Source organism: Inquilinus limosus DSM 16000 (genome assembly GCF_000423185.1).
In the GTDB taxonomy this organism is placed as follows: domain Bacteria; phylum Pseudomonadota; class Alphaproteobacteria; order DSM-16000; family Inquilinaceae; genus Inquilinus; species Inquilinus limosus.
The window spans coordinates 1-56,016 of the sequence record NZ_AUHM01000005.1 but is presented as its reverse complement, the minus strand read 5'-3'; the positions used below and the strand labels follow the sequence as shown (position 1 = coordinate 56,016).

At 70.0% G+C, this 56,016-nt stretch carries 53 protein-coding genes; 26 read left to right on the top strand and 27 right to left on the bottom strand.

Annotation, left to right across the window (positions count from 1 at the left end):
* Window positions 1-118 precede the first annotated feature (118 nt).
* Window positions 119-1,180 carry a LacI family DNA-binding transcriptional regulator gene (locus G537_RS36905; RefSeq protein WP_051248131.1) on the top strand — a complete coding sequence of 354 codons (1,062 nt, stop codon included), beginning with the start codon at window positions 119-121 and terminating at the stop codon, window positions 1,178-1,180.
* Window positions 1,177-1,788, top strand: coding sequence for a phosphoribosylglycinamide formyltransferase (gene purN / locus G537_RS0107600; RefSeq protein ID WP_034850986.1), 612 nt, complete (start codon window positions 1,177-1,179; stop codon window positions 1,786-1,788). The genes G537_RS36905 and purN overlap by 4 nt, the downstream gene beginning before the upstream one ends.
* Before the next feature lie 280 nt (window positions 1,789-2,068).
* On the opposite strand, the gene G537_RS0107595 is transcribed toward purN, so the two are convergent.
* From G537_RS0107595 to G537_RS0107580, 4 genes are all read right to left on the bottom strand, one after another.
* Window positions 2,069-3,064, bottom strand: a complete 996-nt coding sequence (locus G537_RS0107595) for a substrate-binding domain-containing protein (protein ID WP_026869601.1) — start codon at window positions 3,062-3,064, stop codon at window positions 2,069-2,071.
* Between the two features lie 24 nt (window positions 3,065-3,088).
* Window positions 3,089-4,063: an ABC transporter permease gene (locus G537_RS0107590; protein WP_026869600.1), complete on the bottom strand. Its 975-nt coding sequence runs from the start codon at window positions 4,061-4,063 to the stop codon at window positions 3,089-3,091.
* The gene (locus tag G537_RS0107585; protein WP_026869599.1) at window positions 4,060-5,046 is read right to left on the bottom strand and encodes an ABC transporter permease; all 987 of its coding nucleotides are present in this window, start codon (window positions 5,044-5,046) and stop codon (window positions 4,060-4,062) included. Before G537_RS0107585 ends, G537_RS0107590 begins: the two co-directional genes overlap by 4 nt.
* Window positions 5,047-5,269: 223 nt before the next feature.
* Entirely contained in the window at window positions 5,270-6,808 is a 1,539-nt protein-coding gene (locus tag G537_RS0107580; protein ID WP_211230322.1) for a sugar ABC transporter ATP-binding protein, read from the bottom strand.
* A gap of 343 nt (window positions 6,809-7,151) precedes the next feature.
* Here G537_RS0107580 and G537_RS36900 point away from each other — a divergent pair, with 343 nt between their 5' ends.
* Both G537_RS36900 and G537_RS0107570 read left to right on the top strand, forming a co-directional pair.
* Entirely contained in the window at window positions 7,152-8,093 is a 942-nt protein-coding gene (locus tag G537_RS36900) for a DMT family transporter (RefSeq protein WP_162146091.1), read from the top strand.
* Window positions 8,094-8,168: 75 nt separating this feature from the next.
* Window positions 8,169-9,275 (top strand): lipase family protein, encoded by a 1,107-nt coding sequence (locus G537_RS0107570; RefSeq protein WP_026869597.1) that lies wholly within the window; start codon window positions 8,169-8,171, stop codon window positions 9,273-9,275.
* 13 nt (window positions 9,276-9,288) lie between these two features.
* On the opposite strand, the gene G537_RS36895 is transcribed toward G537_RS0107570, so the two are convergent.
* The 3 genes from G537_RS36895 to G537_RS0107555 all read right to left on the bottom strand — a co-directional run bounded on the left by G537_RS36895 (window position 9,289) and on the right by G537_RS0107555 (window position 12,246).
* The gene (locus G537_RS36895; protein WP_051248127.1) at window positions 9,289-10,266 is read right to left on the bottom strand and encodes an L-carnitine dehydrogenase; all 978 of its coding nucleotides are present in this window, start codon (window positions 10,264-10,266) and stop codon (window positions 9,289-9,291) included.
* A complete protein-coding gene (cdhC, locus tag G537_RS0107560) occupies window positions 10,256-11,179 on the bottom strand; it encodes a 3-dehydrocarnitine:acetyl-CoA trimethylamine transferase CdhC (RefSeq protein WP_245578972.1) in 924 nt (307 codons plus the stop codon). Before cdhC ends, G537_RS36895 begins: the two co-directional genes overlap by 11 nt.
* A gap of 107 nt (window positions 11,180-11,286) precedes the next feature.
* Window positions 11,287-12,246: a GlxA family transcriptional regulator gene (locus G537_RS0107555; RefSeq protein ID WP_026869595.1), complete on the bottom strand. Its 960-nt coding sequence runs from the start codon at window positions 12,244-12,246 to the stop codon at window positions 11,287-11,289.
* A gap of 155 nt (window positions 12,247-12,401) precedes the next feature.
* Here G537_RS0107555 and G537_RS36890 point away from each other — a divergent pair, with 155 nt between their 5' ends.
* Entirely contained in the window at window positions 12,402-14,180 is a 1,779-nt protein-coding gene (locus tag G537_RS36890) for a VanW family protein (RefSeq protein WP_064742092.1), read from the top strand.
* Window positions 14,181-14,296: 116 nt separating this feature from the next.
* Here G537_RS36890 and G537_RS0107545 read toward each other — a convergent pair whose 3' ends face one another.
* Complete coding sequence (locus G537_RS0107545; protein WP_026869594.1) at window positions 14,297-15,034, bottom strand: creatininase family protein; 738 nt, start codon at window positions 15,032-15,034, stop codon at window positions 14,297-14,299.
* Between the two features lie 188 nt (window positions 15,035-15,222).
* The gene (locus G537_RS0107540; protein ID WP_026869593.1) at window positions 15,223-16,812 is read right to left on the bottom strand and encodes a gamma-glutamyltransferase family protein; all 1,590 of its coding nucleotides are present in this window, start codon (window positions 16,810-16,812) and stop codon (window positions 15,223-15,225) included.
* A gap of 255 nt (window positions 16,813-17,067) precedes the next feature.
* Between G537_RS0107540 and G537_RS0107535 the strand changes: the two genes are divergently transcribed.
* The 4 genes from G537_RS0107535 (at window position 17,068) to G537_RS42895 (ending at window position 21,619) form a co-directional block, all read left to right on the top strand.
* Window positions 17,068-18,222: a porin gene (locus tag G537_RS0107535; protein WP_081688665.1), complete on the top strand. Its 1,155-nt coding sequence runs from the start codon at window positions 17,068-17,070 to the stop codon at window positions 18,220-18,222.
* 125 nt (window positions 18,223-18,347) lie between these two features.
* Window positions 18,348-19,277 carry a DUF72 domain-containing protein gene (locus tag G537_RS0107530; protein WP_026869591.1) on the top strand — a complete coding sequence of 310 codons (930 nt, stop codon included), beginning with the start codon at window positions 18,348-18,350 and terminating at the stop codon, window positions 19,275-19,277.
* A gap of 73 nt (window positions 19,278-19,350) precedes the next feature.
* Window positions 19,351-20,946, top strand: a complete 1,596-nt coding sequence (locus G537_RS36885; RefSeq protein WP_081688664.1) for a helicase HerA domain-containing protein — start codon at window positions 19,351-19,353, stop codon at window positions 20,944-20,946.
* 316 nt (window positions 20,947-21,262) lie between these two features.
* Window positions 21,263-21,619 carry an iron chaperone gene (locus G537_RS42895; RefSeq protein ID WP_081688662.1) on the top strand — a complete coding sequence of 119 codons (357 nt, stop codon included), beginning with the start codon at window positions 21,263-21,265 and terminating at the stop codon, window positions 21,617-21,619.
* A gap of 169 nt (window positions 21,620-21,788) precedes the next feature.
* Here the strand turns inward: G537_RS42895 and G537_RS0107515 are convergent, their stop codons facing one another.
* On the bottom strand, window positions 21,789-22,631 hold the full coding sequence (locus G537_RS0107515) for a glycosyl hydrolase (protein WP_026869589.1): 843 nt from the start codon (window positions 22,629-22,631) through the stop codon (window positions 21,789-21,791).
* 97 nt (window positions 22,632-22,728) lie between these two features.
* Window positions 22,729-23,586, bottom strand: a complete 858-nt coding sequence (locus tag G537_RS0107510) for an AraC family transcriptional regulator (protein WP_026869588.1) — start codon at window positions 23,584-23,586, stop codon at window positions 22,729-22,731.
* 90 nt (window positions 23,587-23,676) lie between these two features.
* Between G537_RS0107510 and G537_RS0107505 the strand changes: the two genes are divergently transcribed.
* Genes G537_RS0107505 through G537_RS45385 form a run of 3 tightly spaced genes read left to right on the top strand, consistent with a single transcriptional unit; the run spans window position 23,677 to window position 25,371 of the window.
* Window positions 23,677-24,405, top strand: coding sequence for an alanyl-tRNA editing protein (locus G537_RS0107505; RefSeq protein WP_026869587.1), 729 nt, complete (start codon window positions 23,677-23,679; stop codon window positions 24,403-24,405).
* Entirely contained in the window at window positions 24,299-24,694 is a 396-nt protein-coding gene (locus tag G537_RS45550; protein WP_081688659.1) for an EamA family transporter, read from the top strand. The genes G537_RS0107505 and G537_RS45550 overlap by 107 nt, the downstream gene beginning before the upstream one ends.
* Before the next feature lie 41 nt (window positions 24,695-24,735).
* Entirely contained in the window at window positions 24,736-25,371 is a 636-nt protein-coding gene (locus G537_RS45385; protein WP_051248121.1) for a DMT family transporter, read from the top strand.
* A 62-nt stretch (window positions 25,372-25,433) separates the two neighbouring features.
* Here the strand turns inward: G537_RS45385 and G537_RS0107495 are convergent, their stop codons facing one another.
* The 11 genes from G537_RS0107495 to G537_RS0107445 all read right to left on the bottom strand — a co-directional run bounded on the left by G537_RS0107495 (window position 25,434) and on the right by G537_RS0107445 (window position 35,782).
* Window positions 25,434-26,132, bottom strand: coding sequence for a GntR family transcriptional regulator (locus G537_RS0107495; RefSeq protein ID WP_026869586.1), 699 nt, complete (start codon window positions 26,130-26,132; stop codon window positions 25,434-25,436).
* 25 nt (window positions 26,133-26,157) lie between these two features.
* Window positions 26,158-27,681 (bottom strand): tripartite tricarboxylate transporter permease, encoded by a 1,524-nt coding sequence (locus G537_RS0107490; protein ID WP_026869585.1) that lies wholly within the window; start codon window positions 27,679-27,681, stop codon window positions 26,158-26,160.
* Window positions 27,682-27,748: 67 nt separating this feature from the next.
* A complete protein-coding gene (locus G537_RS0107485) occupies window positions 27,749-28,255 on the bottom strand; it encodes a tripartite tricarboxylate transporter TctB family protein (RefSeq protein ID WP_026869584.1) in 507 nt (168 codons plus the stop codon).
* A 99-nt stretch (window positions 28,256-28,354) separates the two neighbouring features.
* Window positions 28,355-29,314, bottom strand: a complete 960-nt coding sequence (locus G537_RS0107480; protein WP_162146088.1) for a Bug family tripartite tricarboxylate transporter substrate binding protein — start codon at window positions 29,312-29,314, stop codon at window positions 28,355-28,357.
* 393 nt (window positions 29,315-29,707) lie between these two features.
* Window positions 29,708-29,917: a hypothetical protein gene (locus tag G537_RS0107475; protein ID WP_026869582.1), complete on the bottom strand. Its 210-nt coding sequence runs from the start codon at window positions 29,915-29,917 to the stop codon at window positions 29,708-29,710.
* A gap of 73 nt (window positions 29,918-29,990) precedes the next feature.
* On the bottom strand, window positions 29,991-30,239 hold the full coding sequence (locus G537_RS45590) for a helix-turn-helix domain-containing protein (RefSeq protein WP_425402282.1): 249 nt from the start codon (window positions 30,237-30,239) through the stop codon (window positions 29,991-29,993).
* Window positions 30,240-30,340: 101 nt separating this feature from the next.
* Window positions 30,341-31,177 carry a sugar phosphate isomerase/epimerase family protein gene (locus G537_RS0107465; RefSeq protein WP_026869580.1) on the bottom strand — a complete coding sequence of 279 codons (837 nt, stop codon included), beginning with the start codon at window positions 31,175-31,177 and terminating at the stop codon, window positions 30,341-30,343.
* Window positions 31,178-31,194: 17 nt separating this feature from the next.
* On the bottom strand, window positions 31,195-32,217 hold the full coding sequence (locus G537_RS0107460) for an ABC transporter permease (protein ID WP_026869579.1): 1,023 nt from the start codon (window positions 32,215-32,217) through the stop codon (window positions 31,195-31,197).
* A gap of 56 nt (window positions 32,218-32,273) precedes the next feature.
* Window positions 32,274-33,809 (bottom strand): sugar ABC transporter ATP-binding protein, encoded by a 1,536-nt coding sequence (locus G537_RS0107455; protein WP_051248118.1) that lies wholly within the window; start codon window positions 33,807-33,809, stop codon window positions 32,274-32,276.
* Between the two features lie 60 nt (window positions 33,810-33,869).
* Window positions 33,870-34,784: a sugar ABC transporter substrate-binding protein gene (locus G537_RS0107450; protein ID WP_026869577.1), complete on the bottom strand. Its 915-nt coding sequence runs from the start codon at window positions 34,782-34,784 to the stop codon at window positions 33,870-33,872.
* A gap of 161 nt (window positions 34,785-34,945) precedes the next feature.
* Window positions 34,946-35,782 carry a TIM barrel protein gene (locus G537_RS0107445; protein WP_026869576.1) on the bottom strand — a complete coding sequence of 279 codons (837 nt, stop codon included), beginning with the start codon at window positions 35,780-35,782 and terminating at the stop codon, window positions 34,946-34,948.
* Window positions 35,783-35,975: 193 nt separating this feature from the next.
* On the opposite strand from G537_RS0107445, the gene G537_RS0107440 reads away from it, so the two are divergent.
* Entirely contained in the window at window positions 35,976-36,992 is a 1,017-nt protein-coding gene (locus G537_RS0107440) for a LacI family DNA-binding transcriptional regulator (protein ID WP_034850982.1), read from the top strand.
* Window positions 36,993-37,133: 141 nt separating this feature from the next.
* On the opposite strand, the gene G537_RS0107435 is transcribed toward G537_RS0107440, so the two are convergent.
* The gene (locus tag G537_RS0107435; protein WP_026869574.1) at window positions 37,134-38,165 is read right to left on the bottom strand and encodes a LacI family DNA-binding transcriptional regulator; all 1,032 of its coding nucleotides are present in this window, start codon (window positions 38,163-38,165) and stop codon (window positions 37,134-37,136) included.
* Between the two features lie 150 nt (window positions 38,166-38,315).
* Between G537_RS0107435 and G537_RS0107430 the strand changes: the two genes are divergently transcribed.
* Genes G537_RS0107430 through G537_RS0107420 form a run of 3 tightly spaced genes read left to right on the top strand, consistent with a single transcriptional unit; the run spans window position 38,316 to window position 40,969 of the window.
* The gene (locus G537_RS0107430) at window positions 38,316-39,401 is read left to right on the top strand and encodes a fatty acid desaturase family protein (RefSeq protein ID WP_026869573.1); all 1,086 of its coding nucleotides are present in this window, start codon (window positions 38,316-38,318) and stop codon (window positions 39,399-39,401) included.
* Window positions 39,402-39,426: 25 nt separating this feature from the next.
* Window positions 39,427-39,747 carry a MocE family 2Fe-2S type ferredoxin gene (locus G537_RS0107425; protein WP_026869572.1) on the top strand — a complete coding sequence of 107 codons (321 nt, stop codon included), beginning with the start codon at window positions 39,427-39,429 and terminating at the stop codon, window positions 39,745-39,747.
* 4 nt (window positions 39,748-39,751) lie between these two features.
* On the top strand, window positions 39,752-40,969 hold the full coding sequence (locus G537_RS0107420) for an NAD(P)/FAD-dependent oxidoreductase (RefSeq protein WP_026869571.1): 1,218 nt from the start codon (window positions 39,752-39,754) through the stop codon (window positions 40,967-40,969).
* Window positions 40,970-41,008: 39 nt separating this feature from the next.
* Here the strand turns inward: G537_RS0107420 and G537_RS0107415 are convergent, their stop codons facing one another.
* Window positions 41,009-41,722 (bottom strand): GntR family transcriptional regulator, encoded by a 714-nt coding sequence (locus G537_RS0107415; RefSeq protein ID WP_026869570.1) that lies wholly within the window; start codon window positions 41,720-41,722, stop codon window positions 41,009-41,011.
* Window positions 41,723-41,860: 138 nt separating this feature from the next.
* Here G537_RS0107415 and G537_RS0107410 point away from each other — a divergent pair, with 138 nt between their 5' ends.
* The 10 genes from G537_RS0107410 to G537_RS0107365 are packed head-to-tail and all read left to right on the top strand — an operon-like array spanning window position 41,861 to window position 53,586.
* A complete protein-coding gene (locus tag G537_RS0107410; protein ID WP_026869569.1) occupies window positions 41,861-42,910 on the top strand; it encodes a zinc-dependent alcohol dehydrogenase in 1,050 nt (349 codons plus the stop codon).
* Window positions 42,907-43,908: an NAD(P)H-quinone oxidoreductase gene (locus G537_RS0107405; RefSeq protein WP_026869568.1), complete on the top strand. Its 1,002-nt coding sequence runs from the start codon at window positions 42,907-42,909 to the stop codon at window positions 43,906-43,908. Before G537_RS0107410 ends, G537_RS0107405 begins: the two co-directional genes overlap by 4 nt.
* Before the next feature lie 22 nt (window positions 43,909-43,930).
* Complete coding sequence (locus G537_RS0107400; RefSeq protein ID WP_026869567.1) at window positions 43,931-45,673, top strand: acetolactate synthase catalytic subunit; 1,743 nt, start codon at window positions 43,931-43,933, stop codon at window positions 45,671-45,673.
* A 35-nt stretch (window positions 45,674-45,708) separates the two neighbouring features.
* A complete protein-coding gene (locus G537_RS0107395; protein ID WP_026869566.1) occupies window positions 45,709-46,911 on the top strand; it encodes an ABC transporter substrate-binding protein in 1,203 nt (400 codons plus the stop codon).
* A 50-nt stretch (window positions 46,912-46,961) separates the two neighbouring features.
* Window positions 46,962-47,849 (top strand): branched-chain amino acid ABC transporter permease, encoded by an 888-nt coding sequence (locus G537_RS0107390; protein ID WP_026869565.1) that lies wholly within the window; start codon window positions 46,962-46,964, stop codon window positions 47,847-47,849.
* The gene (locus tag G537_RS0107385) at window positions 47,846-49,651 is read left to right on the top strand and encodes a branched-chain amino acid ABC transporter ATP-binding protein/permease (RefSeq protein ID WP_026869564.1); all 1,806 of its coding nucleotides are present in this window, start codon (window positions 47,846-47,848) and stop codon (window positions 49,649-49,651) included. Before G537_RS0107390 ends, G537_RS0107385 begins: the two co-directional genes overlap by 4 nt.
* Window positions 49,638-50,342, top strand: a complete 705-nt coding sequence (locus G537_RS0107380) for an ABC transporter ATP-binding protein (protein WP_026869563.1) — start codon at window positions 49,638-49,640, stop codon at window positions 50,340-50,342. Before G537_RS0107385 ends, G537_RS0107380 begins: the two co-directional genes overlap by 14 nt.
* Window positions 50,343-50,366: 24 nt before the next feature.
* Window positions 50,367-51,173, top strand: a complete 807-nt coding sequence (gene fabG, locus G537_RS0107375) for a 3-oxoacyl-ACP reductase FabG (protein ID WP_026869562.1) — start codon at window positions 50,367-50,369, stop codon at window positions 51,171-51,173.
* A gap of 26 nt (window positions 51,174-51,199) precedes the next feature.
* Window positions 51,200-51,994, top strand: a complete 795-nt coding sequence (locus G537_RS0107370) for a shikimate dehydrogenase family protein (protein ID WP_026869561.1) — start codon at window positions 51,200-51,202, stop codon at window positions 51,992-51,994.
* Window positions 51,994-53,586: a GMC family oxidoreductase gene (locus G537_RS0107365; protein ID WP_026869560.1), complete on the top strand. Its 1,593-nt coding sequence runs from the start codon at window positions 51,994-51,996 to the stop codon at window positions 53,584-53,586. Before G537_RS0107370 ends, G537_RS0107365 begins: the two co-directional genes overlap by 1 nt.
* Window positions 53,587-53,595: 9 nt before the next feature.
* Here G537_RS0107365 and G537_RS0107360 read toward each other — a convergent pair whose 3' ends face one another.
* The 3 genes from G537_RS0107360 to G537_RS41950 all read right to left on the bottom strand — a co-directional run.
* On the bottom strand, window positions 53,596-54,153 hold the full coding sequence (locus G537_RS0107360; RefSeq protein ID WP_155888543.1) for a hypothetical protein: 558 nt from the start codon (window positions 54,151-54,153) through the stop codon (window positions 53,596-53,598).
* Between the two features lie 252 nt (window positions 54,154-54,405).
* Window positions 54,406-55,203 carry a hypothetical protein gene (locus tag G537_RS36875; RefSeq protein ID WP_051248116.1) on the bottom strand — a complete coding sequence of 266 codons (798 nt, stop codon included), beginning with the start codon at window positions 55,201-55,203 and terminating at the stop codon, window positions 54,406-54,408.
* A gap of 52 nt (window positions 55,204-55,255) precedes the next feature.
* A partial coding sequence (locus G537_RS41950) for an OmpA family protein (RefSeq protein WP_051248114.1) occupies window positions 55,256-56,016 on the bottom strand: 761 nt, incomplete at its 5' end.

Here is a 56,016-nt window from a genome sequence, read left to right as displayed (position 1 = left end):
CCTCTCCCGGATGGCCTGGCAGCGGGGTAGCATCGATGCCGCGGCGACGCGAGCGTGTAAACGTCAACATCGGAGCGATTGCAGCCGTCGGGGATTCCGGCGAGAATCCCGGCACGCCATGGCCGATCGCTCCAAGACCTCCCCTGTGAACGTTTTCCCGGCGCGCCGGCCGACGATCCGCGACGTGGCGGCGCGGGCGGCGGTGTCGATCGGCACCGTGTCGCGCGTCGCCGGCGGCAGCGCCCGGGTGGCGGAGGCGACGCGGGCGCGCGTCCTGGCGGCGATGGCGGAGACCGGCTACCAGCCCAACGCCGCCGCCCGGACCATGCGTACCAGCCGCACCCGGACCATCGGCTTCCTGATCCCGGACATGGCCAACCCGGTGTTCTCGCGCGTCGCCATCGGGGCGGAGCCGGTGCTGTCCGCCGCCGGCTACATGCTGTTCGCCGTCTCCTCCAACCGCTCGCCCGCCCGCGAGATCGCCTTCCTGGAGGCGGCGCAGCAGCGGCAGATGGACGGGCTGATCGTCACCCTGGCGGACGAGACGCATGCGCCGGTGGTCGAGCGCCTGGGTCGGATCGGCGTGCCGCTGGTGATCCTGGACCGGGACGTGCCGGTGGCGGCGGACGTGGTCTACAGCGACCACGCCCGGCCGATCGAGACGCTGGTGCGGCAGATGGCGGCGCAGGGCCATAAGCGGATCGCGCTGATCACGGCGTCGGAGAAGATCCGCCCCGGCCGCGCCCGCGCCGAGGCCTTCCGCAAGGCCATCGCCGAGGCCGGCCTGCCGGTGGAGGAGCGGCTGATCCGGTCCCGCGCCCAGACCGCGGACTACGGCGCGGCCGAGGCGCACGACCTTTTGACCGGGCCGACGCCGCCGACCGCGCTGATCGCCGGCGGCAACGAGATCTTCCAGGGCGCCCTGCGCGCGATCCGGCTGCTGGGCCTGTCGGTGCCGCAGGACCTGTCGCTGGCCGGAGCCGACGACCGGGTGCTGGCCGAGCTGGTCGACCCGCCGATCACGGTGATCGACCGCGACATGGCCGAGGTCGGCGCCACCGCGGCGCGGATGCTGCTGGAGCGGCTGGACGGCCTCGACGCCCCGCCGCGCCGGGTGCTGCTGGGCAGCAGCGTGGTGCTGCACGGGTCGATCGGGCGGCCGAAGGGGAGGTCGCGATGAGCGCGGCTTTGCGCCTGGGCTTCCTGGCCTCGCATGGCGGCACCAGCATGCGGGCGATCGTCGGGGCGATCGGCGATGGAACGCTGCCCGGCCGCGCCTGCATGGTGGTCGGCAACAACCGGGACGCGCCGGCGCTGCAGTTCGCCGAGACCGCCGGGATCCCGCACCGCCACATCAGCGCGACGACCGAAGGCGGCGAGAAAGCGGCCGATCTCGCGATCTGCCGGGCGATGCAGGAGGCGGGCGCCGAATGGCTGGTGCTGTCGGGCTATCTGCGCAAGATCGGCCCGGCCACGCTGGACCGCTATCGCGGCCGCATCCTCAACATCCACCCTGCCCTGCTGCCGGAATTCGGCGGCCGAGGCATGTACGGCCGGCGCGTGCACGAGGCGGTGCTGGCATCCGGGGAGACCACCAGCGGCATCACCGTCCACCTCGTCGACGGCGAATACGACCACGGGCCGATCGTGGCGCAGCGCGAGGTCGCGGTGCTGCCGGGCGACACCGTCGAGACGCTGCAGCAGCGGATCGCGGCGGCGGAGCCGGCCTTCTTCGTCGAGGTGCTGCGGTCGATAGCTGCGGGCGAGTTGAGCCTTCCGCCCAGCTAGTACTAACGGCCGGAAATATTGACTCGTCATGGCGAGCCCCGCAGGGGCGTGGCCATCCAGCGGCACCGACCCCCCTGGATGGCCACGGCGCTTCGCGCCTCGCCATGACGGGAAAAGGCCGGAAGTCGATCTCAAAGGCCGCTGGTATAATTCCACGTCATCCCGGACAAGCACCGGAGGGGCGCAGATCCGGGATCTCTTTCCAGCCCGAAGAGATCCCGGGTCTGCAGCGCATCACTTCGTGCTGCGCTGCGCCCGGGATGACGATGAGGACGGCGCCTCAGAAATTGAACTGGCCGATATTGCTCTTATCGAAGGTGGTCGGCTGGGACTGGGTCAGGATCTGGTTGTTCTCGCCGACCTTGATCGTGCCCAGCTTCGGCACCTCGAAGCTGCTGCCCGGCTTCAGCTCGATCTTGCCGCCCATCACCCCGACCGCGAGGTGGGAGGCCAGCCAGCCCTCGTTGTAGGGGCTCCACAGCTGGAAGGCGGTGACCGTGCCGTTCTCGATGAAGCGGCGCATCTGGTTCGGCGTGCCGAGGCCGGTGACCTTGACCTTGTCGGCCTTGCCCGCCGTCTCCACCACCTGGGCCGCGGCGGCGACGCCGACCGTGGTTGGCGAGATGATGCCGGCCAGGTTCGGGTAGTTGGCCAGGAGGGCCTCGGTCTCGGTCGTGCTCTTCTGCGGGTCGTCGTCGCCATAGGCGATGGTGACCAGCTTCATGTCCTTGTACTTGGGATTGGTCTCGAGGACCTTCTTCATGTCGGCGATCCAGACATTCTGGTCCGGCGCGTCGGTGGTGGCGGAGAGGATCGCGACCTCGCCCTTGTAGCCGATCAGCGAGCCCATCAGCTCGACCTGGGCCGCGCCGGTCTGCGAGAAGTCGACCGGCAGGATCGCGGCGTCGCGATGCGCCTCGTTGCCCGGCACGTCGGAATTGACCACCAGGATCTTCACCCCGCGCGACCGGGCGCGGTCGAAGATCTGGTTCAGCGCGTCCGGGCTGTTCGGCGAGATGGCGATGACGTTGACGCCGCGCTGGATCTGGGCGGTGACGAAGGGGATCTGCGAGGTCGCCTCCGGCGTCGCCGGGGCGACCGTGGTGAACTCGCAGCCCAGCTCCTTGCAGCCGTCCTCGAACCCTTTGATGATGCTGTCGAAATAGGGGTTCCCGGTGTTCTTCGGGATGTACACGATCTTGACCGGGTCGGCCGCGAGGGCGGAGCCGGCGAAGAGGCCGGCGGCGACCGCCAGCGCGGTGAGAAGCTTGGGCATGGTTTCCTCCTTGTTCGACTCTTGTCAGCGTCTTCGGGCGGCGGTGATCGCGTTCGAGGCGATGATCGACAGGATCAGCAGCAGGCCCAGCACGGTCAGCTGCGCCTCGATCGCGATGTTGGCCACGGTCATGCCGGTCTGGATGATCACCAGCAGCCACAGGGCCAGGAAGGTGCCGGCGATGGTGCCGCGGCCGCCGAAGATCGAGGTGCCGCCGAGCATCACGATCAGCACCATCTGCAGCTCGCCCCCCGCGGCCAGGTCGTAGCGGACGGAGCCGAGGCGCGAGGCCATCATCTGGCCGGCCAGCGCCGAGACCACGCCGGAGGCGACGAACAGGATGGTCTTGATCCGGTCGACCCGGATGCCGGCGTGCCGCGCCGCGGTCTCGCTGGTGCCGATCTGGTAGATCTGGCGGCCGAACACGGTGCGGCCAAGCAGCAGGCCGAGCAGCAGCGCCAGCACCAGGAAGATCAGGACGGGTATCGGGACGATGCCGATCTCGACGAAGTCGATGCCGACGAACCACGCCGGGAAGCCGCCGATCGAGCGGTCGCCGGCGAAGATCTGGGCGATGCCGCGATAGAGCGTCATGGTGCCGATGGTGACGATGATCGAGGGCAGGCGCAGCCAGGTGACCAGGAGGGCGTTGAAGCCGCCCATCGCCGCCCCGGCCAGGACACCCAGCGCCATGGCCGCCGGCATCGGCAGCCCGGCCTTGGCGGCGAGCGCGAACAGGCAGGTGGACAGCGCCATCATAGCCGCCACCGACAGGTCGATCTCGCCCGAGACCACGATCATGGTCAGGACCAGGGCGACGATGCCGAACTCGATCGAATAGGTCGCGCTCTCCAGCACGAAGCCGAGATCGGCGAAGAAGGGCGACAGCTGCGTGCCGGCGACGGCGGCCGCGACCAGCAGCAGGAAGGTCATCGTCTCCGGCCGCAGCAAGGCGCGGCGCCAGGAGGTGGCGGGTCGTTCCATCGGCAGCACCGTCATGCCGGCCCCCGGCGCCAGAGATGGGCGAAGCCGCCTTCGCGCACCGAGCGGTCGATCACCAGCGCCAGGATGATGATGGCGCCGTAGATCGCGTTCTGCCAGAAGCCGGAGATGCCGAGGATCGGCAGCGCCACGGTGACCGAGCCGAGCAGCAGCACGCCGAGCGCGGTGCCGGCGACGTTGCCGGTGCCGCCGTTGATGCTGACCCCGCCGATGACCACGGCGGCGATCACCGTCAGCTCGAAGCCGACGCCGGTGATGCCCGGGTTCACATAGCCGAAGCGGGAGGCGTAGAGCAGGCCGGCGAGGCCGGCGCAGGCGCCGGACAGGGCGAAGACGGCGAGCGTCACCGGCACCACCCGGATGCCGCGCAGCCGCGCCGCCGGCGGGTTCGAGCCGATGGCGTAGATCTCGCGCCCGACGCGCAGATGGCGCAGCGCCAGATGGGTGGCGATGGCGACGGCCAGGGCGATCAGCACGATCCAGGGGATGCCGACCGGCGAGGTCTGGGCCATGCGGATCAGGGCCGGCGGAATATGGTTGGGGTCGACCTGGCGGCCGCCGGACAGGATGAAGACCAGCCCGCGGAACAGGCTCATCGTGCCGAGGGTGACGATGATCGAGGGCAGGCCGAACAGGGTGACGACGAGGCCGTTGACGAGGCCGAGCCCGGCGCCGATGGCGACCGCCAGCAGGAAGCCGAGCCAGATCGGGAAGTCCGGGACGTCGCGGAAGATCATGCCGACGGCAATGGCGGCGAAGCCGAGCACCGAGCCGATCGAGAGATCGACGTGCCGGGCCAGGATCACCATCATCTGCCCCATCGCCGCGACCAGGATCAGCGGGATGGCCAGGAGCACGATGCGGAAGGTCTCCCAGGTCAGGAAGCGCGGCTCGATCGCGCCGACCACGGCGTAGAACAGCACCAGCATCACCACGATGCCGGCCTCCCGCGCGGCGAGGAGGCGGGTCAGGGCGGTCATCGGGGTGCCCCCTCGCAAACGCTTCCGAGTCCCCCCTCCCCTCGCGGGAGGAGGTAGGGGGAGGGGGTTGTCGATGAAGCCGGCCGGCCTGACCTCGGCGCGCGACGACCCGATTGCTTGGACGAGGCGAGGACGGCTCTTGCGGCGCCACCCCCCTCCCCCTGCCCCCCTCCCGCAAGGGGAGGGGGGACTATAAAGAGCTGCGATTGCCTTAGAGCCAACATCACGCCCCCTCCGCCCGGCGGCGGGGAACGGCGGCGGCCATGATCGCCTCCTGGGTCGCCTCGGCGCGGGTGAACTCGGCGGTCAGCCGGCCCTCGGACATCACCAGGATGCGGTCGCTGAGGGTCAGCAGCTCCGGCAGCTCCGACGAGATCAGCAGGATCGCCCGCCCGTCCGCGGCGAGGGCGTTGATCATGTCGTAGAACTCCGCCTTCACGCCGATGTCGATGCCCCGCGTGGGCTCGTCGAGGATCAGGATCTCCGGGTCGGTCATCAGCCAGCGCGCCAGGATCGCCTTCTGCTGGTTGCCGCCGGACAGCTCGCCGATCGGCTGGCGCGGCGAGGCCAGGCGGATGCGCAGCTTCTCGATCGCGCCGCGCGCCGCCGCCCGCTCCGCCGCCGTGCTGATCACCCCGCGCCGCGCGATCCGGCCGGGCGCCGCGGCGGTGATGTTCTGGTCGACCGGCAGCGACCGGAAGATGCCGGCGGCGGCCCGGTCCTCCGGCACATAGGCGAGGCCGAGGCCGATCGCCCGGGCCGGGTCGGTGATCACCACCTCCCGCCCCTTCACCCGGATCCGGCCACGATCCGCCGGGGCGATGCCGAACAGCGCCCGGGCCACGTCGGTGCGGCCGGCGCCGACCAGCCCGGCCATGCCCAGCACCTCGCCGCGCCGCAGGGTGAAGCCGATATCGGCGAAGCGGCCGGCGCGGCCCAGCCCCTCGACCTCCAGCGCGGTCTCGCCGATCGCCGCCTTCTCCTTGTGCAGGAAGGCCTTGAGCGGGCGGCCGATCATCAGCCGGATGATCTCGCCATCCGGCAGGTCGGCGGCCGGGGCGGTCGCCACCCGTTCGCCGTCGCGGAAGATGGTGACCCGGTCGCACAGCGCCCGCACCTCCTCCAGCCGGTGGCTGATGAAGACCACGGCGCGGCCCTCGTCGCGCAGCCGGCGGACGATGGCGAACAGGGTCTCGACCTCGCGCGGGGTCAGGGGCGCCGTCGGCTCGTCCATCAGGATCAGCCGGCTGTCGGCGGCCAGCGCGCGGGCGATCTCGACCATCTGCTGGTCGGCGATCGACAGGCCGCCGGTCGGCCGCGTCACGTCGATGGCGACGCCGAGATCGTCCATCAGCCGCCGCGCCGCGCCCGCCATGCCGCGCCAGCGCACCCGGACGAACGGGCCGCCGTCGGCGCCGCCGATGAACAGATTCTCCGCCACCGACAGATGCGGGAAGGAGATCGGCTCCTGATGGATCAGGGTGATGCCCAGGCGCTGCGCCTCGAGCGGCGAGCCGATCTCGACCGGCCTTCCCTGCAGCAGCAGGCGCCCGGCGCTGGGCCGGTGCACCCCGGCGAGGATGCGGGCGAAGGTCGACTTGCCGGCGCCGTTCTCGCCCAGAAGGGCATGGATCTCGCCGCCGGCCAAAGCCAGGTCGATGCCGCGCAGCACCTCGACCCCGGCGAAGGATTTCGAGATCCCCTCCGCGGCGATGACGGGCGGCGCGGACAGTTCGGACGATGCGGTTTCCCGGACGCTCACATCCCTCCCCTCGGCGCTCTTCGCCCGCGAGACGGGCCCGCGCCGGCGCCTATTCATCAGACCGTTGCCATGTTTGGCCGAATCCGTGTGAACGTCAACATCCGAGCGGTGAGGTTTCATGGCGCCGTTTCGGGCAGCGGCCCGGCTGGAACCTGTTAAAACGTTTCCATAGCAGGTATTGCAATGAGCCGATCCGGGCGCATGCCAGCCCTTCCGGCTTCGATCACCCACTTCTCCGTCGACGGGAGTATGTCTGACATGCGGGAGGGGCGGCGCGACCCCGCCCGGCGGGGAGACCGGAACGACCATGCGACTCTGGCGGCGCGGCGACGAGACTGTCCCGATGGCCCCTGCCCATGCGCCAGCGGCGCCACCCGCCGCCCTTCCCCCGGCCGCCGCATCCGGCGCCGAGACGCCGCTGCTCGGCGTGCTCTGCTCGCTGCTGGCCAACCTGATGTTCGCGTCCAGCGACGCGCTGGTGAAGGGCCTCACGGCGAGCTATTCGATCTTCCAGATCATCCCGATGCAGGTCGCCTTCGCCTGCATCCCGATCCTGATCATGCTGCAGCGCGACGGCGGGTTCCGCCGGATGCGGGCGGCGCATCCGCGGCTGATCGCGCTGCGCGGACTCCTGGCCGGGATCGGCACGATCTTCGGTTTCTACGCCTTCTCCGCCCTGCCGCTGGCCGACGTCTACGCCATCGCCTTCTGCACGCCGATGGTGGTGACGATCCTGTCGATCCCGATCCTGGGCGAGCAGGTGCGGGCCCATCGCTGGGCCGCGGTGGTGGTCGGCTTCCTGGGCATCCTGGTGATGGTGCGGCCGGGCTTCGAGACGCTGACGCTGGGCCATCTCTCGGCGCTGTGCTCGGTCTTCACCGGCGCCGGGGTGGTGCTGATCATGCGCAAGATCAGCCGCGACGAGCAGCGCGCCGTGCTGGTGACCGCGGTGATGCTGGGGCTGCTGACCACCAGCCTGCCGGTGGCGGTCTTCGTGTTCGAGCTGCCGAGCTGGTTCGACCTGCTGCGGGTCGGCGCCGCCGGCCTGCTGATGGGATCTGCCCAGTTCCTGGTGGTGCGGGCGCTGTCGCTGGCCCCGGCCAGCACCATCGCGCCGATGCAGTACACGATGATCGTCTGGGCCCTGGCCTATGGCAGCCTGTTCTTCGGCAACGAGATCGACCCCTTCGTCGTGATCGGGGCCTGCATCGTCATCGCCTCGAGCCTCTACATCATGCACCGCGAGCGCATCCGCGGCCGGACGCTGCGGGCGCATGTGAAATAGCTTTCGGGATATTGCACGGCTGCTAAAATATATTTCCGGATTCTGTAATTTTATTCTCGATCCGAGGTATTGATCATGTCCACTCCGCTCGCCACGGCCGATGCCGCGAGCATCAGCCTGCTCCAGCTGTGCCAGATCTCCTATCTCGATCCCTCGACCATCCCGGGCCGCTTCCCGCTGGCCTGGCCGGCGCCGGGCGGCGGCAGCTGGTCGCTGGCCTGGGGGCCGGCGCAGGACCCGTCCCAGGCCAATCTGGCCTATGTCGCGGTCCGCAGTGAGTCGGAACGGACCCTGTCCCTGGCGGTGGTCGTGCGCGGCACCGACTGGGACGCGCCGCTGCTGGGGCTGTGGAACCAGATCGTCCAGGACCTCGACGCCGACAGCCAGCAGGCGCCGCCCTGGACGGCGCCGACCGGCGCGCTGATTGCCGACGGCACGGCCGACGCGCTGTCCCGGATCGCCGGCATGATCGCTGGCGGGCAGTCCCTGGTCGATTTTCTCGCCGGCTTCTACGGCGCCGCCGCCAACCGGCAGGTGCCGCTGCAGGTGACCGGGCACAGCCTGGGCGGCTGCGTCACCACCGTGCTGGCGCCCTGGCTGCAGGCGCAGCTGGGGCAGCGGAGCCTGTCGCCCGCCATCGTGCCCACCACCTACGCGGCGCCGACCGCCGGCAACCAGGCCTTCGCCGACGCCTTCCGCAGCGCCTACCCGACGGCGGCCTGCTACCGGAACACGCTCGACATCGTGCCCAAGGCGATGGCCGATCTGGACGAGGTCCCGCTGATCTACGCCGATGTCGGCCCGGGCCTGCTGGCGCCGGTCTACATCGCCACCGCGATCTTCGGCTATGCGATCTGGCTCGGCGAGTGCGGCGCCACCTATGCCGACATCCCGGACAGCCGGTCGCTGCAAGGCAAATGGCTGGCGCCCGATCCCGACTTCCCGCTCGGCCCGTGGCTCGACGAGGTGCTGCAACAGCACGACAGCAGGACCTACATGAAACTGCTCGGCGGCACCTCGGTGACCGAGGGCGAGGTCGCGCGGGTGCGGACCGCGATCGCGGCGGCAGCGCCCCGACGGCGGCTGCCGGCGCCCACGGCGTCGGGCGATCCGGCCTATGCGGCGCGGCTCGCCGCCACCGCTGCCAAGCTGCGGCAGGGGGTGCGCCTCGGCGGCCGCTGACCGGCGGAACGGCTCAGCCCGAACCCGGCCGCGGATCGTAGGTCGGGTGGCCGGTCTCGCGATCGGCGGCTTCCAGCGCCTGCAGGATCCGGATAATGCGCTCGTCGCGCCAGCGCTCGATCTTCTTCACCGGCCAGCCGCCGGCCTGCTCCCGCGTGCCCTCGACCATGCGGTCGATCAGGGTGTCGGTCAGCTTCGGCGCCACCAGCTTCGTCCAGGGCAGTTCCAGCGCCGGGCCGAACTGCTCCAGCATATGCCGCATGCCGCCCTCGCCGCCCGCCAGGTGGTACGTCAGGTTGGTGCCCATGAAGGCCCAGCGGATGCCGGCGCCGAAGCAGATCGCCTCGTCGATCTCCCTGGTCGTGGCGATGCCGTCGGCGACCAGGTGCAGCGCCTCGCGCCACAGCGCCTCCAAGAGGCGATCGGCGATGTAGCCGTCGATCTCGTTGCGGACATGCAGCGGCTTCATGCCGAGCGAGGCGTAGAAGGCCGAGGCCGCCGTGATCGTCTCCGGCGCCGTCTGCCGGCCGCCCACCACCTCGACCAGCGGCAGCAGATAGACCGGGTTGAACGGGTGGCCGATGACGATCCGCTCCGGATGGCGCGCGCCGTCCTGGATCTCGCTGGGCAAGAGGCCGGAGGAGGAGGAGCCGAGGATCACCTCGGCCGGCGCCGCCTCCGCCATCGCCGCGTGCAGCTTGCGCTTCAGCTCGATCCGCTCCGGCGCGCTCTCCTGCACGAAATCGGCCTCGGCGGCGACCGCCTCGGCAGAGCTGAGACAGCGCAGCCGCTCCGGGTCGGCGCCTTCGGCCAGGCCCATGCGGGTCAGCGCCGGCCAGGCATTGGCGACGGCATCGCGCAGCGCCTGCTCGCCGGTCGGCGACGGGTCCCAGGCGACGACGTTCAGGCCGCGGGCCAGCGCCCTTGCGGCCCAGCCGCTGCCGATGACGCCGCCGCCGACGATGCCGAGGGTGCGGATCTCACGCGGCATGGGCCTGCCCCCTCGCCTTCAGGCCGAGATGGCTGCGCGCCTCGGCCGGGGTCATCACCTTCGCCCCCATCGCCTCGATGATGGTGCGCGCCCGTTCGACCAGGCTGCCGTTCGAGGCGTGGACGCCCTTGTCGAGATAGAGATTGTCCTCGAGCCCGACCCGGACATGGCCGCCCAGCAGCACCGCCTGGGCGACGAAGGGCAGCTGCAGCCGGCCGATGGCGAAGCCGGCCCAGACCGCGCCCTCCGGCAGCATGTCGCGCATCGCCAGCATCATCCGCGGGTCGGGCGGCGCACCCCAGGGAATGCCGAGGCAGAGCTGAAACAGCGGCGGCGCGTCGATCAGCCCCTCCTCCACCATCTTCCGCGCGAACCAGAGATTGCCGGTGTCGAAGATCTCGAGCTCCGGCTTCACCCCCAGCTCCTGGATCCGCTTCGCCTGCTTCCGCAGGATGTCGGGGGTGGAGACATAGACCAGCGAGCCGTCGCCGAAATTCAGCGAGCCGCAGTCGAGGGTGCAGATCTCCGGCAGCAGCTGCTCGACATGCGGCAGCCGGGCGACGCCGCCGATGAGGTCGGTGTCGGGGCCGAATTTGGTCGGGTCGTTCTCGGGGCCGATCACCAGGTCGCCGCCCATGCCGGCGGTCAGGTTGATGACGATGTCGACGCCGGAGGAGCGGATGCGGTCCACCACCTCGCGGTAGAGGGCCGGGTCGCGGCTGGGCTTGCCGGTCTCGGGGTGGCGGACATGGATATGGGCGACGGTGGCGCCGGCCTTCGCCGCCTCCAGCGCCGCATCGGCGATCTGCTGCGGCGTCACCGGGATCGCCGGATGCCTGCCCACCGTGTCGCCGGCGCCGGTGACGGCGCAGGTCACGATCACGCGCCGGTTGATGTCAGTCTGCAGGGCCATCGCCCGCCACCTCCCCATCTCGCCGGCGAACCGGCACCCGGGTTCAGGCTACGCCCCGGGGTGCCGCCGAGCCTTGATCGGGAGCGACAGCGGCTTGACGGTTTCCGTTACGTGGCGGAGGCGCGCCGGTCGCGGCTGGGCGGCACGCCGAATTCACGGCGGTAGCAGCGGCAGAAATGCTCGTAGCTGCCGAAGCCGCAGGCGACCGCCACCTCCAGCAGCGGGTCGTCGGAATACTGCACCATCGACCGCGCCCGCTGCAGCCGCAGCGACTGATAGAAGCCCTGTGGTCCCTTGCCGAGATGGCGGGCGAACAGCCGCTCGACTTGGCGCGGCGACATGTCGACGGTGCGGGCCAGGGCGGTGACGGCGATGGGACTGGCGACGTTGCGCTCCATGATCTCGACCATCCGGGCCAGGCGGCTGTCGCGGATGTCGAGCTGGCGCGGCACCGACAGGCGCTGCCGGTCCTCGGCATGGCGCAGGGTGTTGTAGATGAACTGCTCCGACACCGCCGCGGCCAGCCGGGCGCCGTGATCCATGCGGATGATCTGCAGCATCAGGTCCAGCGCCGCGGTGCCGCCGGCGCAGGTCAGGCGGCGGCGGTCGGCCTCGAACAGGCAGGCCCGCGCCTCGACCCGCGGAAACTGCTCGGCGAAGCCGTCCAGCGCCTCCCAATGCGCGGTGGCGCGGTAGCCGTCGAGCAGCCCGGCGGCGGCGAGCGCGAAGCAGCCGGTGTCGATCCCGCCCAGCACCGCGCCGGCGCGGTCGAGCCGGCGGAACCAGCGGATCAGCGCCGGGGTGACGGCGGCCAGCGGCTCGAAGGCGGCGCAGACGATCAGCATCGGCAGATCGTCCTGGCTGCCGGCCACGGCGTCGGCCGGCAGCGGCAGGCCGTTCGAGGCCGGCACCGGCAAGCCGTCGGCGGAGAAGATGGTCCAGCGATAGACCTGGCGCCGCGACAGCCGATTGGCGACGCGCAGCGGCTCCAGCGCCGAAGCGAAGGCCATCATCGAGAATTGCGGCAGCAGCAGGAAGCCGATGCGGCGGGGGGCGTCGGTCGTCATGGCGGGCCCGAACGGAAGCGTCGCCTTTCATCAAGCCAGCGGAGCCGGACGTCAAGTCCGACCGCATGGCGCCCGGCCTGCCACCGCGGCGACATCGTCCGGCCATCTTCCCCCGCTCCACTGGTCCCGTCGGCGACGGGGGAACAGAGACGATCATGTCACGGCCAGCGGATCACGGGGTTCCGTCACGTTGGAGCGCACTGGCTTTCCGGGCCAAGGCCGCGCTGCTGCGCACCCGCCGGACCGTGGCCGAGATCCGCAGCCGGCCGGCGCGCCACCGGCGGGCCGAGGGGCTGCGCGACGCTCCCGTCGTCGCCGAGATCCGGTCGCCGCTGTGGTCCGGCGCCGAAGGGGCCGGCGAGCACGACTTGACCGCCGGCAAGATCCAGAATCTGCGCCTGGCCGTGCGCGCCCTCGACGGCGTCGTGGTGCCCGCCGGGACGGTGTTCAGCTTCTGGCGGCAGGTCGGTCGGGCCACCCGCCGGCGCGGCTTCGTCGCCGGGCGCGAGCTGCGCGAGGGCTGCCTCGTCGCCAGCACCGGCGGCGGACTGTGCCAGCTGTCGAACGGCCTGTACGAGGCGGCGCTGGCGGCCGGCTTCGAGATCGTCGAGCGCCACGCCCACAGCCGGCTGGTGCCGGGCTCCCGCGCCGCCGCCCGGCGCGACGCCACCGTGTTCTGGAACTATGTCGACCTGCGCTTCCGCAGCCCGGCAAGCTTCCGCATCGAGGCGCGGCTGACGGCGTCGGAGCTGGAGATCCGCTTCCGCAGCGCCGCCGCCCCGGCGGCCGGGATCGTGGTGCCCTTCCCGGCCCAGCGCGAGGCGGCGCATGACTGCGTCGGCTGCGCCCGGGAGGCTTGCATCCACCACCTGCCGAAGGGCGCGGCCGTCACGCGGCGGCCGACCGCCTGGCTGGTCGATGGCTGCTGGCCGGAATATGCGGCGCTGATGCGCGCCCAGGCGGGGCCGGAGGACCGGCTGTTCCTGCCGATGCGCTGGCCCGCCCGGGCCCGCTACGCCTGGCCGGAGCTGCGGGGCGGCGAGAGCCGCGCCACGCTGGTCGCGCTGGCCCGCGCCCGGGCGCTGCGCCGCCTGCCGGCCACCGGCGGCGCCCTGCCCCGGGCGATGCTGGAGCACGACCGGCGCCTGGCCGAGGCCTACGCAGCGCACCTGTCCTACCGCCACACCCATCTGGTGGTCGGCCAGGGGTTGCTGCCGCATCTGTGGCGCCTCGGCTGCCTGCAGGGCCGCAGCTTCGACGTGCTGATGGAGCGCTGGCCGCTGGCGGCGCTGCAGGCGCGGCTGGACCGGGCCCTGGCGCGTCACCCGGAGAGCCCGACCCTGGGCGATTTCCGGGCGCCGGAGGAGATCGTGGCGGCCGAGGCCGAGGCGCTGGCCGCCGCCGCACGCCTGTACACGCCGCATGCCGGCATCGCCGCGCGCTTCCCGGACCGGGCGGTGCATCTCGACTGGGCGCTGCCGGATGCGGCCGCCGCCCCCAAGCCCACGATCGGCGGCCGCACCATCCTGTTCCCGGCCTCGCCCCTGGGCCGCAAGGGTGCCCATGCGTTGCGCGACGCGGTCGAGGGCATGGACATCGACCTCGCCGTGACCGGCCGGGCGCGCGAGCAGGACGGCCCGTTCTGGCGCAACGTCGCGGCGCGAACGCTGCCCGTCGGCCCCTGGCCCGATCCGATCGCGGCCGTGGTGCTGCCGGCGATCGTCGAGCACCAGCCGCGGGCGCTGCTGCGCGCCATGGCGCTGGGCATCCCGGTGATCGCCACCGCCGCCTGCGGCATCGATGCGGGTCCGGGCGTCACCCTGGTGCCGGAGGACGACGCCGCGGCCTTGCGCGAAGCGCTGCTGCAGGCTCTGGGCGACGCCCCCCGGGAGCATCATGGCCCTCGAAGATCGTTTGGAAATGCACTGGCGTGAGTCGGCTGGCGGTGGTTTCGAGAACCGGAGCGCAGCGGACGGTTAAGTCCGTGAGCACCGGAAGCGCTCGAGCCCGCCGTCAGACGGCCGCGCCAACAGCATTTGCAAGCGATCTCTCAGACTTCCGCCAGGAACTCCGCATAGGTTCCGGCGATCGCCTCCACCGCCGCGTCGTAGAATTGCCGGCCGTGCTCCGGCGTCGCCAGGCCGGGATTGGAGCCGATGCGGCCGTCCGGGAAGCGGCGGCGGTAGTCGGCGGCGTCGTAGAACCGGCCGGAGGGCGCGATCGGCGGATCCAGCTCGGCCGTCTTGATGTGGTCGGGGAACAGATACTGCGTCACCGCCACCTCGCTGGCGGTGGCATGGCTGCCCTCGGCCACGCCATACAGCTGCTTCGACAGGCGCTGCACGGCCGGATTGTCCCACCAGTTGACCAGGCGGCAGCGCACCGAGGGCCGGCCGAGCGCCCGCAGCTCGGCATAGGTCTCGTAGAAGGCGGCCTGGATGGTGGCGATGTTGCCGCCATGGCCGTTGACGAACAGGAAGCGCTCGAAGCCATGCTCGGCCAGCGCCATGACATAGTCGCGGATCACCAGCACCAGGGTCGACGGCTTCAGCGTCATGCTGCCCGGGAAGGTCATGTGGTGGTGCGCCATGCCGACGCCGATGGTCGGCCCGACCACCGCCCCGGTCCGGTCGCCGACGCCGCGGGCAATGCCCTCGGCGCACAGCGCGTCGGTGCCGATCAGCCCGTTCGGGCCGTGCTGCTCGGTCGAGCCGATCGGCATGATCGCGCCGCGCGAGGTCTTGAGATAGGCCTCGATCTCCGGCCAGGAGCTGAGCTGAAGCTGCATGGGTCCTCCGTTTCCTGAGCTCGCCTTGTCCAATCCGGGAGCGCGCCAGGAGTTCCTTGGAAATATGGCCGAGAGCCCGATACCCCTCCACTGTCATTGCCGGGCTTGACCCGGCAATCCAGAAGGTCTCGACGCCCTCTGGATGCCCGGGTCAAGCCCGGGCACGACAATGTGGGTGTAGGCTGCCGTCAAATCCCCAGCGCGCAGCCGTCCTTGCGGGGGTCGGAGCCGGCGATCAGCACGCCGCGGTCGTGGTCGATCAGGATCGCCTGACCGCCGCCCAGCGGTTCGTCGCGCCGTTCGACCTTATGGCCGCGGCCGGCGAGATCCGCCGCCACGCTTTCGCCGATGCGGGGCTCGAGCTGCAGCACCCCGTCGAAGGCGAAGCTGCGCGGCAGGTCCAGCGCCGTTTGCGGGTCGAGGCCGCGGTCGATGACCGAGGACACGAACTGCGCCTGGCCGGCCGCCTGGTAGTGCCCGCCCATCACCCCGAACACGCCGGCGGTGCGGCCGCCGCGGCGCAGCAGGCCGGGGATGATGGTGTGCATCGGCCGCTTGCCGGGCCCGATCGAATTCGGATGGCCCGGCTCGACCTGGAAGGACCGGCCGCGGCTGTGCAGCAGCACCCCGGTCTCGGGGTCCAGCAGGCCGCTACCGAAGCTGTCGAAGATCGAGTTGATGAAGGAGACGGCGTTGCCGTCGCGGTCGACGACGCAGAGATAGACCGTGTCGCGGTGCTCCGGCTCGGTCCACAACGCCGGGCGGCCGGCGCGGTTGGGGTCGATGCGCCGGCGCAGCGTGCCCAGCACCTCCTCCGACAACAGCGTCCGCGGGTCGTGCGGCAGGTGATCGGGGTCGCAGATCAGCGCGTCGCGGTGGTGATAGGCGATCTTGGTCGCCTCGGCGTGCAGATGGACGCGGTGGGCCTCCGGCATCTCGGCCGAGAGGTCGTGGCCGGAGAGCAGGCCGAGGATCATCAGCGCCGCCAGCCCCTGGCCGTTCGGCGGGCATTCGACCACTTCGGTGCCGTGATAGTCGAGCCGGATCGGGTCGACCCAGTTGGCGACCTCGCGGCCGGCGGCGAAATCGTCGAGCGTGTGCAGGCCGCCCTGGGCCTTGAGGAAACGGACCAGCGATTCCGCCACCGCGCCCTCGTAGAAGGCGCCGGCGCCGCGGGCGGCGATGTCGCGCAGCCGGGCGCCGAGCCGCGGCTGGGCGTGCCGGTCGCCGACCGCCGGGATCCGGCCGCCGGGCAGGAACACCCCGCGGCAGCCGGCGTCGCCGGCCAGGAAGCCGGCATCCTCCGCCCAGTCCCAGGCGACGCGCGGCGCCACCGGATAGCCTTCCTCGGCATAGAGGATGGCGCGGGCGAACAGTCGGTCGAGCGGCAGCGACCCGTGCTCGGCATGCAGCCGGCACCAGGCCGAGACCGCGCCCGGCACGGTCACCGCATGCGGGCTGCGCTGCGGGATGGCCGTGAGGCCCTGGGCCGCCAGCGCCTCCGCCGAGGCCGCCCGCGGGGCGCGGCCGCTGCCGTTCAGGGCCAGCGCATCCTGCCCGGCCGGGGCATACAGCACGAAGCAGTCGCCGCCGATGCCGGTCATATGCGCCTCGACCACGCATTGCACCGCGACCGCGGCCAGCGCCGCGTCGACCGCGTTGCCGCCGTCCATCAGCACCTCGAGCCCGGCGGCCGAGGCCAGCGGATGCGAGGTGGCGATCGCCGCCTCGCCCGCGATCAGCGCCGAGCGTCCCGGCCGAGTGAAATCCCGCTGCATGCGCCCTGTCCTTTCCCGCTTCGATCGATCGTTGATATCGGCGGCGGGGGCCGCTGGCAACCAGGCCACGGCATCCGGCGACGCACTCCCCGCGCCGGATGCCGTGACGATTTTATGAAATTTGCGCACACTCAAATTTTTTGTCGCACCTGATGATTGATTTGGAACAGCTGCCTTCGTATAAGCCGCCCGCCACAGAAAAGGGCCGCGATTCCACTTGGGGGGAAGCGCGCCCGACACGCGAGGGGAAGTAAAATGCGGAAGATTTTGTTGCTCGGGGTGTGCCTTGCGGCCGCCGCGGGAGGGACGAGTATTGCCCAGGCGGCGGATGCGAACGTCACCTCGGGCCTGTCGCTGAAGATCAATGGCTGGATCGGCTTCATGGCCGGCCTGTCGCTGAGCAACACCGCCGACGACACCTTCGACCGCGACTACGACTTCATTTCCAACGCGCGGCTGCAGTTCGACGTCAAGAACGTCACCGATTCCGGCCTGGAATACGGCGCCCGAATCCGTATGAACAACGTCGACCGCCGCAACGACGTCACCATCGACCGCACCTATCTCTACGTGAAGGGCGGCTTCGGCACGGTGACCTTCGGCGACGCGCCCTACGCCATCGCCGATTTCGGCTACGTCTATGCCCATGACACGCTGAACGGCAAGCTCGGCCTCGGCGCCGGCTGGGGCGACGGCCTGGACGGCAAGTTCAACCTGTTCGGCGGCTCCGACGTCTTCTACGCCGTGGATCCGAGCTATGGCATCGGCGGGCTGAACGGCAAGGACACCAAGATCAAGTACACCTCGCCGAGCTTCTCCGGCTTCTCCTTCGGCGTCGACTTCACGCCGGTCGCGGGCGGCAACGGCCATGCCGGCAACGGCGGCCGCAACGACCTGACCAACGACAGCAGCACCCGCTACGAGAACATCGTCACGGCCGGCGTCCAGTACACCAACACCTTCGACGGCAGCACGGTGACCCTGCGGGGTTCGGCCGGCAACGGCAACGGCGTCGTCGGCAATCACGACTACGAGGCCTACAGCCTCGGCGGCCAGTTCATCCACGCCAGCGGCTTCGCCGCCAGCGTCAACTGGGTGCACTTCTCCAGCACCTTCCGCGCCGACAAGGCGATCGACTCGATCACCGGCGACCTGTCCTACTATGGCGGACCCTACGTCGTCTCGGTCGGCTACGCCTACACCACGGCGGAGAAGGGCAACGAGCTCGAGTCGTCCTTCACCGACGGCGAGGACCTGAAGGCCAACCACAGCGTCATCGGCTCGCTCCTCTACAACCTGGCGCCGGGCCTCAACAGCTTTGCCGAGCTGGCCTACGAGCGGAACGAGTTCCGTTTCGGCAAGGACTACGAGGCGACCGCGCTGACCACGGGCCTGGCCCTGTCCTTCTGATCGACATCTGACCTCCCAAGTACCCAGCAAACTCGAGGGCGGCGCCAGGGGCCGCCCTCTTCGTTTTTCGGCGATCAGCGGCACTCGACCGGTCTCGTTGATGTTCTCCCGACTGGAGGATCGCGATGAGCAAGGCCGGACAGGTGCGGATCGGGATCTCGGGCTGGACCTACCGGCCCTGGCGCGGCGTGTTCTATCCGAAGGGCCTGCCGCAGAAGCGCGAGCTGGCCTTCGCCGCCCAGACCTTCCCCAGCGTCGAGATCAACGGCACCTTCTACGGCACGCAGCGGCCGGAGAGCTATGCCCGCTGGTCCGAGGAGACGCCGGAGGACTTCGTCTTCGCGGTCAAGGGGCCGCGCTACATCACCCATCTGCGCCGGCTGCGCGAGGTGGAGGCGCCGCTGGCGAATTTCCTGGCGTCCGGGCCGCTGCGGCTGGGGCCGAAGCTGGGGCCGATCCTGTGGCAGTTCCCGCCGAGCTTCCGCTTCGACCCGGAGCGGATCGAAGCCTTCTTCGCCCTCCTGCCGAAGGACACCGAGGCCGCGGCCGAGATCTCCCGCCGCCACGAGCCGCGCTATGCCGGCCGGGTCTGGACGAAGACGGACCGCAAGCGACCCGTGCGCCACGCCATGGAGATCCGCCACGACAGCTTCCTCGACCCCGCCTTCATCCGGCTGCTGCGGCGCTACGGCGTCGCCCTGGTCTGCGCCGACACGGTGGAGTGGCCGCGGAAGATGGATCTGACCGCCGACTTCGTCTATTGCCGCCTGCACGGGTCGGAGGTGCTGTATGTCAGCGGCTACGACGACGACGCGCTGGACACGTGGGCCGACCGCGTCGCCGCCTGGGCGCAGGGCCGCGAGCCCAAGGACGCCGAACGGGTGATCGACCAGCCCGGCCCGAAGCGGGCCAGCCGCGACGTCTTCGTCTATTTCGACAACGACGCCAAGGTGCGCGCGCCCGCGGATGCCAAGGGGCTGATTCGCCGGGTCGCGGACCGGCTCGGCCGTCACGCCCAGGACACCCCTGCCCTGTCCCGTCGGGTTGCCCGCTGACCGCCCGATCGTGATAGACCATGCCCGGCCCCGCCGCCCCCCGGATGGCGGGGCCGAGGTGTGCGGAGGGGTGATGACGGTCCAAATCGACATCGGAACGCTGTCCGACGGGACATCGGCCATGATCGATCTCGAGGAACTGCTGGCGACGCGGCTGCTGGTGCAGGGCAATTCCGGCTCCGGCAAGTCGCATCTGCTGCGCCGCCTCCTGGAGCAGAGCGCCGCCTGGGTGCAGCAGGTGGTGGTCGACCCCGAGGGCGACTTCGTCAGCCTGGCCGACCGCTTCGGCCACATCGTGGTCGACGGCGACCGGTCCGACGACGACCTGTACCGGATCGCCGGCCGGGTACGGCAGCACCGCACCTCGGCCGTGCTGAACCTGGAGCGCTGCGACATCGATTCCCAGATGCGCGCCGCCGCCGCCTTCCTGAACGGGCTGTTCGACGCCGAGCGCGACCTCTGGTACCCGGTGCTGGTGGTGGTGGACGAGGCTCAGCTCTTCGCCCCCGCCGCGGCCGGCGACGTGTCGGAGGAGGCGCGCAAGGCGACGCTGGGCGCCATGGCCAATCTGATGAGCCGCGGCCGCAAGCGCGGCCTGGCCGGGGTGATCGCCACCCAGCGCCTGGCCAAGCTGGCCAAGAACGTGGCGGCCGAGGCCTCGAACTTCCTGATGGGCCGCACCTTCCTCGACATCGACATGGCCCGCGCCGCCGACCTCTTGGGCCTCGAGCGGCGCCAGGCCGAGATGTTCCGCGACCTCGGCCGCGGCCGCTTCGTGGCGCTGGGCCCGGCCCTGTCGCGCCGGCCGATCGAGATCCGCATCGGCTCGGTCGAGACCGGCGCGCGCTCGACCAGCCCGAAGCTGCTGCCGATGCCCGAGGCGCCGCCCGAGGACCTGCACGAGCTGATCTTCAAGCCGGCGGAGGCCGAGCCGCCGATGCCCCGCCCGACGCGCCCGCCGCCGCAGCAGCCGCAGTCGACGGCGGAGCTGCTGGCCCAGCTGATCCGCAGCCGCCCCGACCCGGCCCCGGCGCCGGAGGAGGAGCCGGACCCGATGACCCAGGCCGAGCGCGACGCCGCGATCGACGCGGTGCTGCGCGACCTTGTGGCGGAGGAGGATTCGGCCTTCCGCCCGATCTCGGTGCTGTACCAGGATTTCCTGGTGCGCTGCCGGATCCAGCGGATCGGCAGCCGCAGCGCCCCGGCGCTCGACCTCGCCGGCTTCCGCGCCCGGCTGGCCGTGGCCCGCGCCGGGGTCGACACCGACACGGCGGAGAGCCCGGCCTGGCAGCACGCGACCGGGCTGGCGCGCGAACTGCCGGAGGACATGCAGGGCATCTTCCTGCTGCTGGTCAAGGCGGCGCTGGCCGGCGCCCCCTGCCCGTCCGACGCCACCATCGCCCGCGCCTACGGCACCCAGTCGGTCGGCCGCACCCGGCGCCTCCTGTCCTATATGGAGCAGCGCGGCTTCATCGTCTGCCGCACCGCCGGCCGCGGCGGCCACCGCATCGTGGCCCTGCCGGATCTCGGCTGCGAGACCGCGCCCGGCGACCCGAACGCGCCGGAGGAGATCCCGGCCAAGGCCGTCGCCGATCCCGAACCGGCGCCCGACGAGGAGCCGGAGATCGCCGAGAGAGACGAGACGGCCGACCCCAGCCCCGTCGAGTGAACCCTAGGGCCGGGACTCATAACCACCAGAGGATGGTGGCGGCGAGCTGGACGCTGCCGAGATAGACGGCGGCGAAGCGGTCGTATCGGGTGGCGAGCCGGCGGCAGTCCTTCAACCGGCAGAACACTTGTTCGGCAGCAACGGCGAAAGCCGGCCCCACTGCTCATCGCTCAACCAAAACTCCGACGCCACAAACACCTCCCGATCAACGGGAAGGCTGAATCACATCTCGGCGCCGCCGTGAATCCTGTTTATAGGCCCCAGCCCTAGCGCCCCATTTGTTGCCTTTGGACATGCTAAAAAGCATACTGTCAGCATGACGAAGAAGGATAACCATGACGCCTATATAGCTGCCGCACCAGAGCAGTTTCGCGCCATGTTGGGCCAACTGCGTGCACAGCTATCGCGGGCACTACCAGACGCCGAAGAAGTCATTAAGTACGATATGCCCGGATTTCAGATCGAAGAAACGATCATCGCGGGCTATGCTGTCTTTAGTAAACAATGTGGTCTATATGTTGACCCGGGTGCAATTGCTGCTCATGCGGATGAGATCGCTTCTTTGAAACTCAAGGCAACCAAGACCGGAGTTACGTTCTCGGTTGGCAACCCCATCACTGATGAACTAGTTGAGAAATTAGCAGTTAGTTCGCGCAGCAAAAAGGGGTTTTAGCGACTGTCTTCGGCAATCCAAAGTTCGGTTTACAAACCGGTGCGAACCTGGAGCGAGGTCATTTGGACTTGAAGCGTTCGGCCAAAGCGGACATCAGCTAATCACATTTCGGATGCAGCTTGGGCTCATTGCCGTCATTCGATGCTATCGGAATTAATGGGTCCTGACCCTAGTTCTCCGCCGCGCAGGGAGGCTCGGCCGTGACCGACCCCTCCCCGTCGAACTCGGCGTAGATCCGGCCGAGGGCGGTCAGCGCGCCGGTGCCGTCCACCAGCCGCGACGGGGCGGTCGTCTCCTGGTCGCCGCCGGCGCCCAGCCAGGCATAGCGCTCCACATAGGGACGGCGCTCGAGCTCCGGCAGGACAGCCCGCATGAACCGTTCGGTCGCATCGGTGCTGTACCGGTTCTTCCGGCCGTCCCGGGCCGCCCAGTCGGAGACCGCGAATTCGGTGATCCAGATCGGCTTCTTGTAGGTCTCGTGGATGTCGTCGATCTTGCGCAGGAAGCTCGCCGCCGACGGCGCGCCGTACCAGTGGACGGCGACGAAGTCATAGGCATCGCCCTGCTCGGCCATCCGCGCGGAGAAGCCCTCGAACCAGGGCCCGAGGGCATTGACGGCCGCGGGGCTGCCGACGCGGCGGGCGAGCGGCCGGATCCTGCCCCAGGCGCCGATCGCCGCGTCGACCGACATGTTCGCCTGCCGCCGTCCGTCCGGCTCGTTGAAGGCCAGCAGCACACAGGGTTTCGGCCCCTGTTCCAACTGGGAGATCTGCTGGTCCATCTTCGGGCCGGCGGACCAGATCATCGGCACGAACTGCGCCGGCCCCGCATCCTCGACCGCCGTCGTGTTCCAGGTGTAGTACCAGCCGACATCGAGCGCCTTGATCGTCTCGGCGGCATGCGGGTCCTTGGACCCGATCGCTATTCCCTTCTTCTCGCCGGCGGCCGACGGCCCGGAGACCGCGATCGCGACGGCGCAGACGACGGCGGAAGCAAGGGCGGCCAGCCTCATATCGACCTCGATTGCTGCAATCCGGAGAGATCGGCGAGGCAGACGTAGCATCTCCGTCCTCCTGCAGGAACCCTACCCGGCAGGAAGACGCGCCCAATCAGCTGCGACGGGTCGGAGCCCCTGCGCCCCGGCTCGCTTCGGCGAACTGCAGCGGAGTGATCCCGTGGCAGCGCTTGAAGTGCTTCGTCAGCGCGCTCTGATCGTAGAAGCCCGAGGCGACGGCGACCTTCGCGATCGGCAGCCCCTGCGCCAGATACCGGCTGGCCCGGTCGACGCGAAGCTGGGTGACGTAGGCATGCGGCGTCAGGCCCGTGGTGCGCTTGAACAGGCTGATCACCTGGTACTGGGTCAGCCCCAGCGCCTCGCCCAGATCGGCGAGCGAGATCGTGCCGCCCAGGCGCTCCTGGATGATCTGGATGGCGGCCCGCAGCCGGGCCCGGTCGCGCGGGCCGGGCGCGATCCTCCTCTCGCCGCCACCATAGCGGCGGAACAGGGTTCCGAAGGTCGAGACCAGCCATTCGCGTTCGAGCAGCGGATCCCGCCCGGCCTGCAGCGCCCGGTGAAGCGCGAGGAAGCCGGCGACCAGATCGCGGTCGGCGAAGGCGGTGCGGGTGAAATAGGTCAGCTCCTCGACCCCGAGCGACCGCGCCACCTCCGTCAGCGCAGCTTCCTCGAGATAGAGCGCGCGATAGAGCCAGCGCCGGCTCTGCCCCATCCAGCCGGCATGGGGCTCGACCGGGTTGAAGACGAACAGCGCCTGGTCCGTCGTCGCCGGTTCGGTCACGCCGCGGGCCTTGATCATCGAGCCGCCGAACTCGGTCACGGCGATGACCAGCGCCTCATGGCGATGCGGCGGATATTCCCGGGTGCGGAAATCCGCCTGCATCAGGTTGAGGCCGGGGACGGTCCGGTCCCGCCAGTAATGGGCGATGTTGAGCCGATCGATCCGGGCCATGCCGCCCTCCCGCAGAACCTCGATTTCCGCCAATAGCGCCATGCGCGCGGGGACGAAACTGCCCGCGATCGCTCCATCAGGCCGTCCATCATGGCACGCTCCTTCTATCACGAGAATCCGGAACGCCTCGTCCTCGAGACCGAGGTGATCGACGCCCGCCCGGGTCGGGTCCTTCCGGCGCTGTCCCCCTTCTATCCCGGCGGCGGCGGACAGCTGCCGGATCGCGGCTTTCTGCGCTGGCGCGGCGGCGAGCACGCCGTCGCCGGCTTCGAGCCCGCGGGCGGCAAGCTCTGGCACATCCTCGACGATCCGTCGGTCGAAGTCGCCGGCCCGGTCGAGGCCGTGGTCGACCCCGCCTTCCGCCGGATGATGCGGGAACTGCACACCGGCACGCATATCCTGAACGCGCTGGTCTTCCAGCATTTCGACGGCGCGCTCGTCACCGGCGCGCAGCTGGGCGGCGACGGGACGGCCCGGCTGGATTTCGATCTGCCGGATGCCGACAACGACCGGCTGCGCGCGCTGGAAGGCCCGATCAACGACCTCGTCCGGCAGGACCTCGCCGTGCGCGACGATTATGTGCCGCTGGCCGAGGCCCATGCCACACCGGGGCTGATCCGATCCAAATCCGTGGCGCCGCCGCCGACCGCGGACGGGCTCATCCGCATCGTCGACATCGCCGGGCTCGACCGCCAGGCCTGCGGCGGAACCCATTTGGCCTCCACCGGCCGGTCCGGCCCGATCCGCATCCTCAAGGTCGAGAACAAGGGGCGCCACAACCGGCGCATCCGCATCGGCCTCGCCGGGGCGGCGCCGTGACCGTCCCGCCGGGCTGGTCCGCCGGCGGCCTGCTGGACCTCGTCTGGCGCAGACCCTACGCGCTCCCCCCCTGCCGCCGCTGTTCTGGGCTGGCAACCTCGTGATCGGCCGCGCCTATGCCGACGAACTGCCGCCATTCGGCCTCACCTTCTGGCGCTGGGTGATCGCCTCGGCAGTGCTGCTGCCCCTCGTGTGGCGCGAACTGGCCGCGCGGCGGCGCGAGATCCTGGCGCATTGGCCGGTCACCTTCGCCTGTGCGGCCTGCGGCCTCGCCGGCTACCCCTGCTGAACTACATCGCGCTGCACAGCATACCGGCGGCGACGGCGGCCATGCTCAACTACACCCTGCCGCTGATGATGCCGATCTGCGCCTGGCTCATCGCCGGGGAGGCGCCGCGCCGGCGCGTCGTCGCCGGCATCGCCCTGTCCTTCCTCGGCGTCGGCTGGATTGTCGGGCGCGGCGATCCGGCGACGTTCGCCTCACTCTCGATCGGCGGCGGGGAGATCCTCGTGCTTCTGGCCGCCGCCGGCTACGCGCTCTACTCCGTGCTGCTTCGCTATGGTCCGAAGGGCGTCCCCGGCATGGCGTTCATGGCGGCGCTGACGCTCGCCACCTCCGCGCTGATGATGCCCTTCTGGCTGATCGAGGAGGCGGCCGGACGCTCGATCCTGCTCGTGCCCCACACGATCGCCTCGCTGCTGTTCATCGGCATCTTCTCCTCGCTTCTCGGGGCCGCGCTCTGGAACCGCTGCGTCGCGACGCTGGGCCCGGCGCTCACCGGCGCGTCCTTCCATCTCGTGGCGGTCTACTCCTCGGTGCTCGCCTTCCTGCTTCTGGGTGAGCCGATCCGGGGCTTCCACCTGGTCGGCATCGGCCTGATCCTCCTCGGCTTCGCCATCGCCATCCTGCCGGCGCGCATCTCGGCCCGGCCGCGATTGCATTCACGGCCGGGTGCCCACGGATAGCCTCTCCCGCCACATGAGAGAGGTTGCGCCTTCTCGGGCTCACGGCCGCTCCTGGCCGTCGGTCAGGCCAGGAAATGGCAGTGCCGCTCGATGTGGTCGGCGAGGCCCAGCGTGTGGTCGCGGTCGAGCCGGGCGGCCAGGTCCGCGTCCCGCCGCTCCAGCGCCTCGATGATCCGCAGATGGTCGCCGATCGACCGGTCCGCCCGGTCGTCCTCGCGGATGGTCCGGCGCCGGATGGCGTCGATCTGCATCAGCAGATCGGCCGTCCGGGCGATGATCAGCCGGTTGCCGCCCAGCCGGACGATCGCCCGGTGGAAGGCGATGTTGGCGTCCGAATAGCCGTCGATCTCCGCCGCCGGCCGGCCCTCGAAGCCGGCGAACAAGTCGCGCAGCGCCGCGATCTCCGCATCCGTCGCATGGGTCGCCGCCAGCCGGGCGGCCATGCTTTCCAGCGCCGCCCAGACCTGCACCATCTCGACGATCTGGCGCTTGGTCCGGCGCCGGACGTAGATGCCGCGGCGCGGCAGGGTCAGCACGAAGCCCTCCTGCTCCAGCACCGTCAGCGCCTCGCGGATCGGCGTGCGGCTGACGCCGAGATCCCGGCACAGCTGCCGCTCGTCCAGCCGGATCTCGCCGGGATGGTCGTAGAGATCCATCGCCGCGATCGCGCGCTTCAGCGCCAGATAGGCCTGGGTCCGGAAGCTGTCGTTCGGGTCCAGGCGCGGCAGCGCCAGCCGGGTGCTGATCCGCGGCTCGAGCACCGTCCCCTCCCCACCGCCCGCCGCCTCAGTCCGCGGCGACGATGTCGCCCGGCTTGGCGCCGCCGCGCAGCCGTGCGATCACCAGCGAGATCAGCGGCCAGCACAGCATCACCAGGGCCAGGGCGACGATGCTGCCGACCAGGCCGTTCGACCAGAAGATCGAGAGACTGCCCTGGGACAGCAGCATCGCCTGCCGGAACGAGCCCTCCGCCATGTCGCCCAGCACCAGGGCCAGGACCAGCGGCGCCAGCGGGTAGGACAGCTTCTTGAACAGATAGCCGACGACGCCGAAGACCAGCATGATGCTGATATCGGCCAGCGCATTGCTGACCGTGTAGGCGCCGACCGCGCAGATGGTGATGATCACCGGCGCGATGATGCTGAACGGGATGCGCAGGATCGAGGCGAAGAGCGGCACCGTCGTCAGCACCACGATCAGCCCGGCGATGTTGCCGAGATACATGCTGGCGATCAGGCCCCAGACGAAGTCGCGCTGCTCGACGAACAGCAGCGGCCCGGGCTGCAGGCCCCAGATCAGGAGGCCGCCCAGCAGCACCGCCGCGGTCGGCGACCCAGGGATGCCGAGGGTCAGCATCGGCAAGAGGGCGCTGGTGCCGGCGGCATGGGCCGCCGTCTCCGGCGCCACCACCCCCTCCATCTCGCCGCGGCCGAACCGCTTGCCGTTGCGCGAGAACCGCTTGGCCAGGCCGTAGCTCATGAAGGAGGCCGGCGTCGCGCCGCCCGGGGTGATGCCCATCCAGCAGCCGACGATCGCGCCGCGCAGCGCCGTGACCCAGTATCTCGGCAGCTGGGCCCAGGCCTGCAGCACCACCTTGGCGTTGATCTTGGCGTTTTTGCCCTTGAAGGCCAGCCCTTCCTCCATGGTCAGCAGGATCTCGCCGATGCCGAACAGGCCGATCACCGCGATCAGGAAGTCGAAGCCGCGCAGCAGCTCGGTCGACCCGAAGGTCATGCGCAGCTGGCCGGTGACGGTGTCGAGCCCGACCGCCGCCAGGGCGAAGCCCAGCATCATCGCGGCGATGACCTTCAGCGGCGCCTCGCGCCCCATGCCGATGAAGCTGCAGAAGGTGAGAAGCTGGACCGCGAAGAATTCCGCCGGTCCGAAGCGCAGGGCGAAGCCGGCGATCAGCGGCGCCAGGAAGGTCAGGATCACGACGGCGACGAAGGCGCCGAAGAAGGAGGAGGTGAAGGCTGCCGTCAGCGCCTCCCCCGCCCTTCCCTGCTGGGCCATGGGATAGCCGTCGAAGGTGGTGGCGACCGACCACGGCTCCCCGGGGATGTTGAACAGCACCGAGGTGATGGCGCCGCCGAACAGGGCGCCCCAATAGATGCAGGACAGCATGATGATCGCCGAGGTCGGCGACATCGCGAAGGTCAGCGGCAGGAGGATGGCCACGCCGTTGGCGCCGCCCAGCCCCGGCAGCACGCCGATCAGCACGCCGAGCGTGATGCCGACGAACATGTAGACGATGTTCATCGGGTCGGCGAGCACGCCGAAGCCGTGAATGAGAGAATAGAGAGCGTCCAACGGTCCCTCCCAGCGTTCGCTTGCGCCCGCTTGCCGCGGGTCTTGGGATGTCTTCGCGTCGGTCGGGCTAGTAGCCCAGCATCGCCTCCAGCGGCCCCTTGGGCAGCGGCACCAGGAACCAGAGCTCGAACATCAGGAACAGCGCGGCCGGCACCAGGACCGCGACCGGCACGATCTTCGCCACGGGGTACCTGCCGAGCCAGTGCATGAAGAAGGCGATGAACAGCGCGGCCGCGACGTAGAGGCCGAGGAAGCCGATCAGCGCCACGAAGACGATGGTCGGCACCAGCACCTTCAGCACGAGCCCGAGCTGCGAGCGGCCGACGAAGCTGCCGAGATCGGGCGATCGGCCGAACAGGTTGGTCAGCAGGATGCCGGCGCTGGCCAGGAACAGCACGAGGCCGACATAGAAGGGGAAATAGCCGGCCTCCGGCCCGTCATAGGCCCAGCCGATGCCGATCCGCAGGTTGTCGACCATCACCACCACGGCGATGATCATCAGGACGGCCGCGACGACGATCTCCACCGCCCGTACGCTGACCGTGCCGTCGTCCTGCCGGTCGTGGTCCGCCATGGCTGATCCTCCTGGAAGATGGGGTGGCAAACCCGGGGCGGGGCCGCCGGAAGCGGCCCCCGGAACGGTCCGGGGGCCTCGGTCCGACTTCGCCCGGTCCTACTTCGCGATGAAGCCGGCCACTTCCATCAGGCTCTGATGCGCCTGCTCGGCCTCGCCCAGCCACGCCTTGAAGGCGTCGCCCGTCATGCTGGTGGTGTTGAACGCCCCCGCGGCCATGAACTCCTTCCATTCGGGCGTCTGGCGCACCTTGTCGAACAGCCCGACATAGTAGGCCACCTGCTCCGGCGACGCTTCGGGCGGCATGAAGATGCCGCGCAGCATCAGGTATTTCATGTCGAGGCCGGATTCCTTGCAGGTCGGCACGTCGCTCCAGGCCTTGCCCTCCGCCTGCGGCGTCGTCACCGCGATGCGCTGGTCGTCGAAGACGCAGAGCGGGCGCAGCGCGCCGGCGCGCCACTGCGCCACCGCCTCGATCGGGTTGTTGACGCTGGAGTTGATGTGGTTGCCGACCAGCTGGGCCGCGACGTCGCCGCCGCCCTTATAGGGCACATAGGTCAGCCGCTTGCCGATGATCTGCTCGAGCCCGGCGGTGATGATCTGGTCTTCCTGCTTCGACCCCGTGCCGCCCATCTTGAAGCTGTTGTCGCCCGCCGCCTTGATCGCGGCGACGTAGTCCTGCGCCGTCTGATACGGCTCGGATGAATTCACCCACAGGATGAACTCGTCCAGCGCCAGCATCGTCACCGGCGTCAGGTCCTTCCAGCTGAACGGAACGCCGGTCGCCAGCGGGGTGGTGAACAGGTTCGACAGGGTGATGATGATCTTGTGCGGGTCGCCCGCCGATCCCTTGACGTCGAGGAAGCCCTCCGCCCCCGCGCCGCCGGCGCGGTTGACGACGACGATCGACTGCTCCATCAGCCCGTGCTTCTGGATGATGCCCTGGATCATCCGCGCCATCTGGTCGGCGCCGCCGCCGGTGCCCGCGGGCACGACGAACTCGACGTTGCGGGTGGGCTTCCAGTCCGCCTGGGCGATGCCGGCCCCCAGCAGGGCCATCGCAGCCGCGGCACAGGCGAATCCATGCACAAGCGCTTGACGCACTTTCCCGGTCATTGGTGCCTCCCCAGCGCCGCGGCTTCGCGCGAAGCGCGGCCCGACTGTCTTGTTGGTGGATGGCCAGGTCGGTGACCGAGACTGGCTGGTATCCAATATATTGTATCTGGAATGTAACGCAATGTATCTTTTCAAGTTCGGAACGATTCATTTCGATCGCGGTGCTGCAATGCAGCAGACCGAGACTGTCGACACTGCAGGATCGGCAGAATTCCGGGCGGCTCGGGCCAACAATTTCTCTTCGCCTCTGCACAAGGAAGAGCCGGGCCGGAAACGGCGACGGGCGGCCCAGGAGGGCCGCCCATCCGAAAGACGTAGGGAAAACGGAGAGGCGGGTCAGGCCGCCTTGCGCCAGACATTGCTGTTCGCGGGAGCCGGCACATCGGCCCCGCGGTCCCGATCCGGCATTGCCATCCGCCGGACGTCGGTCGCGATCGCGCCGAACAGGTCCGGGGCCTTCACGGCTATCTCGGTGATCACGGCCGCCAAGCCGGCACCGGCGATGATGAGGGCGAGCAGCCCGGGCAGGAGGAGGTCAGGCGTCATGGCAGGGATCCGTGGACTGGGTCTGTTGCGCCGCAACATATGGCAGGCCTGCTGCCCTTCATCAAGTTTTGCATTATGAATTTTGTATGCCAGACGCCCATATCTGATCTGCGCCGTCGGCACCCGCCGCCGACCCCGGCGCCCAGGGCCTCTTCCTAGGCGCACCCGGGCGCGGCCGGTCGAAAAGCCCCCAGATCCCCTCCCGGGTGAAGCGCCGGCGCCAACGGCCGACGCAGTGCTCTTCGAGCCCCAGCCGACCGGAAATGGCCCGGTTGCTCAGCCCCTGCGCCGCCAGCAGGACGATGCCGGCGCGCAGCGCCATCGCCTGCCGGCCGAGGCTATGGCCGGAGATCCGCTCGAGCGTGGCGCGCTCGGCCTCGGACAGGGTGATCGGCTCGGCCCTTCCCCGTGCCACGTCTCCTCCTATCCCTGGGCAGTCTCGGTCCAGAGGGTCCGCGCCAGCTCCGCCAGGGTCAGGGATTCGGCCCAGCGGTCCGTGGTGTCGTTGCCGTCCCGCCCGGTGATGGCATAAGGCTTCGGCCCCAGCTCGCAGGTGAAGGAGAGCGTCGCATCGGCGGCGGCGCGCCGGCACCAGCTGCGGAAGCCGTAGCCCCACCAGTCGCGGAACAGGTCGACCCAGGGCTTGTGATGCGGGAAGGAGATCTCGATCTGCACCTGCTCGCGCGAGGCGACGCGCCCGTGGAAGGCCCAGGCATTGTCGAGGATGCGGTGGATCAGCGCGTGGTTCTCATCCGACACCGGATAGGGGAACTCCCGCCCGACCAGGAAATGCGACAGGTCGGCCAGCAGCGGCAGATCCGGGAAGCGGTCGAGCAGGTCGAGGGTGAAGTACAGATCCGTCGTCATCCGGTCGCGATGGGTTTCGATCAGGACCGGGATGCCGGCATCCCCGGCCAGGCGCCGCCAGCCCTCGATCAGCGGCACGCAATCCTCCAGCCGCCGTGGCCGCACATCCGGCTGCAGGGTGATGTGGTGCACCGGGAACTCGGCCGCGATCTCCAGCACCGGCTTCAGATCGTCGACGCTCTTCGGGAAGCACATGCCCTCCGCGACCATGCCGGTGCCGCTGAGGCAGCCTGCCGTACGACGCACCGCGTCCCGGTCGGTCCAATGCGCGCTGATGCCGTCGAAGCCGGCCCCCGCGATCATCTCGATATTGGCCTCGAGCGTGCGCTCGAACCCGTCGGTGTGGCGCCGCTCCATCGACCAGAGCGACTGAAGCACCAGAAGCTTCTGCATTCCTCCCCTCCCTGTATTCAGGCCTTCCTTCGCCGGCGCTGGCGGTACTGGTCCGCGGCCACGGCGGCGACGATGATCCCGCCCTTCACGATATCCTGGTAATAGGCGTCGATGCCCAGGAAGGTGAAGCCGCTGGTCATCACGCCCAGGATCACCGTGCCGATCACGGTGCCGGTGATGCGGCCGACGCCGCCCGCCAGGCTGGTGCCGCCGATCACCGCCGCGGCGATGGCGTCGAGCTCGTAGCCCGTGCCCATGTTCGCCTGGCCGCTGCCGTTGCGCGCCGCCATGACGATGCCGCCGAGCCCGGCCAAGAGGCCGGCGATGGTGTAGACCAGGATCAGGTGCCGGCCGACATCGATGCCGGAGACGCGCGCCGCCTGCGGGTTGGCGCCGATGGCGTAGGTGAACTTGCCGTAGCGGGTGTAGCGCAGCGCCACATGGAAGATCAGCGCCACGACCAGGAACAGGATCACCGGCCGGCTGCCCTGGCCGATCCAGGTGAAGTCCGGCTGCAGGCCCGAGACCGGGGCGCCGTCGGTATAGGCGCGGGCGGCGCCGCGGGCCGCCACCATCATGCCGAGGGTGGCGATGAAGGGCGGGATCCCGGTCCGCGCGATCAGCGCGCCGTTGATCAGCCCGGCCGCCGCCCCGACCAGCAGGCCCATCGCCACCGGCACCAGCACCGGCATGTCGGTCAGGGCCGGGAAGATGACGCGGCTGAAGCTCGAGCTCTGGGCGAAGGTCGCGGACACCATGGCGGCGAGCGCCAGCACCGAGCCCGGCGACAGGTCGACGCCGGAGGTGATGATCACCTGGGTGGCGCCGACCGCGAGCAGCCCGACGATCGACACCTGCAGCACGATGATCAGGAGGCGCTGCGGATTGACCAGGAAGGACTGGCCGCGGGCGTACCAGCCCAACGCCTCGAACAGCACGCAGATGCCGATCAGGACGAGGAAGATGCTGGCCTCCACCGGCATGCGGAACCGGCGGCGGCTGGGTTCGATCTGGGGTGCGGAGACCTGGGTCGCGCTCATCTGTCCTCCCCGGCCGGCGCTCGGGCCGGCTCTCCTTCAATTCACCGGCAGCGGCCTCAGCGCGAGGCCAGCCGCATGATGCTCACCTGGTCGGCCTCGGTGCGGTCGAGGATGCCGGTCACCCGGCCCTGATGCATGACCATGATCCGGTCGCTCATGCCGAGGATCTCCGGCAGCTCGGAGGAGATCATCAGCACCGCCACGCCCTCCTGCGCCAAAGCCGAGATCAGCCGATAGATCTCCGCCTTCGCGCCGACGTCGATGCCGCGCGTCGGTTCGTCCAGGATCAGGATGCGCGGCTTGGTCAGCAGCCAGCGGGCGATCAGCACCTTCTGCTGGTTGCCGCCGGACAGGTTCAGCGCCGGCTCCTGCAGGTCCGGCGTCTTGATCCGCAGCGTGGTGCGCCAGGCCTGGCAGGCCTGGGCGATCGCGCCCTGGGTGACGAAGCCGGCCTTGACGTAGCGGTCGCGCAGCACGGCCATCTGCATGTTCTCGAGCACCGGCAGGGTCAGGAACAGCCCGGTCTCCTTGCGGTCCTCGGTCAGGAAGGCCATGCCCGCGGCCATCGCCTGGGCCGGCGACCCGATCCGCACCGCCTCGCCCTTGATCCGGATGGTGCCGGCGGTGGCCGGGGTGACGCCGAACAGCGCCTCCGCCACATTGGTGCGGCCGGAGCCGACGAGGCCGGCGACGCCGAGGATCTCGCCCGACCGCAGCTCGAAGCTGACATCGGCGAAGACGCCGTCGAGGCCGAGCCCCTCGACCGCGAGCACGGGGGCGCCGATCTCGGCCTCCAGCTTCGGGTACATCTGGCCGAGCTCGCGCCCCACCATCATCCGGATGATCGCCTCGCGGTCGAGCTCGGCGGCCGGGCCGGAACCGATGAAGCGGCCGTCGCGGAACACCGAGACCTCGTCCGCCACCGCCGCCAGCTCGCTCATCTTGTGGGTGATGTAGACGATGCCTTTGCCCGCCGCCTTCAGCGTGCGGATGATGGCGAAGAGGTGGTCGACCTCGCGCTCGGTCAGGGCCGAGGTCGGCTCGTCCATGATCAGGACGTCGGAGTTGTAGGACACCGCCTTGGCGATCTCGACCATCTGCCGGCTGGCGATGGTCAGGTGGCGCACCTCCGCCTCCGGGTCGATGTCGATGGCGAGCCGCGCGAACAGCTCCTTCGTCCGCCGCCGCATCGCGCCGTGGTCGATCAGGCCGAAGCGGTTGCGCGGCTCGCGCCGGATCCAGATGTTCTCCGCCACCGTCATGAACGACATCAGGTTCAGCTCCTGATGGATCATGGCGATGCCGGCCTCCAGCGCGGCGAGCGGCGTCAGCAGGCTGACGGGCTTGCCGCGCAGGCGGATCTCGCCCGCATCCGGCGTATAGATGCCGGCGATGATCTTCATCAGCGTCGACTTGCCGGCGCCGTTCTCGCCCATCAGCGCGTGCACGGTGCCGGGCCGCAGCCGGAACGAGACATCGCCGAGGGCGACGACGCCCGGGAAGGCCTTGCGGACATTCGCCACCTCCAAGAGGCAGTCGGCGGGCGAAGGGCCGGGCTCGGGCCGGCGCAGGGTGGCGACGGAGGCGGTCATGGCGGGCGCCTTTCCGCCCGGGGGCGCGGGCGCCCCCGGACCTTGGTCGATGATCGCGGATTACTGCGAGAACTTCTTCATGTTTTCCGGCGTGACCAGCTCGAACGGGATCCACTGCCAGCTGTCGAGCTTCTCGCCGGCGGCGAGCTTGAGCGCCGCCTCGACCGCGCCTTTGCCCTGGCCGCGGGCGTTCTGGAACACGGTGACGTCGAGAGTGCCCTTCTCCATCTCCGCCAGCGCGTCCGGCGTCGCGTCGATGCCGCCGATCAGGTACGGCTTCGGGTCCTTGCCGGCCTGCTGCATGGCGAGGATGGCGCCGATCGCCATCTCGTCGTTGTTGGCGGCGACGATGGTGAAGTCGGTGCCCGCGGTCAGCCAGTTGGTCATCAGGTCGATGGCCTCGTTGCGCTGGAAGTTCGCGGTCTGCTTCTCGACGATCTTCATGTCGGGGTACTTGGCGACCACGTCCTCGACATCCTTGGTGCGCAGCTGCGCCGCATTGGTCGCCAGCTCGCCGACCATGACCACGACATTGCCCTTGTAGCCGGCCAGCCGCGCCAGCTCCTCCATCTCCAGCGTGCCGGACTGGCGCTCGTCGGAGCCGACGAAGACAACGCCGTCGGGCAGGGTGTCGCCGTCCGGCTTGCGGTTGACGAAGACCAGCGGGATCTTGGCGTCGACCGTCAGCTGCGACATCTGCGGCGTGGCCGAGGTGTCGACCGGGTTGACGATGATCGCGTCGACGCCCGAGGCGATGAAGTTCTGGATCTGGCTGGTCTGGTTGCCGATGTCGCCCTTGGCGTCCTCGAACTGGATCTCGGCCCCCTTCGCCTTGGCTTCCTCGGTCATCGCGTTGCGCAGGATGGTCAGGAAGTTGTCGTCGAAATAGGCCATCGACACGCCGATCTTGGTCGCGGCCTCGGCGGGCAGCGACAGCAGCGCGGTGGCTGCGAAGGCGAGCAGGGTCCTCTTCATCTGGCGTCCTCCCATGTTCGGTCCCGGGGTATCCGGGCTTCCGGTTCGTGCCGGTTCCGTGTCCGGCGACGGTGGAGCCCGCCGCCGGACGGCTCAATCAGCCCATGACGGAATCTTTCAGATCCATTCAGAGGCTCGCGGATCTTTCTGATCGATTTTCATCATTCCGCCGCCATCCGGGCCAGCGCCGCGGACAGGTGACCGACGCTGGCGCGCAGCGAACCGGCGATATCGGGATCGGCGTGAACGCTGGCGGCGAAGGGTTCGAAGGAGAAGGGCCCGCGATAGCCGCCGGCGCGCAGAACACGGATCTGAACCGCATTGCCGATCATGTCGGCCGGCCCGACCAGCACGCGATGGGCGTCGCGCAGCCCAGCCAGCGGCACGGCGCGGTCCTCGACGCCGGAGATGTGGACCAGCCCGGTGCGCTCGGGGAACAGCTCCCCCTCCCCGGCCAGGTGATGGTGGAAGGTGTCGTGCACCAGCCGGAACCGCTCATCGAGGCCCAGCTCGTCGATTGCCTCTAGCGCCTCGCGCTTGGAGCGCAGCGAGCAGATCTCGAAGCCGAGCGGCTCGACGAGGCCAAGTATTCCGGCTTCGGCCAGGATCGGGGCCAGGCCGGACAGCGCCCGGCGCAGCCCGGCGCGGCGCTCCTCCGGCGGCGGCATCCAGCCGACATCGTTGACCGGGACCAGCACCAGCGCCGGGGCGCCGCAGCGCCTCGCGTAATCCGCCAGCGCCCGGGCCTCCTCGGCCCGCGCCTCGGTCCAGTCGTTGAAGCGCTGCAGCGCATTGATCGACAGGATGGTCAGGCCGCGCTGGGCCGCCAGCCGCGCCACCTCCTCCGCCGCCAGGCCGCCGGCGACGGCATCGTCGCCGAGATCGTTGCGGATCTCGACGCCGCGGCAGCCGAGGTCTGCGGCGAGATCGAAGAACCGCGGCACATCCAGGGCCGGCGCCGCCATATGGTTGAGCGCCACGACGAAGTCCGTTTCCATCCCGTCACCGCTTGATTTGTTAACCATCATTCTTTCATCGGCTCGCGCTGAAAATGAAGGCCATATGATTGGATAGTTGTCAACTGCGTTGATAGACATCATGACGAAGCAGCGAAAAACCTAATAGCTCGATAGAGTTTGACCCCTCCACGACAAATCCGTATTGATGGATAAACCATCAACGGAGATCCGGATGCGGCGCGGAAGCTGGCAGGGCCCCACCATCGCCGAGATCGCGGCGGAGGCCGGCGTCTCGACCGCCACGGTCGACCGCGTGGTGAACGGGCGCGGCGGCGTGGCTGCGGACAAGGCGCAGGCCGTGCTGGCGGTGCTGGAGCGACGGCGCGGCCCGGCGACGGCGGACGCCGCGGCCCAGCCGATCCGCCTGGGCTTCGCCTGTGATTCCGGCCGCACCTTCACCGCCACGCTGGTCCAGGCGCTGGAGCAGATCGCGGCGGCGGATCCGAGGGTGAGTCCGGAGGTCTTCACACGGCCGACGGCGGAGGTCGACCCGCCGGACTTCGCCGAGCGGGTCTCGGCGATGCTGGCGCGCTGCGACGGGCTGCTGCTGGTGGCGCGCGAGCATTTCGCCATCAACCGCGCGGTCCAGGCCGGCGTGGCGGCGGGCAAGCCGGTGGTCTGCTTGACCACGGACCTGCCGGGCTCCGGCCGCACCGCCTATGTCGGCATGGACCAGGAGCGGGCGGGGTCGACCGCCGCCTGGCTGATGGGCCGGCTGGCCGGCGGGCGCGAGGGCCGCATCGTTCTGGTCGCCAGCGCGCCCTATCGCTGCCAGGAGGAGCGCGAGATCGGCTTCCGCCGCGTGCTGCGCACCGAATTCCCCAACCTGTCGGTCGAGGAGAGCATCAATTCGAGCGACGACCCCGATTTCGCCTACGCCACCATGCGCGAGATCCTGGCGGCGAGGCCGGCGCCGCTCGGCGTCTACAACACCGCCGGCGGCAATGTCGGCATCGCCCGCGCGATCGCCGAGGCCGGCCTGACCGGCGCCGTCGCCTTCATCGGCCACGAGCTGAACGAGAACTCCGCCCGGCTGCTGGAGGACGGCGGCATGGACGCCGTGCTGAGCCACGACGTGGCGGCGGAGCTGCGGCAGGCGATCGCGATCATCCGCGGCCGGCTCGCCGGCGAACCGGCGCCGGAGGAAGCGCCCGCCCGGCCGGTGATCGTGACCAAGTACAATCGGTAGGTGGCGGGCCGGTCGCGGTCGCCTGCCCCTCCTGTCATTGCCGGGCTTGACCCGGCAATCCAGAGGGCGTCGACGCTCTCTGGATGCCCGGGTCAAGCCCGGGCATGACAATGGGAGGTAAGGCCAGGGCTATTCCCACCCTCAAATATTCTCCGACACGTACAGCTCGAACGGCACCAGGATCTGGCCCGGCGGCTCGGGGGCGGCGCTCTCGAGGGCGCGAACCATCGCCTCCACCGTGCGCGTCGCCATGAGCGCGGTCGGGGTCGAGATCACGGCGGTCAGGACGCCGTCGATCAGGGCGGCGCGGGCCTTGGGCGTGAGCTCGTTGCACACGATGGCGACCGGGGCGTGGCCCGCCTCCTCCCGCGCCGCGTCGATCACGCCTTCGGTGCCGCCGCCGCAGATGTAGAGGCCGACCAGGTCCGGGTTCCGCGCCATCAGGTCGTGCGTCGCCTCGCGCGCGATCCGCGCATCCTCGAGGTTGATCAGCGGCTCCAGCAGCCGGAAGCCCGGCGCGTGCTCGCGGAAATAGGAGCGGAAGGAGATCTCGGCCGTCTCCTGGCAGAGGTAGCGGTGGCTGCCGACGATGATCCCGACCTTGCCCGGCGCCCGTGCCGTCCTGGCCACCATCCAGGCCGCCGTCCGCCCCTCCTTCCGGTTGTCGCGGCCGATATAGCCGGCGCGGTCCTCTGCCATCAGGTCGGTCAGCAGGGCGAAGACCGGCACGCCCTGGCGCCGCAGATCCGCGATCGCCTCCGACACATGCGGATGGTCGACCGAGACCACGGCCAGGGCGTCGACCCGGCCGCCGACCCGCCGCAGCGCCTCGACGATGGTGCCGGGCGACAGCTCCTCCATGAACTCGACCACGGCGCGGCCCCGGGCCGCGGAGCAGGCGGCGGTCGCGGCCTGCAGGTCGGCGGCGAGCTGCTGGTAGAAGGCGTCCGCCCGTTTCTGCAGCAGGAAGCCGAAGCTGCGGGCCGGCAGATCCTCCCGCAGCCGCTGCTTCAGCAGCGGCGTGGCGTGATAACCGATCGCCTCGGCCGCGCGCAGCACCCGCTCCGCCGTGCCCTCGCGCACCGGGTGCCGCTGGTTCAGCACGCGGTCGACGGTGGCGACGCTGACGCCTGCCGCCGCGGCGAGGTCGGCGATGGTCGGGCGCTTGCTCATCCTGTCTCCGCTCGCAAATCCATCACGGCACTCTGCCACGCCGTGATTGGAAATGACAGATTCTATCAGGACCGCATTGAGCAGGGCCGGCGCCTGAATTACGCTTCTCTGCAGAACCCGCGGACAAGCGGGGCAGTGCAGGAGGATGCGATGCCCGGGGAGATCGGCCGGAGGGACTACAGCCTGGTCGGGGCGGAGGCGCGGCGCGCGGTCGAGGCCGGGCTGGCCGGCGCCGCCTGGTACGCCTGCCCGATCCCGCGCAAGGAGCTGAAGGAGCTGATGCGCCGGTCGGACGGGCCGGCGATCCGTGACACGCTGATCTGGTTCGCGGCCCTGGCCGTCACCGGCGGGCTCGGCGGCACTTTCTGGGGCAGCTGGTGGGCCCTGCCGTTCTTCCTGTGCTACGGCGTGCTTTACGGCTCGGCCTCCGACAGCCGCTGGCACGAATGCGGCCACGGCACCGCCTTCAAGACGCGGTGGATGAACGACGCCGTCTACCACATCGCCTGCTTCATGATCCTGCGCGAGCCGACGGTCTGGCGCTGGAGCCACACACGGCACCACACCGACACCATCATCGTCGGCCGCGACCCCGAGATCGCCGCGCCGCGGCCGCCCAGCCTCCTGAACATCGCCCTCAACATGTTCGCGCTGAAGAGCAGCGCGGTCGCGATCCGCAGGCTGTTCGTGCACGCGGCCGGCCGGCTGACCGCGGAGGAGGAGACATTCATCCCGGAGATGGAGCGATGGAAGGTGTTCCTGGTCGCGCGGATCTACCTCGCCATCTTCGCCACGGTGATCGCCGCCTGCCTGGCGCTGGGCAGCATCCTGCCCGCCATGTATGTCGGCCTGCCAACCCTCTACGGCGGCGGGATGGTCCAGTTCTTCGGCCTGACCCAGCATGCCGGCCTGGCCGAGGACGTGCTGGACCACCGGCTGAACAGCCGCACCGTCTACATGAACCCGGTGTTCCGATTCCTGTACTGGAACATGAACTACCATGTGGAGCACCACATGTTCCCGATGGTGCCCTACCACGCTTTGCCGAAGCTGCATGCGGCGATGAAGCACGACTGCCCGCCGCCCTATCCGAGCTGCTGGGCCGCCTATCGCGAGATCATCCCGACCTTGCTCCGGCAGCTGCGCGACCCCAGCCATCATGTCGTCCGGCGGCTGCCGGCCGGGGCCTCGCCCGGCCCGACGATCGGAACCGCCCAGGCCGCGCCGGCCGAGTGAACCATATCGAGAAGGGAGGAAGACCATGGCCGAAGACGGCTGGATCGCGGCCTGCGGCGCGGACGACATCGATGAAGAGGACGTGATCCGCTTCGACCATGGCGGCCGCAGCTTCGCCATCTATCGAACCGAGGACGACCGCTATTTCGCCACCGACGGGCTGTGCACGCATGAGCAGGTGCACCTCGCCGACGGGCTGGTGATGGGCACCATCATCGAATGCCCGAAGCACAACGGCCGTTTCGACTTCACCACCGGCGCGGCCAAGGGCGCCCCGGTCTGCATCGACCTGCGGACCTATCCGGTCCGGGTGGAGGACGGCCAGGTCTATATCCGGCTCGGATAACGGAATGACCGGCATGGTGATCATCGGTGCCGGCGAAGCCGGCGCCCGGGCGGCGACGGCGCTGCGCCAGGAGGGCTGGGACGGCCCGGTCACGCTGGTCGGCTCGGAGATCCACCCGCCCTATGAGCGCCCGCCCCTGTCGAAGGCCGCGCTGCTGGCGGCGGAGGAGCCGGCCGCGACCACGGTGCTGGACCGCGACCGCGCCGCGGCTCTGGGCATCGAGCTGGTCCTGGGGACCGAGGCCGTGGCGATCGACCGCCCGGCCCGCATCGTGACCCTGGCCGACGGGCGCGCCCTGCCCTATTCGCGGCTGCTGCTGGCGACCGGGGCGCGGCCGCGCCGGCTGGCCGTGCCGGGGCACGAGCAGGCCCTGTATCTGCGCCGCTTCGACGATGCTCTGGCGCTGCGGCCGCTGCTGCGCCCCGGCGTGCGCCTGGCCGTCATCGGCGGCGGCTTCATCGGGCTGGAGCTGGCTGCGGCCGCGGTCGCGCGCGGCTGCGGCGTGACCGTGATCGAGGCCCAGCCCCGCATCCTGATGCGCGGCGTGCCGGCCGAGATCGCCGCCGTGATCGCCGATCGTCACCGCGCCGCCGGCGTCGACCTGCGCACCGGCATCGGAGTCGGGCGGATCGATCCGGACGGCGCCGTCCTGCTGGCCGACGGCAGCCGGATCGCGGCCGATGCCGTGATCGCCGGCATCGGCGCGGTGCCGGAGACCGCGCTGGCGGAGGCCGCAGGCCTGGCCGTCGACAACGGCATCGCCGTCGATGCGACGCTGGCGACCGCCGACCCCGACATCTTCGCGGCGGGAGACTGCGCCGCCTGCGCCCACCCGCTCTATGCCGGCCGCCGCATCCGGTTGGAGGCCTGGCGCAACGCCCAGGACCAGGGGTCGCTGGCGGCCCGCAACATGCTGGGCCGCGGCGAAGCGATCGGGGCGGTGCCCTGGTTCTGGTCGGACCAGTACGAGCTGACGCTGCAGATTGCCGGCCTGGCCGATGAGGGCCGCACCACGGTCGCGCGCGACCTCGGCGACGGCGCGATGCTGCTGTTCCACCTGGCCGAGGACGGCCGGCTGGTCGCGGCCAGCGGCATCGGCCCGCTGGGCAAAGTGGCGCGCGAGATCCGCCTGGCCGAGATGCTGATCGCGCAACGCGCCGCCCCCGCCCCGGCGGCGCTCGCCTCGCCGGCGGTCAAGCTGAAGTCGCTGCTCGCCGCGTGACCCCGCTTCGCCGCGTTTCCCGCGCCGCGACGGTGATCCTCACCCGCCCGCCTTTTCCCGCACATGCGCCAGGAGTCCCTGGCCGCCGCGCTCGATGTCTTCGCGGCTGGCTTCGCGGGCCTTCTCCGGGTCGCGCTCGCGCAGCGCGCTGATGAGCTTGAGGTGCGGATGAGGTTCCCAGTCCGGCAGGCCCTCATCGTAGAGATGCGAGAGGATCGGCCCGCAGCGCACCCACAGCCCCTCGACGATCTCATACAGGATCGGAAGGCGCGCCATCCGGCAGAAGGTCAGGTGGAACTCGGTGTTGAGGTCCACCGCCCTCTCGAAGCTCCGTGAGGCGTGACATTCCGCGATCTGCGCGTGGATGGCGGCCAGGCCCTCGATCTCCTCGGACGAGGCGATCGTGGCGGCGGTGGCCGCGGCACGGCCTTCGAGGTCGGTGCGGATCGCACGGATCTCCAGCAGTTGGTCCAGCGTCAGTGTCGGCACCACGACGGTGTTGCGCGCGCCGAGCGCCAGCGCCTTCTCGCCGACGAGGCGCAGCAGCGCCTCGCGCATCGGCGTCGCGCTGATGCCGAAGCGCAGCGACATCGGCCGCAGCAGCAGCCGCTCGCCCGGCCGCAGTTGGCCGCGCATCAGCGCCGCGCGCAGGCTGCTGTAGGCCCGCTCGCTCAGGTTCTCCCTGACGATCGGCTGCACCCAATCCGCAGCGTCGGGCGTCGTTTCGATATCGTGCTGCACGCGACTTGACATCAGCCGTTGTCCTCGACCAATCTTGTTATAACAAATTACTTATTGCAGCAACCGATGCCCAACCTCTGAGAGATCGGGCACCGCCGCCCGCCCCTTTCGAGGGCCGGATCGGCATCGGAGCTGACAGCGGAGGAAGCGGTGATCGCGTTCAGGAAGACGGCCGCGGCCTTTGGGGCCGAACTGGTGGCGTCGACCGCCCCGCCCGCCCCGGCGGCGGGCGAGGTCCTGATCGCGGTGGCGGCGGCCGGCATCTGCGGCAGCGATCTGCACGCCTATGAATGGACGCCGGGTTACGAGTTCATGGCGTCGGTCCTGCCGGTCACCCTCGGCCATGAATTCGCGGGCACGGTGCGCGCGGTCGGCCCAGGTGTCGCCGGCCTTGAGGTCGGGGACCGCGTCACCTGCTGGCCGACGGTCGCCTGCGGCCGCTGCTTCGCCTGCCGCGCCGGCGAGCCCCAGCATTGTCAGAGCCGCAGCATCGTCGGTCTGCATGCGGATGGCGGCTTCGCCGAGGCCGTGCGGGTGCCGGCCGCCAGCTGCCGGTGCGTTCCGGACGGCCTGCCGCTCGAGGTCGCGGCGCTGACCGAACCTCTCTCGGTGGCCGTCAATGCGGTCGACGTGGCGGATGTCGCGCCCGGAGACAGGGTGGTCGTCCTCGGCCCCGGCCCCATCGGCCTCGGCATCGCCTTCGTCGCGCAGCTGCGCGGGGCGCAGGTGCTGCTGTGCGGCCTCGACGACGGCGTCCGGCTGCAACGGGCGCGCGAGATGGGCATCGCCCACGTCGCCGACCTGGCCGGGGAGCCCCTGGCGGACATCGTGGCCCGCGTCTTCGACGCGCCGGCCGACCGTGTCATCGAGGCGACGGGCGCCGCCCGCTCGGTCCATGACGGGCTCGCGGTGCTGCGCTCCGGCGGCATCCTGGTGGTGGCGGGCATCCATTCCGGTCATCTGGACCTAGATCTGACGCGATTCGTCCGGGACAAGAAGCAGCTCCGCGCCGCCCACGACACAACCGCCCGGGCCTTCGCGACCGCCATCGACCTCCTGACGGCCCATGCGGCCGTCCTGTCCCGCCTCATCACCCATCGCCTGCCGCTCGCCCGGGCCGTCGAGGCCTTCGAGCTGGCCCGCCAGCGCCAGGCGGTGAAGGTGCTGCTCCTCCCCCAAGCCGAGAGTGAAGCCGCATGACGCCGCTGACGCGCGCCGTCGTCGCCCCGGTCCCCGGCGGCCCCGAGGCGCTGACCATCGTCGAACGGGAGAGGCCGGTGCCCGGCCAGGGCCAGGCCCTGGTCCGGGTGCATGCCGCGGGCGTCAACCGCCCCGATGTGATGCAGCGCCAAGGCCTCTATCCGCCGCCGCCCGGCGCCTCGGACGTGCTGGGGCTGGAGCTGGCCGGCGTGGTCGAGGGCCTCGGCCTCGGCGCTGGCCGCTTCAAGCCGGGCGACCGGGTGATGGCGCTGGTGGCCAGCGGCGCCTATGCCGAATGGGCCGTGATCGACGAGGCGGCGGCCCTGCCCGTTCCCGACGGAATGTCCTTCGTCGAGGCCGCGGCCTTTCCGGAGACCTATTTCACCGTCTGGTCGAACCTGTTCGAGCGCGCCGGGCTCAAGGCCGGCGAGACCGTGCTGGTCCATGGCGGCACCTCCGGCATCGGCACCACCGCCATCCAGCTGGCCAAGGCCTTCGGCGCCCGCGTCATCGTCACCGCCGGCTCGCCGGAGAAATGCGCGGCCAGCCGCGCGATCGGCGCCGACGTCGCCATCGACTACCGCGCCGAGGATTTCGTGGCCGCCGCCCGCGCCGCCACCGGCGGCAAGGGCCCGGACGTCATCCTCGACATGGTCGGCGGCGACTACATCCGGCGCAATCTCGACGCCGTCGCGGTCGACGGCCGCATCGCGCAGATCGCCTTCCAGCACGGCTCGAAGGTCGATCTCGACCTGATGCCGCTGATGCTGAAGCGGGTGACGCTGACCGGATCGACCCTGCGGGCACGGCCAGTGGCGATGAAGGCAGCGCTGGCCGCGGCCCTCGCCGAGAACGTCCTGCCGCTGATTGCGGCCGGCAAAGCGAAGCCGCTGATCGATTCGACCTTCCCCTTCGACCGCGTCGCCGACGCCCATGCGCGGATGGAGCGCGGCGCGCATGTCGGGAAGATCGTTCTCACCATGGACCAGAAGGCCTGAGCGCCGGGGAAGGACCAGGAGCATGACCGCCATCACCAAGCCTGCGCCGCGCGCCGCCGGCAATATCTCCGGCGCCCATCTGATCGCAGCGGCGCTGCAGCGCCACGGCGTGCGCGAGATCTTCGGCCAGAGCATCCCGTCGGCCCTGTTCCTCGCCGCGCCCGACTACGGCATCCGCCAGATCGGCTATCGCACCGAGAATGCCGGCGCGGCCATGGCCGATGCCTATGCCCGCATCTCCGGCAAGGTGGCGGTCGTCACCGCCCAGAACGGACCGGCCGCGACCCTGCTGGTGCCCGGCCTCGCCGAGGCGCTGAAGGCCTCCATCCCTGTGGTCGCCATCGTGCAGGACGTCAGCCGCCGGTTCACCGACAGGAACGCCTTCCAGGAGCTGGACCATTTCGCGCTGTTCGGCGGCGTCGCCAAATGGGTGCGCCGCGTCGCCGACCCGGCCCGCATCGACGACTATGTCGACATGGCCTTCACCGCCGCCGCCAGCGGCCGCCCGGGCCCGGCCGTGCTGCTGGTGCCGCTCGATCTGCTGGACGAGCGGCCCGAACTTGATCCAGCGATGCCGCAGCGGATGGAAAGCCTGGGCACCTACCCGCTCGACCGCACCGTGGCCGATCCCGCCCGCGTCTCGGAGGCGGCCCGGCTGATCGCCGGGGCCGAGAGACCCGTCGTCATCGCCGGCGGCGGCGTGCACGCCTCCGGCGCGTCGGCAGAGCTGGCGGCACTGCAGGCGTTGGGGATCCCGGTCGCCACCACCGTCATGGGCAAGGGCGCGGTGGACGAGACCCACCCGCTGTCGGTCGGCGTCGTCGGCTATTTCATGGCGCCGGGCGGCCGGTCCTCGCATCTGCGGGACCTGATCACCGAGGCCGATGTGGTGGTGCTGGTCGGCAACCGCACCAACCAGAACGGCACCGACAGCTGGTCGCTGTATCCGCGCCATGCCCGCTACATCCATATCGACGTGGACAGCGCCGAGATCGGCCGCAACTACGAGGCGCTGCGGCTGGCCGGCGACGCCAAGCTGACGCTCGCGGCCCTGACAGCGGCGCTGGAGGCAGCGAAACCCGCCGCCCTTGCGGTCCGCCGTCCTGCTCTGGAGGCGAAGATCGCTGCCGGCCGCGCGCAGCACGCCGAGGACATGAAGCGCCTCGTCGACCTCGAGGCGACGCCCATCCGCCCCGAGCGGCTGATGGCCGATATCGACAGCGTGCTGACGCCCGACACGATCGTCGTGGCGGATGCCAGCTACTCCTCGATCTGGATCGCCAACTTCCTGACCGCGCGCCGGCCCGGGCAGCGCTTCCTGACGCCGCGCGGCCTGGCCGGTCTGGGCTGGGGCCTGCCCTTCGCCCTCGGCGCCAAGGCGGCGCGCCCGGACGCGCCGGTGATCGCGGTCAGCGGCGACGGCGGCTTCGGCCATGTCTGGGCGGAGCTGGAGACGGCCCGCCGCATGCGGCTGCCGGTCGTCCTCGTCGTCCTGAACAACCAGATCCTCGGCTACCAGAAGCATGCCGAGCTCAGCCTCTACGGCGACTTCACGGATGTTTGCGACTTCGAGGCGGTGGACCACGCCGCGATCGCGCGCGCCTGCGGCTGCAGCGGCGTGCGGGTGGAGCAACCGGCGGATTTCCTGCCGGCGCTGCAGGACGCGCTCGCCCGCCGGGACGTGACCGTGATCGACGTCGTCACCGACCAGCGCGCCTATCCGCCGATCACCGTCTTCGAAGGCAAGGACGCCCTGAACTACTGACCGCAGCACGAACAAACACCGAGGGAGGATCCGCCATGAGACTGCCGCTGTTGCTGAAGACCGCCGTCGCCGCCATCGCCCTGTCGGCGACGGTGGCCCATGCCGAAGTGAAGTTCGGCGCCCTTTACCCCTTCAGCGGGGACCTCGCCCTGCTGGGGGACGAGAGCGCGCGCGGGCTCGAGATCGCGGTCGACGAGATCAACGCCGCCGGCGGCGTCCAGGGCGAGAAGGTCGTGCTGGTGCGCGGCGACGCCGTCGACAACAACCAGGCGATCGGCGAAGCGCGGCGGCTGATCTCGCGCGAGCAGGTGGCGGCGATCTTCGGCACCTATTCCTCGGCCCGCTCGATCGCGGCCAGCCAGGTGGCCGAGCTGTCCGGCACCCCCTATTTCGAGATGGGCGCGGTGGCCGACGACGTGACCGGCCGCGGCCTGCAGTATCTCTTCCGCACCAACCCGACCGCCGACGACATGGCGAAGATGATCGTCGAGATGATCGTCAACAAGGTCGCGCCCGGCCTCGGCAAGAAGCCCGGGGACCTGAAGATCGGCGTCATCTTCGAGGACTCGAACTACGGCACCTCCGTCGCCGGGCACCAGAAGGAGTACGCGGCGGAAGCCGGCCTGAACATCGTCGCGTTCCAGAGCTATCCGGCCTCGACCGTCGACATGTCCTCGCTGGTGCTCGACCTGAAGTCGCGCGGCGTCGACGTCGTGCTGCAGACCTCGTACCAGAACGATTCCGTCCTGTTCCTGCGGCAGGCCAACGAGGCCGGGTTCAAGCCGGCCGCGATCATCGGCGGCGGTGGCGGCTATTCCTTGCAGCCGACGGCCGACGCGGTCGGCCATGACGTGATGGACGGCATCCTCGACGTCGATTTCACCCAGTACCTGGTCAACACGAAGTACACGCCCGGCCTGGAGAGCTTCGTCGAGGCGTACAGGAAGAAATACGGCGAGGCGCCTCGGTCGGGCCATTCGCTCAACAACTACGCCGGCGCCAAGGTCATCCTCGAGGCCCTGAACAAGGCCGAGGGCTTCGAGCCGGAGGCGATCCTCGACGCCGCGAAGGCGATCGACGTTCCGGAAGGCGCGACGGCCGTCGGCTACGGCGTGAAGTTCGGCCGGAACAACCAGAACGAACGCGCCCGGATGATAGGCATGCAGTGGCAGGACGGCAAGCTGGTGACCGTCTATCCCGACGCCGCCGCGGTGTCCCAGATCCGCCTCGACCAATGATCCGCCGGGGGAGGCGCGCAGCCTCCCCCGCCTGCTCCCGGGAGAGGCGCATGGATACGGTTCTGCAGCTCCTTGCCAACGGGCTGATGCTGGGCGGGCTCTTCGCCATCGTCGCGATCGGGCTGACCCTGATCTTCGGCATCGTCAAGGTGGTCAACTTCGCCTATGGCGAATTCCTGATGGCCGGCATGTATCTGACCTTCCTGGTCACCGGCTGGCTGGGCCTCCACCCCTTCGCCGCGGTGATCGTCGTGGTGCCGGCCCTGTTCCTGTTCGGCGCCCTGACCCAGCGCCTCGTGATCCAGCCGCTGATGAGCGCGCGCGACGACCACATCCAGATCTTCGCGACGGTGGGGCTGTCGACGGCGCTGATCAACCTCGCCCTCCTGGTGTTCGGGGCGGACATCGCTACCACGCCGGCGAGCGGCCTGCGCACGCCGGTCGAGATCGGCCCCGTCCGCATCCTCAGCGGCCAGATCGCCATTTTCGCCGCGGCCGTCCTGCTGGTGGCTGGGCTGCAGCTGTTCCTGTCGCGCACCCGGACCGGCCACGCCATCCGCGCGGTGGCGCAGAACCGCGCCGCGGCGCAGCTGATGGGCGTGAACGTCGACCGCATCTTCATCCTGGCCTTCGGCATCGGCGCGGCCTGCGTCGGCGTCGCGGCGGTGCTGGTCGCGCCGCTCTATCCCGCCTCGCCCACGATCGGCGCCTATTTCGTGCTCACCGCCTTCGTCGTCGTGGTGCTGGGCGGGCTCGGCTCGATCACCGGCGCCTTCGTCGGCGCCCTCGTGATCGGGCTGATCGACAGCTTCGCCGGCTTCTATCTCGGCTCCGACCTGCGTGAGGTCGCCGTCTTCGGCATGTTCCTCGTCATCCTGATCCTGAGGCCCGCCGGCCTGTTCGGCCGCCGGCTGACCCTGTCGCACGTGTCGCCATGACGGACACCCCCTTCGCCTCGGCCGCGCCCGCCCGCTTCTCCGGCCTGGCCCGGCCCAGCCTGCTGGCCCTCGCGGGCCTGCTGGCCGCGCTCGTCGTCCTGCCCGTGCTGATCGGCGACGATTTCGTCTACCACGTCTTCATCACCGTCTGCGTCTTCGCCGCCCTCTCCACTGCGTGGAACATCGTCGGCGGCTTCGCCGGCCAGCTGTCGCTCGGCCACGCCATCTTCTACGGCCTCGGCGCCTATGTCGGCGTCATCCTGATGAATCTGGGGGTCAGCCCCTGGCTCGGCATGTTCGCAGGCGCGGCGGTCGCCGTCGTCGTCGCGATCGCCATCAGCTATCCCTGCTTCCGGCTGCGGGGGCCGTTCTTCTCGCTGGCGACCATCGCCTTCCTCGAGGTGTTCCGCGTCGTCGCACTGCATTTCCGGGATCTGACCGGCGGCGCCAACGGCCTGATGATCCCGCTGAAGATGGGCTGGCAGTGGATGGTGTTCCGCGAGCGGCTGCCTTCGCTCGCCATCGCCTTCGGCCTGCTGCTGCTGTGCCTGGCGGTGGCATGGTGGATCCGCTCCCGCCGCATCGGCTTCCAGCTGGTCGCCACCCGCGAACGTGAATCCGCCGCCCGGGCGGCCGGAGTGAATACCGTCAAAGTGCGCCTGGTCGCCGTCTCGGTCTCGGCGGCACTCACCGCCATGGTCGGCACCTTCCATGCGATGTACCTGACCTTCATCGAGCCGGCGGCGATGTTCTCGCTGTCCCTGTCGATCCAGATCGCCATGTTCGCCCTGATCGGCGGCATCGGCACGGTCTTCGGCCCCCTGCTCGGTGCCGTGCTGCTGGTGCCGATCTCGGAGATGGCACGCGGCTGGCTCGGCGCCCAGGCGCTCGGGCTGCACGGCTTCGTCTACGGCGCGGTGCTGGTCCTGGTCGTCCTGTTCATGCCGAACGGTCTGATGGGGCTTCTGGCGCGGCTGAAGGACGGCGGCGCCAAATCGAAAACCACGCAGGCCGCGGCGGTCGCGGCCGTGCCGGCCAGGGCCGAGCGCCCGCCGGTCGGCGAGGAGATCATGCGGGTCGAGGGGCTGCAGAAACGCTTCGGCGGCCTGCACGTCACCAACGATGTCGGTTTCACCCTGCGCGAGGGTGAGGTGCTCGGCCTGATCGGCCCCAACGGCGCCGGCAAGACCACCCTGTTCAACATGATCTCGGGCTTCATGGCCCCGGATGCGGGGTCGGTCTCGGTGCGGGGGGCGGACGGCGGCTGGCACAGCCCCGTGTCGCCGGCCGACTTCGCGGCCATCGGCGTCGGCCGCACCTTCCAGATCGTCCAGCCCTTCGCCGCCATGACGGTTGAGGAGAACATCATGGTCGGCGCCTTCCACCGCTGCCGCGACGTGCGCGAGGCGCGCGAACTGGCGCGCGAGACCGCCCACCGCATGGGGCTCGGCCCCTGGCTCGACGTGGAGGCGCGCAGCCTGACCATCGGCGGGCTGAAGCGGCTGGAGGTGGCGCGCGTCATGGCGATGAAGCCGCGCATCCTGCTGCTGGACGAGGTGATGGCCGGGATCAACCAGACCGATGTGCGCCGCGCGGTCGACCTGATGCGATCGATCCGCGACGGCGGGGTCAGCATCATCGCCATCGAGCATGTGATGCAGGCGGTGATGTCGCTGTCGGACCGGGTGATCGTGCTGTCCTCCGGCCAGATCATCGCCGAGGGCCGGCCGCAGGAGGTGGTGCGCGATCCCACGGTGATCGAGGCCTATCTCGGCAAGGAGTTCGTCCATGCTCAGGCTTGAGGGCGTCCACGCCGGCTACGGCGCGACCACCGTCCTGCACGACGTGTCGCTGGAGGTGGAGGCCGGCGAGGTGGTGACCATCGTCGGCGCCAACGGCGCCGGCAAGACCACGACGCTGCGCACCATCGCCGGCCTGCTGCGGCCGGCCGCCGGGCGCATCCTGTTCGAAGGGCGGGACATCACCCGCCTGTCGGCGCATGAGACGGTCGAGCTGGGCATCACGCTGATCCCCGAAGGCCGCCAGCTCTTCCCCGACATGACGGTGCGCGAGAACCTGCTGATGGGCGCCTATCGCCGGGCCGCGCGCGACCGGCGGGCCGAGACGCTGGAGGAGGTGCTGGCGCTGTTCCCGCGGCTGCGGGAGCGGCTGGACCAGAACGCGGTGTCGCTGTCGGGCGGCGAACAGCAGATGGTCGCGATCGCCCGCGGCATGATGGCCCGGCCGAAGCTGCTGATGTTCGACGAGCCCTCGCTCGGCCTCGCCCCGATCGTCGTCGCCCAGGTCTTCGAGGTGATCGACGCCATCGTCGGCACCGGCGCCACGGTGCTGATCGTCGAGCAGAACGTCTTCCACACGCTGAAGGCCGCCGACCGCGGCTACGTCCTGGAGAACGGCCAGATCGTGCTGTCGGACACGGCCGATGCGCTGCTCGACAACGATCACGTCCGCCAGGCCTATCTCGGCATCTGATCCCCTCACCGCATGGACAGGGACATGGCACCACGCGAAGTCAATCCGGCCGAGATCGCCGGCCGCCCGAGCCACCGCGGCCGGCGCGTTCTCGTCACCGGCGCCGGCCGCGGCATCGGCCGGGCGATCGCCCTCGGCTTCGCCCGGCGCGGCGCGGTCGTCGGCGTCGCCGATCTGACGCCGGCCGATATCGACGAGACGGTGGCGCAGATCCGGTCGGCCGGCGGCGAGGCCCTGCCCCTCGCCCTCGACGTCGCCGATTACCGCGCGGTCGAAGCCGGCCTGGCCGAGGCGGCCCGCGCCATCGGCGGGCCGTTCGACATGGTGGTCAACAACGCCGGCATCTCCCCGAAGCACGACGGCGTCGCCCACAAGGTGTGGGAGATGGATCCTGCGGAATGGAGCCGGGTCGTCGCCGTCAACCTGACCGGCTGCTTCAACACCGTCCGCGCGCTGAGCCCCGCCATGCGTGAGGCCGGGCGCGGCTGGATCGTCAACATGTCGTCGGTGGCCGGGAAGACCTATTCGCCGATCGTCGCCTGCCATTACGCCGCGACCAAATCGGCGCTGATCGGCTTCACCAAGCACTTGGCGGCCGAGCTCGGCCCGTTCGGCATCCGCGTCAACGCGCTGGCGCCGGGACGGATCGAGACGCCGATGGTGCGCGCCGTGGCGGCCGAGGTGAACGAGGAGCAGGTGCGCCTGACCCCGATGGGCCGCCTCGGGACGCCGGACGAGGTGGCGGATGCCGCGCTCTACCTGACCTCGGCGGAGGCCAGCTTCATCACCGGCCAGACGATCGACGTCGCCGGCGGCCTGTACATGACGTGATCGGCGGAAGGGACAAGCGAACCGACATGCGGACGATCACCGGGCGCACGCGCATCTTCGGCGTCCTCGCCGATCCGATCCATCACGTGAAGACACCGCAGGTGATGAACGCCCTGCTCGAGCGCCACGGCATCGACGGCGTGCTCGTGCCCTTCCACGTGGCGCCGGACGGGCTGGCGCGGCTGGTCGACGGGCTGCGGGCCATGCGGAACTTCGGCGGCTTCATCGCCACCGTGCCGCACAAGCCGGCGATGCTGGCGCTCTGCGACGAGGCGACGCCGGAAGCGCAGCTTATCGGCGCGGTGAACTGCGTTCGGCGGGAGGCGGACGGGCGCATGGTCGGCGCCATGCTGGACGGCATCGGCTTCGTCACGGCTCTGCGGTCGTCCGGCCTGGAGCCGAAGGGCCTGCGCGCCTATCTTGCCGGGGCGGGCGGGGCTGCATCCGCCATCGCCTTCGCCCTGGCGGAGGCCGGCATCCGCCACCTCACCATCGCCAACCGGACGCGCGACAAGGCCGAGGCATTGGCCGCCCGCCTGCGCTGCGCCCATCCCGGACTGTCGCTCGGCACGGATGCGGACAGCGTGGCGGAACACGATTTGATCGTGAACGCGACCTCGCTCGGCATGCGCCCCGGCGATCCCCCTCCCCTCGACCTGTCCCGGATCGAAAGCCGCCAGTTCGTCGCCGAGGCGATCATGGACCCGGAGGAGACGCCGCTGCTCGCGGCCGCCGCGGCCAGGGGCTGCCGCATCCAGCGCGGGCTGCCGATGCTGGAGGCGCAGATCGAGCTGATGGCTCGGCACATGGGCGCTCTGTAGTGTCCGTCGAGACCTTCGACTACATCATCGTCGGCGGGGGCACCGCCGGCTGCGTGCTGGCCAACCGCCTGACCGCGTCGGGCCGGCACACGGTCCTGCTGCTCGAAGCCGGCCGGGAGGCGCAAAGCCCCTGGGTACCGATCCCGGCCGGCTTCAGCCGGCTCCTGACCGATCCCGCCCACAACTGGCGCTTCTGGACGGAGCCGGAGGAGGCGACCGGAAACCGCGTCATCGCCGTGCCGCGCGGCAAGGGCCTCGGCGGCTCGACCCTGATCAACGGCATGATCTATGTGCGCGGCCAGCCGCAGGACTATGACACCTGGGCCCAACGGGGCTGCACCGGCTGGGGCTTCGACGACGTCCTGCCCTATTTCAAGCGGCTCGAGGACTATGGCGGGCCGGCCACGCCGTTCCGCGCCAAGGGCGGCCCGCTGCCGGTCACCGAGGTCGCGGAGCGGCCGGTCCTCGCCGAGGTCTTCATCGCCGCGGCCGGGGCGGCCGGCTATGGCCGCAACCCGGACTACAACGGCGAGAGCCAGGACGGTTTCGGCTACTATCAGGTCAACCAGCGCCAGGGCCGGCGGGTCAGCGCCGCGGAGGCCTATCTGAAGCCCGCCCTGGGCCGGCCCAACCTGTCCGTGCGCACGGATGCGCATGTGCTGAGGATCGACTTCGACGGGCGCCGCGCCGCCGGCGTCACCGCCCGCATCGGCGGCCGCGACGTCCCCTTCCGCACCCGGGGCGAGGTCGTCCTCGCGGCCGGCGCGGTGCAGACGCCGCAGCTGCTGGAGCTGTCGGGCATCGGCGATCCCGCCATCCTGCAGCCGCTCGGCATCCCGGTGCTGCACGCCCTGCCCGGCGTCGGCGCCAACTACATCGACCATTTCTGCACGCGCATGAACTGGCGGGTGAAGCAGCCGGTCACGCTGAACGAGCAGACGCGCGGATGGCAGCTCGGCGCCTCGGTGCTGCAGTATCTCGCCACGCGGCGCGGCATCCTGACCCTCGGCACCGGGCTGGCCTTCGGCTTCGTGCGCACGCGGCCGGGCCTCGAAGGCCCCGACGTCCAGTATTTCTTCATGCATGCGAGCTACGCCAACGCCGCCGAGCGCAAGCTGGACCGGCTGCCGGGCATGACCGTCGGGGTCACGCAGCTGCGCCCGCAGTCGCGCGGCACGATCCACGCGGTCTCGCCCGATCCGATGCGCGCGCCGGCGATCCGGCCCAACTTCCTGGCGGAGGCGGAGGATCGGCGGGCGATGGTCGAGGGCATGAAGATCGCCCGCCGCATCGTCGAGCAGCCGCCGATGGACCCGTTCCGGGAGCGGGAGATGGCCCCCGGCCCGGAGTGCCGCACCGATGCCGACTGGCTGGACTTCGCCCGGCGCGACGGCCAGACGATCTATCACGTCTGCGGCACCTGCCGCATGGGCCGCGACAGCCACGCTGTGACCGATCCGGAGCTGCGGGTCCACGGCATTGGCGGGCTGCGGATCGTCGACGCCTCGGTCATGCCGACGATCGTGTCCGGCAACACCCAGGCCGCCGTCTTCATGATCGCGGAAAAGGCCGCCGATCTGATGCCGTACTGATGCCTACGGCTACCGGAGCAGGACAACCGACAGGCTGAGCAGCATCCAGAACGGCGCCACGAGACACAGGGCCAGGAGCAGGGGATACCAGCTGAGACGATCGGCGATGATCGACCCGCCATACCCGCCGGTCACGTGCCGGCAGAGAAAGACGCTCTCCTGGCCGGGATCGAGTGGCCATCGCGCGCCGGTCTCGGACAGGAACGCCTCTGCCGCAGCCGTGACATCCCTTCCGTCGACCCACCATTCGGTCTTCCGAACACAGCCGTCCGCCGCCCATTCGATCACGGCCGGGCCGTCGGTGCGATTCAGCCGGTTGCCCTGATACCAGTGTTCGACGCGGCTGCCGTCGGGATGCCGCTGCACATAGGCGAGGCTGGAAGCGCGCCCGAACTCGCTGGAGGCGAGCTGCCATTCGGATCTCGGGGTGTCGTCCCAGCGATAGATGGTCAGCGCGCGTCTGTGGGCACCGGATGACGCCCGACGCCCCGACAACGGCGGCCGATGCGGCCCATCGGAGGGCGAGATCCATTCTCCGCGCAGGGGAATGACCTTTGCGTCCCTCATCGCTTTGCACCAACCATGTTCCACTGTCGTATCCCTCGCCGGCCGCTTCCGAAGACGCCTCTCGGCTGCCGGCCGAAACATCGGCCGTGGCGGCAGATAACGTTTCCTCACCCAGGGGGCCGGGAAGCAGCCGCGGTGCGGAGCAGGAACGCCCGCCGGAGGTCGGGTCATGTTCCTGGGCCGCGGCAAGCGCCCGGTATTGATCGACAGTCGAATGCGCCGCCGTCGCCCGGCCGGGTGACGGCGGCCGCGCTAGGCGGCGCCGGCCTTGTTCAGCAATGAGACCATCCCGCTCTCGGCGAAGTTGCCGCGGAACATGTGCTGCCCGAGATGCCCCAGATCGGAATTGAGATCGGCGTAGACCTTGCCGCCGATGTCCCGCCACCGGCGGCAGAAGGCGTAGTCCTCGGACAGGTAGCGCTTGGAATCCGGATCCATCATGCAGTCGAAGAACAGCCAGTAGAACGGCGCCTCCGGATTGTTCGGCAATCCATCGGGAACATAGTTGAGCTCGGGATAGTGCGTCATCAGCTGGCCGAACACGTGCCGCTTGATGACCATGAACCCGGTCGGCGCTTCCGCAACCTCGACGAACCCGTCCTCGGTGACGAAGTTCGACAGCGGTTCCGAGCCGAGCCCCACCGGGTTGAACGGATAATCCGTGTATGCCGTCTCGAAATCCTGCTTCGTGGTGCCGGCCGGCACGCCCTGCTGCGGCCAGTTGAAGCGCTTGATCGGGTAGATACCGGCGGCGACGTCCCGATCCGCCAGCAGCAGGCGGATCGCGGCCGCGGGCTGGAATTCGAGATCGGAGTCGATCCAGAACAGATGCGTGTACTGCTCGTTCATCAGGAAGAACTTGACGATCTCGTTCCGGGCCCGGGTCACCAGGCTTTCCGAGCGCATATGCAGCGACGAGGACAGCCCGAGCCGGACCGCCTCATGCGTGAGCAGGAACATGCTCGTCACGTAGTTCATCGAGACGGCCGAGATGTAGCAGGGCGTCGCCCAGAGCACGTTCATCGACTGGAGGGCGGAAACAGGAAGCATCTCGGTTTCTCAACTGACTGGTATGTGGTGCGAGACGAATGGATCTGCCGGCTCAGGTGCAGACCCATTCGTGGATCTCGCATTGATTGGCATCGCCGCCGCAGATCGCGGTCGCCTTCTCCTCCGCCTCCCGCCGGGTCTCGGCCGAGGCCGCGCCCCAGGCGGCCGGGCGGCTGGCGGCGGGAGGCCTGCCGACCGACAGGGCCGCGCAGTGCTCGTAGGGGAAGCCGGTCTTGTCGTCGTCGTCATACCAGTGGCGGTGGTTGCGGAACAGGGTCACCACCTTGCAGTCCTGGCCGCCCCGGTGGACGCAGTGCCGAAGGGCGATCTCCTGCGCCTCCTCGGGCTTGTCGGCGCCCCAGAAGAAGCCGCGCTTCTCGTCGGTCACCGAATAGGCGATGGCGCCCCAGATCCCTGGGCCCTGCCCGGCCGCCGGCGCCGGCCGTGTCGGCGACAGGACGATCTCGACGCGACGGTTCTGCGGCTCGCGGACGCCGTCGGCGGTCGGGACGAGCGGATCGGACTCGCCGACGCCCTTGACCGCGATCAGGCTGTCGGCGACGCCGTCGGCCACCAGCTCGCGACGGACCGACTCGCCACGCCGAACCGAGAGGGCCTGGTTGTACTGGACCGAGCCCGAACGGTCGGTGTGACCGGTGACGTCGATGCGGGTGGTCCTGCCCTGGAGGGCGTCAGCCGCGGCCGAGGCCACGATCCGCCTGGCTTCCGGGGTCAAATGCGAGCTGTCGAAGTCGAAGAACACCACGTAGCTGCGGTCGGGAACGGTATCGACCGCCTCAACCACGGCCGGCG

Coding starts and splice junctions, on each gene's coding strand:
- G537_RS0107460 (WP_026869579.1), bottom strand. CDS start 32,217: ATGAGCGCGACCCAGGTCTCCGCACCCCAGATCGAACCCAGCCGCCGC.
- G537_RS0107440 (WP_034850982.1), top strand. CDS start 35,976: ATGCGGCGCGGAAGCTGGCAGGGCCCCACCATCGCCGAGATCGCGGCG.
- G537_RS0107535 (WP_081688665.1), top strand. CDS start 17,068: ATGCGGAAGATTTTGTTGCTCGGGGTGTGCCTTGCGGCCGCCGCGGGA.
- G537_RS0107390 (WP_026869565.1), top strand. CDS start 46,962: ATGGATACGGTTCTGCAGCTCCTTGCCAACGGGCTGATGCTGGGCGGG.
- G537_RS0107485 (WP_026869584.1), bottom strand. CDS start 28,255: ATGGCGGACCACGACCGGCAGGACGACGGCACGGTCAGCGTACGGGCG.
- G537_RS0107425 (WP_026869572.1), top strand. CDS start 39,427: ATGGCCGAAGACGGCTGGATCGCGGCCTGCGGCGCGGACGACATCGAT.
- G537_RS36895 (WP_051248127.1), bottom strand. CDS start 10,266: ATGCCGCGTGAGATCCGCACCCTCGGCATCGTCGGCGGCGGCGTCATC.
- G537_RS0107585 (WP_026869599.1), bottom strand. CDS start 5,046: ATGACCGCCCTGACCCGCCTCCTCGCCGCGCGGGAGGCCGGCATCGTG.
- G537_RS36900 (WP_162146091.1), top strand. CDS start 7,152: ATGGCCCCTGCCCATGCGCCAGCGGCGCCACCCGCCGCCCTTCCCCCG.
- G537_RS0107395 (WP_026869566.1), top strand. CDS start 45,709: ATGAGACTGCCGCTGTTGCTGAAGACCGCCGTCGCCGCCATCGCCCTG.
- fabG (WP_026869562.1), top strand. CDS start 50,367: ATGGCACCACGCGAAGTCAATCCGGCCGAGATCGCCGGCCGCCCGAGC.
- G537_RS0107370 (WP_026869561.1), top strand. CDS start 51,200: ATGCGGACGATCACCGGGCGCACGCGCATCTTCGGCGTCCTCGCCGAT.
- G537_RS0107505 (WP_026869587.1), top strand. CDS start 23,677: ATGGCACGCTCCTTCTATCACGAGAATCCGGAACGCCTCGTCCTCGAG.
- G537_RS0107530 (WP_026869591.1), top strand. CDS start 18,348: ATGAGCAAGGCCGGACAGGTGCGGATCGGGATCTCGGGCTGGACCTAC.
- G537_RS0107420 (WP_026869571.1), top strand. CDS start 39,752: ATGACCGGCATGGTGATCATCGGTGCCGGCGAAGCCGGCGCCCGGGCG.
- G537_RS0107545 (WP_026869594.1), bottom strand. CDS start 15,034: ATGCAGCTTCAGCTCAGCTCCTGGCCGGAGATCGAGGCCTATCTCAAG.
- G537_RS0107405 (WP_026869568.1), top strand. CDS start 42,907: ATGACGCCGCTGACGCGCGCCGTCGTCGCCCCGGTCCCCGGCGGCCCC.
- G537_RS0107400 (WP_026869567.1), top strand. CDS start 43,931: ATGACCGCCATCACCAAGCCTGCGCCGCGCGCCGCCGGCAATATCTCC.
- G537_RS0107540 (WP_026869593.1), bottom strand. CDS start 16,812: ATGCAGCGGGATTTCACTCGGCCGGGACGCTCGGCGCTGATCGCGGGC.
- G537_RS0107435 (WP_026869574.1), bottom strand. CDS start 38,165: ATGAGCAAGCGCCCGACCATCGCCGACCTCGCCGCGGCGGCAGGCGTC.
- G537_RS0107385 (WP_026869564.1), top strand. CDS start 47,846: ATGACGGACACCCCCTTCGCCTCGGCCGCGCCCGCCCGCTTCTCCGGC.
- G537_RS0107380 (WP_026869563.1), top strand. CDS start 49,638: ATGCTCAGGCTTGAGGGCGTCCACGCCGGCTACGGCGCGACCACCGTC.
- G537_RS0107360 (WP_155888543.1), bottom strand. CDS start 54,153: ATGAGGGACGCAAAGGTCATTCCCCTGCGCGGAGAATGGATCTCGCCC.
- G537_RS36905 (WP_051248131.1), top strand. CDS start 119: ATGGCCGATCGCTCCAAGACCTCCCCTGTGAACGTTTTCCCGGCGCGC.
- G537_RS45385 (WP_051248121.1), top strand. CDS start 24,736: ATGCTCAACTACACCCTGCCGCTGATGATGCCGATCTGCGCCTGGCTC.
- G537_RS0107555 (WP_026869595.1), bottom strand. CDS start 12,246: ATGACGACCGACGCCCCCCGCCGCATCGGCTTCCTGCTGCTGCCGCAA.
- G537_RS36890 (WP_064742092.1), top strand. CDS start 12,402: ATGTCACGGCCAGCGGATCACGGGGTTCCGTCACGTTGGAGCGCACTG.
- G537_RS0107445 (WP_026869576.1), bottom strand. CDS start 35,782: ATGGAAACGGACTTCGTCGTGGCGCTCAACCATATGGCGGCGCCGGCC.
- G537_RS0107570 (WP_026869597.1), top strand. CDS start 8,169: ATGTCCACTCCGCTCGCCACGGCCGATGCCGCGAGCATCAGCCTGCTC.
- G537_RS0107510 (WP_026869588.1), bottom strand. CDS start 23,586: ATGGCCCGGATCGATCGGCTCAACATCGCCCATTACTGGCGGGACCGG.
- G537_RS36875 (WP_051248116.1), bottom strand. CDS start 55,203: ATGCTTCCTGTTTCCGCCCTCCAGTCGATGAACGTGCTCTGGGCGACG.
- G537_RS0107430 (WP_026869573.1), top strand. CDS start 38,316: ATGCCCGGGGAGATCGGCCGGAGGGACTACAGCCTGGTCGGGGCGGAG.
- G537_RS0107465 (WP_026869580.1), bottom strand. CDS start 31,177: ATGCAGAAGCTTCTGGTGCTTCAGTCGCTCTGGTCGATGGAGCGGCGC.
- G537_RS0107475 (WP_026869582.1), bottom strand. CDS start 29,917: ATGACGCCTGACCTCCTCCTGCCCGGGCTGCTCGCCCTCATCATCGCC.
- G537_RS0107480 (WP_162146088.1), bottom strand. CDS start 29,314: ATGGCCCTGCTGGGGGCCGGCATCGCCCAGGCGGACTGGAAGCCCACC.
- purN (WP_034850986.1), top strand. CDS start 1,177: ATGAGCGCGGCTTTGCGCCTGGGCTTCCTGGCCTCGCATGGCGGCACC.
- G537_RS0107590 (WP_026869600.1), bottom strand. CDS start 4,063: ATGACGGTGCTGCCGATGGAACGACCCGCCACCTCCTGGCGCCGCGCC.
- G537_RS45590 (WP_425402282.1), bottom strand. CDS start 30,239: ATGGCGCTGCGCGCCGGCATCGTCCTGCTGGCGGCGCAGGGGCTGAGC.
- G537_RS0107455 (WP_051248118.1), bottom strand. CDS start 33,809: ATGACCGCCTCCGTCGCCACCCTGCGCCGGCCCGAGCCCGGCCCTTCG.
- cdhC (WP_245578972.1), bottom strand. CDS start 11,179: ATGGCCCTGCAGACTGACATCAACCGGCGCGTGATCGTGACCTGCGCC.
- G537_RS0107415 (WP_026869570.1), bottom strand. CDS start 41,722: ATGTCAAGTCGCGTGCAGCACGATATCGAAACGACGCCCGACGCTGCG.
- G537_RS0107515 (WP_026869589.1), bottom strand. CDS start 22,631: ATGAGGCTGGCCGCCCTTGCTTCCGCCGTCGTCTGCGCCGTCGCGATC.
- G537_RS0107595 (WP_026869601.1), bottom strand. CDS start 3,064: ATGCCCAAGCTTCTCACCGCGCTGGCGGTCGCCGCCGGCCTCTTCGCC.
- G537_RS36885 (WP_081688664.1), top strand. CDS start 19,351: ATGACGGTCCAAATCGACATCGGAACGCTGTCCGACGGGACATCGGCC.
- G537_RS0107450 (WP_026869577.1), bottom strand. CDS start 34,784: ATGAAGAGGACCCTGCTCGCCTTCGCAGCCACCGCGCTGCTGTCGCTG.
- G537_RS42895 (WP_081688662.1), top strand. CDS start 21,263: ATGACGAAGAAGGATAACCATGACGCCTATATAGCTGCCGCACCAGAG.